The sequence below is a fragment of the Streptomyces sp. NPDC001903 genome (assembly GCF_042891345.1).
Lineage (GTDB): Bacteria > Actinomycetota > Actinomycetes > Streptomycetales > Streptomycetaceae > Streptomyces.
Genome location: NZ_JBIASZ010000011.1, coordinates 110,269 through 164,365, shown reverse-complemented (window position 1 = coordinate 164,365; position 54,097 = coordinate 110,269). Strand labels below are relative to the sequence as shown.

Sequence of the window (54,097 nt, the reverse complement as noted above, 5' to 3'; positions counted from 1 at the left end):
GCCCGGTCAGCGTGTACGCCCGGCCCGCGTGCCCGTCCTCGGTCAGCGCGCGTACGGCCGCCTCCGCGATGTCGCGCGGGTCGACACACGCGTTGGCCGACCCCCCGTACAGGGCGCGCACCACTCCCTCCGACCGGACGGACCCCGCCCAGGACAAGGCGTTGGACATGAACGCGCGCGGGCGCAGCAGGGTCCAGTCCATCCCGCAGCCGCGGAGCAGGTCCTCGGCCTCCCGCTGCCACCGCGTGATCACGTCATCGGCGCGCGGGTCCGTGACGGCCGCCGCCGACAGCTTCACCACATGGCGCACCCCGGCCGACAGCGCGGCCCGTACGAAGCGCTCGTCGTCGTCCCCGACGCGGTTGGTCACCAGGAAGGCGGCCTTCACCCCGTCCAGCGCACGCGCGAGCGAGCCCGGATCCCCGTAGTCCGCGCCGACGACCTCGGCCGCGGCGGGCGCGCGAGTGACACGTGCCGGCTCCCGGGCCATGACACGGAGCGCCAGGCCCGCGGGGAGCCGGCCGAGCACTTCCCGCCCGACGGTCCCCGTGGCACCGGTGACGAGAATCATGGGCTTCCCTCCCTGACGTGACTTCTTCTTCCGTCGGCAGCGGCCGATGATGGTCACCCGCTGTAAGATACGAACTGGGCGGTTTTTTTGTGAACCGCACGGGACGACAACCCTGAGCAAGGGAGGAGGCACAGTGGCTGAGCAAGTCCGGGCCATCCGCACACGGCAGGCAATCCTTTCCGCGGCGGCCAAGATCTTCGAGGAACACGGCTACCAAGCCGCCACCATCTCCCAGATCCTCGCCGAGGCCGGAGTGACGAAGGGAGCGCTCTACTTCCACTTCCAGTCGAAGGAAGACCTGGCCCAGGGCGTCCTGGCCGAGCAGGACCAGCAGCTCATGGTCCCCGACCGCGCCTCCAAGGTGCAGGAGATCGTGGACGTGGTCATGCTGCACGCCCACCGCCTGCAGACCGATCCGATGGTGCGCGCCGGCGTACGCCTCTCGATGGACCAGCTGGCCCAGGGCCTCGACCGCAGCGGCCCGTTCCTGCGCTGGGGCGAGGTCGGCTGCGCGCTGCTCGACAAGGCGCAGGCCCAGGGCGAGCTGCTGCCCCACGTCGTGGTGCCCGAGACCGCGGACGTCATCGTGGGCTCGTTCGCCGGCATCCAGTCCATGTCCCAGGCCATCTGCGACTACGGCGACCTGGTGACCAGGGTGTCCGCCCTGATGCGCCACCTGATGCCCAGCGTCGTGGTGCCCTCCGTCCTCGCCTCGCTCGACCTCGCCGAGACCCGCGGAGCCGCGGTCTACGCCGAGGCCCGCAAGGCGGCGGACGAGCTGGAGCTCGCGACCGCGGGCTGAGCCGCGCCCGCCGTCCGCCGGTCGTCGTACGGCGACCGGCGACCGCACCGCATCGCACCGGCCCGGCCCCGGAAACCCGCCGGGTCCGGTGCCGCCGCCCGACCCGGCCGCCGGCACCGTCACGCACACCCCGTACGGGCGCCCCCGGCGAAGTACACCGACAGCACGGCGCCCAGCTCCGCGCCCCCCGGCGCCCACGCGATGTAGCCGTCGGGCCGTACGAGCAGGGCCTCGTACGGCACGTCGGGCGTGGGCCGGGCGCGCACCACGCGCAGGACCCCCTCCCAGCCCCGCGCCTCCTCGCGGTGGCCCGCGCCCTTCTCGCCGAGGAGGAGCAGCAGCGGCCGGCCGCCCTGGAGCAGCCGGATGACGTCCGTCTCCCCGGCCGGGGTGCTCAGCACGGCATTGTGCAGAAACGTTCCTGCGGACGGGCAGGAACGCCCCTGGCGCTCCGGCAGCACCGCCGGGAGCACCGTGTCCTGCGCGCTGATGAGTCCGCCGAGGTGTCCCTGCGCGCCCTCCTGCGCCAGCAGCCCCGAGAACACCCCGCGCAGGGCGTCGAGCTCGGGCCCCGGCCGCATCAGCGCGAGCTGGGCCCGGGTGTTCTCGATGACCCGCCGGGCGACCGGCCTGCGCTCCGCGTCGTACGTGCCGAGCAGGTCCGGGCCCGCCTCGCCGCGCACCGCGAGCGCCAGCTTCCAGGCCAGGTTGAGGGCGTCGAGCACCCCCGTGCTCAGGCCCTGCCCGCCGATCGGGAAGTGCACGTGCGCCGCGTCCCCCACCAGGAAGACCCGCCCCGCGCGGAAGGTCCGCGCCAGCCGGGAGAAATCGCTGAACCGGCCCAGCCAGCACGGCTCGTCCATCGCGATCTCGCGTCCGGCGATCCAGGACACCTCCCGGCGCAGCTCGTCCAGGGTGGGCGGGAGGTGCCGGTCGGCGTGCGCCCCGGCGCAGTTGAGCGTGCGGATGTGCGTCCTGCCCTCGGCGTCGCGCTTGGACACGATCCAGCCCCGCGGGGTCCGGTGCCAGCCCGCGGGCAGCGCGTCCGGTTCCGCGAGCCTGACGGCGCCCATCAGCGCGGAGATCGTGGCCGGGTGGGTGTCGGAGCCGATGCCCGCCCGCCCCCGGACCGTACTGCGCGCGCCGTCCGCCCCCACCACGTACTCCACGTCGTACGCGGCCGGCCCCCGCGGCCCCTCGGCCGCGATCCGCACCCCGTCCGCCTCCTGGACCAGCCCGGTCACCCGGTGCTCGCGCAGGATCCGCGCGCCCGCCTCCCGGGCCCGCTCCTCGAACTGCCGCTCCAGCAGGGCCTGGGGGCACTTGAGGATCGGCTCCGGCTCGGTCTCGGGCGCGGTGATGAACAGGCCGGGCAGCCCGGCGAAGTGGAAGGGGCTCTTCGCCCGGCCGTCCCGGCCTCCCCCGGACGGGACGGCGGGCGCGGGCAGATGGCCGCGCCGGGCCAGGCACTGCACGGCCCGGGCGTGCAGCGTGGTCGCCTTGGGCCGGTCGGACACCCCGGCCCGCGATTCGAGCAGCACCGTGTCGATCCCGTGGGCGGCCAACTCGGCCGCCACGAGCATCCCGACGGGCCCCCCGCCGACCACCGCCACCTGCGCCCGCATACGACGTTCCCCCTGCACCGCGGTGCCCCTCCCCGATGACGACCCCTCAGGCACGGAAATATACCGGGTGGCCCGTTTCTTTTCCATGGAAGAAGGCGTACGGAGGGAGCAGGTCGTACGGAGGAAACACGACATACGAAACGATCAGGGCGTACGGAGGGATCCGTGCGGGAAGCCGGGAGCCGCGCAGCGGGCCGCGCCGGGGCTACGGAAGGAGCCCGCGCACCGCCGAGGACATCGGCCCGCCCTCCGAACGCTCCGTCTTGTGCCCCTTGTTGCCCGGTGCCAGCGTCCGGGCGTCCACGGCCTCGGCCGGCGCCCCGGTGGCGTACAGCCCCTCGGGGGCGGTGTCCCGGTCGTGCGGCAGCAGCCAGAACACCCGGCGCCGGAAGGTGCCGGAGGAGCGCGAGGGCTTCGCCTTCGGCCCCAGCAGCGCATACCCGACCATCCGTCCGTCGCGGTGGTACGCGGGCCGCCCGCGCCGCGTCGGCAGCCGGTCCAGGCTCTGGCGGACGTAGTCGAGCCGGCTGATGTCCTCGAGCCAGACGAGGTCCACCTCGTGGACGATCTCGTCTTCTGCGATGAGGGCGCTCACACTGTCTCCTCGTCCGCGAGCAGGCCGATGCCCGGGTAGTACTTGCGCTGGTTGGAAAGGATCATTTCCTTCGGCGAGGCCAGTCCCACCGACTCGCGCACGCGCGCCGCGAAGGCCCGGGAAGAGATCGCCGGGGCTCCCTCATGCTGGCACCAGCCCCTGTAGGCCGCGTAGAGCTGCGCCTGTTCCGCCCTCAGATCGGCCTCCAGCCGGCAGGTCTCGCCGATGAAGCGCCCGGTGTGGTCCTCGGTCTCCGCGTACGCCGTCGTCGCGATGCGGACCCGCTCCGGCCCCGTGAGGTCCCGGTCGCCGCCGAGGTAGCGACGGGCGCCGTCGATGAGCCAGTTGAGGATGCCGGGGCCCTCCTGGGTGACGAGCACGTCCGCCAGGTTGTCGATCTTGCGGTCGTCGGAGACGACCCGCTCGAACGGGATCAGCCGCATGCGCCGCCAGAATGCGAACCCGCCGGTGCCGACCTCGGGCCGGTGGTTGCCCAGCAGCCACATCTTGTGCGTCGGCTCGAAGCTGAAGAAGTCCTGGCGCATCCGGCGCGCCTTGATGCGGTCGCCGCCCGTGAGCAGTTTGACGCGGGCCTCGTCGAAGCGGTCGCCCGGTTTGACCTCGCTGCACACGATCACGCGGCGGCCGTGCAGTTCGGCGAGGTCGGTCGGGTGCCCCTCGTAGGGGCGCGACATCAAGAAGCCCGGGGGCGCGGCGTCCGCGTAGTCCCCGAGCAGCTTCATCAGGACGTCCAGCAGTACGGACTTGCCGTTCTTGCCGGAGCCGAACAGGAACGGCATGACCTGGGCGCCGACGTCCCCGGTGACGGAGTAGCCGAGCAGCAGCTGGAGGAAGTCGATCATCTCCGCGCCCTCCGGCCCCTCGCCGAAGGTGTCGGTCAGGAAGCGGTTCCAGCGCGGCGTGGGCATCTGCTGCGGCGCCGCCGAGGTGGAGCGGGAGTGGAAGTCCTTCGTGGGCTCGGCGGGCCGGGTGTGCCCGGTCCGCAGGTCGACGACGCCGGCGGGCGTGCACAGCGCGTACGGATCGGCGTCCAGGCGCGCGGCGTTGAGCACCATGCCCGGGGCGGACTTCGCCTGGGTGAGCATGGCGTTCATGCCGCTGGTGCTGAGCGTGCGGCGGCGGTGCTGCTGGAGCGCGGCCGGGGTGTAGACGCCCCGCGGGTCGGTGGTCGCGATGGACTCCGCGAGGTCGCCCGCGGACCACATGACGGTGTCGTCCTCGTCGATCTGCCAGCGCGTGCCGTCCCAGCGGAACCAGCCGATCCCGGGGACGTGCCGGTAGTCGTTGCGGTAGAGCTTGACGAACAGCTTGGCGTTGCCGCGGTCGGTGAGCGTGTCGGGCAGCAGCCCGTCGGCGGTCGCCTCGCCGTCCGCCACCGCCTCCGTCACCGCCTCCAGCCGCTCCAGGGGCCGCCCCGGGCCGCTGTCGGCCGTCTCCCGGGCCGTCGCGTATCCGGCGGGCTCCAGGGATTCCAAGGACTCCTGGGAGGCGCGTGGCGCCGGCAGCGGCTGGGCGAGGATCTGCGCGGCGACGGCCTGTACGTCGAAGTCGGGCCGTCCGTCGAAACCGGCCGGCATGCTGTCGTCCTGCGGACTCGCATGCGGCCTTGCCTGGGGCCTCACACGCGGCCTCGGAGGGCCAGCGGGCGCGCCAGGCCGGCGCTCAGCCCGCCGCGGATGATGGCGCGGCAGCGGCCCTCCTGGCCGGGGCGGGCCTGTGCGGCCGCGTCCTCCAGGGCCCGCAGCGCCTCGGCCTCGGTGACGTGCCCGGCGGCGACGAGCCCCCCGGCGGTGTAGGCGGCGCGGTTCAACTTCTCCGAGAACGCCGCCCCTTCGGGTATCGCGGCGCAGCCGGCGACCTCGGCGAGCACTCCCGCGAGGACCCGGTCCGTCGCCGCGCGTCCGCCTCCGGCCGCGATGACGGCCTGCCGGGCGCGGGGCGGCACGGGCCGGGGCCCGGGGGCGGCCTCCGCGGGCAGGTGCCCGGTGCGCTCCAGCTCCGCGGCCAGCCAGCCGGGAAGCGGCGCGGGATGGCGTACGGACCCCAGCGGCCGGTAGACCCCCGCGGGGGTCACGGTCCCGGGGGCCACGATGTACCCGCCGTGCGCCCGTACGTCGACCTGCCAGGCCAGTGCCCGGCCGCCGCCCGACCCGGCGGAGCACTGCCAGCGGCGGCCGCCCTCGTTGCGGTACCAGACGTGCAGGCCCCCGGAGGGGGTTCGTACGCGCAGGGTCGTCTCGTCGTCCGCGGGGCTCGTGGCACCGCGTAAGGCGGCCAGCACGCCCAGGGTGTGGAACCCGTTGGCCAGCCCGGTCAGGTCGACGGTGTCGGCGATCGGGATCCCGGGCAGCAGCCGTTCGCGGCCGGGGAGTTCCGCCCCGTGCGCGTCGATGTCGATGACGACGAGACCCGCCGGACCGGTGGCGACGCCGACCCCGAGATCGGGCCGGGCACCCCACCACTGGCGGATCCGCTCGCAGTCGAGCGTGGCGGCGTGGAACCCGTGGCACCAGCGGCCCGCCCGCAGGCAGTCGCAGGCGCCGCGGTCGTGGCCCGGAACGCGGCACGCCTCGCAGTTGCCCACGGGCGTCTTGCGGCCCGGCGCAAGGGGGTGAACCGGCCACCCCTGGCGCGCGCACCACGTGGCAGTCGTCAGAGGCTGCGACACGACCGCTGCGGCTCTCCCGAACCGCTTTGGGTCGCTGCGCGAAACCCGCAGCTCAGCTGCCATTCACTTCCCCCATCAGCGACTGAAGCGACTCAACGCCCAACAACAGGTTAGCGAAACCGGTGGGAGGCGAGAGGCATATGAGCCAGAACAGATGTACGCGTCCACGCCCGGCCCCAGCGACCGAGCGACTGAAGGAACAGCGACTCAGCCCCGTTCGGTCGCTCGTTGAGTCGCTCACAGAACACCAGGTCACAGCCCTGCGCAAGGTAAAACAGCGACTGAAGCGACTCAAGACCCCTATATATGACGCGCACACGCGCATGCGCACGCGCACGCCAATGTCTCCATATACCCGGACCTTGAGTCGCTTCAGTCGCTGTTTCCTCCGCTCACCCCACCTGACCTGCGATTTTCCTCCCGCCTTCCGAGCGACCGAAGAGTCGCTCAGTCGCTTTCCCCCAGTCGCTGCCCCCGGACCCCCGCTCTCCGGGCCCTCTCGAGCCGCGCTGCACCCCGGCTCCGGCGGGAAGCGAGCAGCGACTGAACGACGCGAAGAGGGCGGCGCACCCCGACGTGGTGTCGGAGTACGCCGCCCTCGGGGGGGGGCGGGGTTCGGGAGGGGGCCCGGGTCCGCGTTCCGGGCCGTTGTTCCGGGCCCTCGTCCCGGCTACTTCGGGTCGCGGTCGAAGACCGACTTCGACCAGAAGTAGCCGAGTACGGAGAGCGCCAGGCACCAGCCGAGCGCGAGCCACCCGTTGATGCCGATCTCGGTGCCGAGCAGCAGCCCGCGCAGGGTCTCGATCGCCGGCGTGAACGGCTGGTACTCGGCGATCGGCTGGAACCAGCCGGGCATCGCGTCGACCGGGACGAAGGCGCTGGAGATGAGCGGGAGGAAGATCAGCGGCAGCGCGTTGTTGCTGGCCGCCTCGGCGTTCGGGCTGATCATGCCCATCCCCACCGCGATCCAGGTGAGCGCGAGGGAGAACCCCGCGAGCAGTCCGAACGCCGCGAGCCACTCCAGGGCCGTGGCGTCCGCGGAGCGGAAGCCGATGGCCACGCCCACGGCCCCCACCAGGACCACGCTGACCACCGACTGCAGCACGCTGCCGACCACGTGCCCGACGAGCACCGAGCCGCGGTGGATCGCCATCGTCCGGAAGCGGGCGATGATGCCCTCGGTCATGTCGTTGGAGACGGACACCGCGGTGCCGATGGTGGTGGAGCCGATGGTCATCAGCAGCAGGCCGGGCACGAGGTAGGCGACGTACGCGGAGCGGTCGGCCCCGCCGCCCATGCCGGCGCTCATCACGTCTCCGAAGACGTAGACGAAGAGCAGCAGCATCATGATCGGCGTCAGCAGCAGGTTCAGGGTCATGGACGGGTAGCGGCGCGCGTGCAGCAGGTTGCGGCGCAGCATCGTGGACGAGTCGCGGACGGCGAGGGCGAGCGGGCTCATCGGGCGTTCTCCTTGGGCTGGTCGGTCCGGTCGGTGCCGCCCGTCAGGGCGAAGAACACGTCGTCGAGGTCGGGGGTGTGCACGGTCAGCTCGTCCGCCTCGATGCCGGCGGAGGCGAGCCGGTCGAGGAGGGAGCGCAGCTCGCGCTGGCTGCCGTCACTGGGGATCCGAAGCGACAGCGCCTCGTCGTCCCTGGTGACCTCGCGCAGTGCCACGGCGGCGTTCCGGTAGGCGGCGGGGTCGGAGAAGCGGAGCCGGACGTGCCCGCCGGGGATCAGCCGCTTCAGCTCCTCCGCGGTGCCCTCGGCGGCGATCCTGCCGTCGTGGAGCACGGCGATGCGGTCGGCGAGCTCGTCCGCCTCCTCCAGGTACTGCGTGGTGAGGAAGACGGTGACGCCCCCCGTGACCAGCTCGCGGATGATCTGCCACATGTTGTGGCGGCTGCGCGGGTCGAGGCCGGTGGTCGGCTCGTCGAGGAAGATGATCCGCGGGTCGCCGACCAGCGTCATGGCGATGTCGAGGCGGCGCTTCATGCCGCCGGAGTACGTGGAGGCGGGCTTCTTGGCCGCCTCCACCAGGTCGAAGCGCTCCAGCAGTTCGGCGGCGACGCGCCGCCCCTCGCTGCGGGAGAGGTGGTGCAGGTCCGCCATGAGGAGCATGTTCTCCTCGCCGGTGATCAGCCCGTCGACGGCGGAGAACTGCCCGGTGACGCCGATCGCGGCGCGCACCCCGTCCGGCGACGAGGCGATGTCGTGGCCCGCGACGCGGGCCTGGCCCCCGTCGGCCCTGATGAGGGTGGACAGGATCTTCACGACGGTGGTCTTGCCGGCGCCGTTGGGCCCGAGCAGTGCGAACACGGACCCGGCCGGGATGTGCAGATCGACCCCGTCGAGCACGGTCTTGTCACCGTACGACTTGCGCAGACCGGTGGCGGAGACGGCGGCGGGCGACGTGTGACCGTCCGAGCGCCTTGGCGTGGGCATGACAGAAGAAGGCATGGGGCCCTCCATTCGAAGGCTGGAGCGGGTGGGGGACGGAGCCGTTCGGCGGGTGGCGCTCAGGCCTTCGCGCGGCGGACGTCGATGTTGCCGTGCCGGGTGCGGGCGTGGACCCGGACGGTCTCCTCGGTCCCTTCGGGGGTCTCGGAGGGGGTGAGCGCGTTCCGCACGTGTCCGGAGGTCGAGCTGACGTCGAGCCAGGCCGCCGTGCCCTCGCGGACGCCGATCTCGATGGCGCCGTACGAGGTCTCCAACTGGACGGTGCCACGGGCCACTTCGCCGACGCGCAGGGTGCCGTGGGCGGTGGTGGCGGTGACCGAGTCCTCGGCGCGCCGGATCTCGATGTCGCCGTTGGCGCCGCTCACCCGCAGCTCGCCGGTGGCCGCGCCGACGGTGGTGGTGCCGTGCGAGTTCTTCAGGACGGCGGGCCCGTCGACGAAGCCGACGCGCAGGCTGCCGGAGCTGGTGGTGATCTCGGCCGCGCCCTCGACCCGGTCGACGGTGATGGACCCGTGCGAGGCCTTGAGGTGCAGCGGCCCGGTGGTGTCGAGGCGGACGTCGCCGGAGGAGGTCTTCACGCGGACCTCGCCGAGCCGTCCCTCGCCGAGCACCTGGGTCCAGGCGCCGGTCATGTCGATGCGCGAGCCGGTGGGCAGTTCGACCGTCACGTCGACGACGCCGGTGCGGCCGAACATGTTGGACTTGGGCGTCCTGACGGTCAGTACGCCGCCCGAGTACCCGATCTCGGTCTGCTCGGCCGTCCGCACGTCCAGGTCCTTCTTCGGGTCGCGGGGGTTCACCTCGACGACGGTGTCGGGGCGGTCGCCGGCGACGAACTGGATGGAACCGGCCTCCACGCGCGCCGTGGCCGAGATCGGTTCGGGGGTGTCGAAAGAAGGCATGGCTGTCCCGTCCTCTTGGGTCTGTGGGGTTGAAGCGGTGCGGGTGATGTCCTGCGGGCGGTGCGGGTGTTGCCTTGCGCGGGCCGGGCTAGCGCACCCAGCCGGTGATGCTCTGTCCGATGCTCTGGATCTTCTCCGCCGGCCGCGGCCGGCTTCCGCCGTCGACCGCCGCCGACACGGCCCGCACCAGCCAGGCGTTGACCGACAGGCCCTCGCGGTTCGCGGCCTCCTCGGCGCGCGCCTTGAGGTGGGCCGGCAGGCGCAGGTTGACGCGGGCGGTGCCGCCCTCGTCGCCTTCGGCCGCGACCGGGGTCGGGAGGGGCTCGAAGGGCGCGGCCGGCTCCGCGGGGGCGGCCCTCTCGGCGGGCGGCAGCATCACCACGAAGTCGGGGTCGAGTCCGCGCAGCCGTACGTCGACCGAGCCGGGGGCGAGCTCGCGGGTGATCTCGTCCATCGCGGCGGAGAGCACGTTGAGCATGGTCAGCCGGGTCGCCGACTCCAGAGGGGCCGTGAGCCGCTCGGCCAGCTTCCGTGCGTCTTCCCCACCGGCTTCGGCGGCCACCGCGAGTTCGCGGCGAAGGTTGTCGACATAAGGCGTGAGGTCCATGGCTCAATGATGGCACCACAATGGCGCCACACGCAAGCCTTCATGGCACCACTTGCGGCGCCGATCCGGCGTAACCCCGCCCCACCTGCGGAAATGTAAGAGAAATCCACTGAATCAGGATGGCGCCACACGCACTCGGACCCCCTCGACGGTGCCGCATGGCACCGCCTGGCACCACTTGGCGCTATTTGGCGTCACGCGACGCCATGCGGTGCCATGTGGCACCAGGTGGTGCCACCGGCGTCACGCGGTCAGCCGGCCTGCGGGTCGTACTCCCCCGTCAGCAGCAGCTTCTTCTGCGGCTTGCCCATCGCGTTGCGCGGGATCGCCGCCACGAACCGCACCTCGCGCGGCCGCTTGTGCACGGACAGGTACGCGGCGACGAAGTCCGTGAGCTCCGCCCCCGTCACCCCCTCCGCCACCACGAACGCCACGATCCGCTGCCCCAGGTCCGCGTCCGGCACCCCCACCACCGCCGCCTCGCTCACCCCGGGGTGGTCCAGCAGCGCGTTCTCGATCTCCCCGGCGCCGACCCGGTACCCACCCGTCTTGATCATGTCGATGGAGGCCCGCCCCACGATCCGGTGCACCCCGTCCGCCGCGTCGACGGCCGCGATGTCGCCCGTACGGAACCACCCGTCCTCCGTGTACGCGGCCGCCGTGGCCTCCGGCCGGCCCAGGTACCCGGCGAACAAGGTCGGCCCGGTCAGCTGGAGTTCGCCGATCTCGGCACCCGGCTCGGCCGCGATCCGGGTACGGATCCCCGGCAGCGGGGTGCCGACCGTACCGGGCCGGACCTCGCCGCCCGCCCGCCCGCTGACGGTGATGAGCGTCTCCGTCATCCCGTACCGCTCCACCGGCCGCAGCCCGGTCAGCCGCTCCAGGTCCCGGAACACGGGCGCGGGCAGCGCCGCGCTCCCCGACACCAGCAGCCGGGCCCCGGACAGCGCGCCCGCGGCCTCCGCGTCGGCGGCGACGCGGGACCACACGGTCGGCACCCCGAAGTACAGGCTGCCGCCCGCCTCCGCGTAGGCCTCGGGCGTCGGGCGCCCGGTGTGGACGAGGCGGCTGCCGGTGCGCAGGGCCCCGAGCACGCCGAGTACGAGGCCGTGCACGTGGAAGAGCGGCAGCCCGTGCACGAGGGTGTCCTCGGCGCTCCACTGCCAGGCTCCGGCCAGCGCGTCCAGGTCGGCGGCGAGCGCCGCACCGGTCAGCACCACGCCCTTGGGCGCGCCCGTGGTCCCGGAGGTGTACAGCACCAGCGCCGGGTCCTCGGGCGCGGCGGCGGGCCCGCTCCAGTCGGAGCGCCGGGCGAAGTCCACGTCCACGACCTCGGCCCCGGAGTCCCGCAGGATGTGCTCGCGCTCGGCGGGCCCGGCGTCGGGCGGCAGCGGTACGAACGGCACCCCGGCCAGCAGCCCGCCGACCGCGGCGGCGACCGTCTCCAGGGAGGCCGTCGCGGTCATCGCGAAGGACTTCGCCCCGGCCACATCGGCGGCCACCGCCCGGGCCGCGCCCAGCAGTTCCTCGTACGAGGCGGTCCGCCCCGCGACGGAGACCGCGTCCGCCCTGTCCCCGTACACCCCGCCCAACGCCGTCAGCACGGTCACGTCCCCCTCGGTGTTCACTCCGGCCAGCTCGGGCCCAGGCTACGGCCCGCCGGCTCCACAGGGGCTCGAGCAGCGGGGCCGGGGCCGAAGCCCCGCACCCCCCGCCCGCGTTTCGGCCGGGCGCTCAGATGACGCCCTGGGCGAGCATCGCGTCGGCGACCCGCTCGAAGCCGGCGATGTTGGCGCCCGTCACGTAGTCGCCCGGGGCCCCGTACCGCTCGGCGGTCTCATGCGCGACCGCGTGGATCGAGCGCATGATGCCCGCGAGCTCGTCCTCGACGCGCTGCGCGCTCCACGCGATGCGGGCGGCGTTCTGGCTCATCTCCAGGGCGCTGACGGCGACCCCGCCCGCGTTGGCGGCCTTGCCGGGCCCGAACGCGACCCCGGCCTCCTGCAGGATCCGTACGGCCTGCGGGGTGGTCGGCATGTTGGCGCCCTCGGAGACCGCCTTGATCCCGTTCGAGACGAGCGTACGGGCGTCCTGGCCGTCGAGCTCGTTCTGCGTGGCGGAGGGGAAGGCCACGTCCGCCGGGACCTCCCAGACCCGTCCGCCCTGCACGTACCGCGCCGAGGAGCCGCGCCGCTGCGCGTACTCGCTCACCCGGCCGCGCTCGACCTCCTTGACCTGCTTGAGCAGTGCGAGGTCGATGCCCTTGTCGTCGACGACGTAGCCGTGGGAGTCCGAGCAGGTCAGCGGGTTCGCGCCGAGCTGCTGGAGCTTCTCGATCGTGTACAGCGCGACGTTGCCCGAGCCGGAGACCACCGCGGACAGCCCGTCCAGCGACTCGCCGCGCACCTTCAGCATCTCGGCGGCGAACAGGACGCTGCCGTAGCCGGTGGCCTGCGGCCGGATCGCGGAGCCGCCCCAGCCGGCCCCCTTGCCGGTGAGGACGCCCGCCTCCCAGCGGTTGGTGATGCGCCGGTACTGGCCGAACAGGTAGCCGATCTCGCGGCCGCCGACACCGATGTCGCCCGCGGGCACGTCGGTGTGCTCGCCGATGTGCCGGTGCAGCTCGGTCATGAACGACTGGCAGAACCGCATGACCTCGGCGTCCGAGCGGCCGCGCGGGTCGAAGTCGCTGCCGCCCTTGCCGCCGCCGATGCCCAGCCCCGTCAGCGCGTTCTTGAAGATCTGCTCGAAGCCCAGGAACTTCACCACGCCGATGTCCACCGAGGGGTGGAAGCGCAGGCCGCCCTTGTACGGGCCCAGCGCGCTGTTGAACTCGACGCGGTAGCCGCGGTTGACGTGGACCCGGCCGCGGTCGTCCTGCCACGGCACCCGGAAGACGATCTGCCGCTCCGGCTCCGTCAGCCGCTCCACCAGCGCCACCGCCGGATCCGCGTACTCGGGGCGGGCGGCGAAGACGGGCGCCAGGGTCTCCAGGACCTCCCGCACCGCCTGGTGGAACTCCGGCTGAGCGGGGTTGCGCCGCTCGATCTCGGCCCGCAGTGCTTCCAGCCTGTCCTTCGAGTCCTTCACGTGTGTCCTCCAGGGAGTGCGCGGTGCGTAGACGACGGCAGGTGCCTGCATGGTGCCAGCAGGTCCGCGAATACCGGTCGTTTCCGAGCGGAGTTGTCGCGGACGCACACTTTCCGAGACGATTCGACGACCCGTGAACGACCGCAAGCCGCACAGCCGACGATCAGCAAGGGGAACCGGACGTGGACGTCGCACGACTCGCCGCACTCATCGCCGCGACCATCACCACGGCCCTGATGGCGGGCCTGTTCTTCGCCTTCGACACCTCGGTCATGCCGGCGCTGCGGCGCTCGGACGACCGGACCCTCATCCAGGTGATGCAGCGCGTCAACGTCGCCATCATCAACGGCCTGTTCATGACCGCCTTCCTCGGCTCCCTGCTGCTGACGGCCCTCGCCCTGGTCCTGCACCTCGTCTCCGGCGGGGGCTCCGTGGCGCCGCCGCTGATCGCCGCACTCCTCGCGTACGCCGTCCAGCTGGGCGTCACGGGCCGGGTCAACATCCCCCTCAACAACGCCCTCGACCGGGCCGGCCCCGTCGAGCGCATCCCCGACCCGGCCGCCGTCCGCCAGGCCTTCGAGTCCCGCTGGGCGGCGGCCAACCGCTGGCGGACGCTGCTGTGCACGGTCGCCGTCGGCTGCCTGGCCTGGGCCCTGGTCCTCAGCGGCCGCCTCTGACGGGGCCCCGGCGGCGGCACTTCACCGGGCCGTGGCCCGCCCGTACAGGACCAGCGCGCGCACGAGGGAGATCAGCGCCGCCGTACTGCACACCGTACGCACGATGTTCGTGGCGACCCAGGTCCCCTTGAACCGGTCCACGATCGCGAAGTCGGTCAGCCGGGCCGCCTCGCCCGCGGCCGCGAGCTCGTTGTTCAGCGGGATGTTCACGGTGAAGGTGACCACCAGGACGACGAGGTACAGCACGGCCGCCGCCCCCGCCCACACCGCGACCCCGCGCCGGCCCGCGCGCAGTTCCACGGCCGCCGAGGCGACGGCGGCGAGCAGCGCCACCACGAAGACGGTGCCGAACAGGGCGTTCCCGTCGATGACGGAGTTGATGTTCTGCATCGCGGTGACGTACGTCCGCTCGTCGCCCCGCGCCAGCCCCGGCATCACCGAGACGTCGAAGGCGAAGAACAGGCCCGCCATCAGGCCCACGAGCACGGTCGAGACCGAGAGCAGGACGGCCGCGATCCGACTGCCGCCACCGGCGGCGATGTTCCCCTGCATGTGAAGCTCCCTTCCACTGCTGCCGATCCGATCCCGAAACATCCGCTGTCGGCGCCGGACACACCCTCGGTTAGGGTGCGGCCATGAGCACCTCCGCACTCCGCCTGGAGCCGGTCACCGCCGCCAACTTCGACGCGGTGTGCGCGGTACAGGTACGCCCCGACCAGGCCCATCTCGTCTCCCCCGTCGTCAAGTCCCTCGCCGAGGCCTACGTCCACGGGGACACCGCCTGGCCGCGCGCCGTCGTCGACGGGGACGAGGTCGTCGGCTTCGTCATGGCCTTCGTCGACATCGCCTGGAACCCGGAGCGCGACCCCTGCGACATCCGCTCGGGCATCTGGCGCCTGAACGTCTCCGCGGCCCACCAGGCCAAGGGCTACGGCCGCTTCGCCGTCCAGGCCGTCACCGCCGAGCTCCGCCACCGCGGCGCCGACCGCGCGTACGTCACCTGGGAGCCCGGCGCCGGCACGCCCGAGCCGTTCTACCTGGGCCTGGGCTTCCGGCTCACCGGCGAGTCGAGCGGCGGCCAGACCGTGGGCGTACTGGACCTGCCGCCGGCCTAGGCGGTGGCCTGGGCCGTGGCCTTCGGATCGGGCAGGACCACCGTGCGGGCGGGCCCGGCGGCCTCCGGTCGGACCATCGGCGCGGCCGCCGCCCCCGTACGGAACTCCTGCGGGCTCACCCCCCGCACCCGCTTGAACGCCGTCGACAGCGCGAACGCCGACCCGTACCCCACCCGCCGCGCCACCGTCGCCACCGTGGCGTCGGGCTCCCGCAGCAGGTCGGCCGCCAGCGCCAGCCGCCACCCCGTCAGGTACGCCATCGGCGGCTCCCCCACCAGCTCCGTGAACCGCCGCGCCAGCGAGGCCCGCGAGACCCCGGCCTTGTGCGCGAGCTCCTCCACCGTCCAGCCGTGGGCCGGGTTCTCGTGCAGCAGCCGCAGCGCCCGGCCGACCACCGGATCGCCCTGAGCCCGGTACCAGCCGGGGGCCCCCGAGCCCGGATCCGCGAGCCACGTGCGCAGCACCCCGATCAGCAGCAGGTCGAGCAGCCGGTCCAGGACGAGCTCCTGGCCCGGCTCGTCCCGGGAGATCTCCGAGGCGAGCAGCCCGATCAGCGTCGCGTCCGCGGCCGCCGCAGGCCGGACCACGACGGTCGGCAGCGCGCCCAGCAGCCGGCGCCCGATCTCGCTCGGCGCCTGGTAGGTGCCGCTCAGCATCACCGCCGACCCGGGCTCCTGGAACTCCGCGCCCCACGTACGCACGCCCAGCGCCATGCTCTCGGAGACGTCCTCGCCGTCCACGGTGCTGCACCGCTGGTCCGGGTCCACGGTGATCTGCACCGGCGTGCCCGGAGAGTCGGCGATCGTGTAGGGCTCCGGCCCCCGTACGACGGCCACGTCCCCCGGGCCGATCCGTACCGGCTCACCGCCGTCGGGCAGCAGCCAGCTCCAGCCGTGCACCATCGTGGCCACCGACAGCGGGGCCCGGTCCTCGATCCGTACCGCCCAGGGCGGGTTGTAGACGGCCTTGAGGAGGAAGGCGCCCCGGGCCTTGGGGCCTTCGAGCAGGCCGGTCAGCGTGTCCATGGCCCCATCCTCTCCCCGGCCGCGCGCCGGAAACTCAAACCTCCCAGACACCGCTCGCCGCCGCCTCGCGGGCGTAGTCGGCGAAGTCCTTCGGCTTCCGGCCGAGCACCTCCTCCACCCCGTGCACGAGATGCGCGTTGCGCCCGTCGAGGATCTGCGCGAACAGGTCGGCGAACTCCTCGGGCAGGCCGCTCGCGCGGAGCGCGGCCCGGTACTCCTCGTCCCGGACGGACACGTACGTGATCTCGCGCCCCGTCGCCTTCGACAGCTCGGCGGCGACGTCGGAGAAGCTCATCAGCCGCGGCCCGGACAGCTCGTACGTCCGGCCGACGTGCCGGTCGTCGGTCAGCGCGGCCACCACCACCTCGGCGATGTCGTCGGTGTCGACGAAGGCCTCGACGGCGTCCGCGGTCGGCAGGGCGATCTCCCCGGACCGTACGGGCTCCAGGAAGAAGTCCTCGTCGAAGTTCTGGTTGAACCAGCTGGCCCTGACCACCGTCCAGTCGGCCCCGGACGCCTTCAGGCTCTCCTCCGCACGCCGAGCGGCCTCCTCGCCCCGCCCGGACAGCAGCACCAGCCGCCCCGCCCCGGCGGCCGCGGCCAGCTCCGCGAACGCGCCGACCTGCTCGGCGGCTCCGGGAAACCCGAGGTCCGGGTAGTAGGTCACGTACACCCGGTCGACGCCCTCCAGCGCCGGCCCCCAGGTCCCGGGGACGTTCCAGTCGAAGGCGGGAGTCCCGGTCCGCGACCCGATCCGCACGGGACGCCCCTGAGCGCGGAGCTTCTGCGCGACGCGACGCCCCGTCTTGCCGTTCCCCCCGATGACGAGGGTGAGGGGGCGGCTGTCCTTCGTCGTCTGTGCCTGTGTCTGTGTCATGGCTCAAGTCAAGCCCGACTCGACGAGACGCAACATCGCCGAAAAGCTCAACTGCATGCGCGAGCGTCCACGCGGCGCTCAGGCGCGTCCGGCGTCCTCACCGAGGGTGTGCGCAACGAGGGCGTTGGCGTGGCCGTGCCCGATCCCGTGCTCGGCCTTGAGCCAGGAGACCAGCTCCATGTGCTTGCTCAGCGGCGAGGACCGGATCAGGTCCTTCCACTCCGCGACGGGACGCCCGTACTTCTTCTCGATCGAAGGGAAGTAACTGGCGGGGCCCTTCACCGGCTCGCTCATCTCTGCGGTTCTCCTGTCATCCTGGCTGTCGTCCTCGTACAAAGGTTGGACCCGGCCCGGCCCCGAAACTCATCGCTGCACCGCAGGAATCCTGGAAGATGTCCCGATGCCAAGTCGGCCGGAAACGGACACCCCTTCGGTCAAACCGGCCGATCCGGGTCCCTCAACTAGGGTCGAGATCAAGCAATGTGATCACATGTCGGTATGACCCCCACAAGGACTCTCCACCTGCTCTGCTCCGCCGCCCCGCCCGTCTTCGACGTGGCCCATGTGATCGAGGACGCCCAGTCCCGCGGCTGGGACGTCTGCCTCGGGCTCACGCCCACCGCCGCGCACTGGGTCGCCGGAAGCCTCGACGGCCTGGCCGCCCTGACCGGGCACCCCGTGCGGTGGCAGTACAAACTCCCCGGCGAGCCGGACGTGTGGCCCGCCGCCGACGCCCTGCTCTTCGCCCCGGCCACCTTCAACTCCCTCAACGCCTGGGCCCTCGGCCTCACCGACCGCTTCGCGGTCGGCGTCGCCGCCGAGGCGATCGGCAAGGGCACCCCCGTCGTCACCATGCCCTGCACGAACGCGGCCCTCGCCGCCCACCCGCAGTTCGACCAGTCCCTGGCCACCCTGCGCGGCGCAGGCGTCACCGTCCTCTACGGCGAGGGCGGATTCGTCCCCGGCCCGGCCGGCCCCGACGCCCCGCCCCACTTCCCCTGGCCGGCGGCCCTCACCGCCCTGGACGCGGCGACCACCCAGCACACCCCCTGAAGCCGGCGCCGGCTACTCCCCGGTCGCCCCGTCGATCGCCTCGCGCAGCAGGTCCGCGTGCCCGTTGTGCCGGGCGTACTCCTCGATCATGTGGGCCAGGATGTAGTGCAGCGAATACGCCTGATCACCGTGGTGTCCCTGCACGTCGAGCGACTCGGCGGCGTCCACGATCGCCCGGGACCGGGCACACGCGTCCTCCCAGATCTTGAACGCCTCCGCCGGGTCCGCGTCCTCGACATGGAACTCGGTCCACTCCCCGGCCGCGTTCCTCGGAAAGTAGCCGCGTACGTCCTCGGCGTTCAGGACGCAACGGAACCACCCCCGCTCGACCTCCGCCAGGTGCCGCACCAGCCCGATCAGACTCAGCCCGGACGGTGCGACCGCCCTGCGGCGCAACTGCTCGTCGGTCAGCCCGGCGCACTTCATCATCAGGGTGTCCCGCTGCCGCTGGAGGAGGCTGGTCAGGGTGGCTCGCTCATCGCCCGCCAGCACGGGCCGGGTCCGCTGCTCGTCGATCATCGTCCGATGATCACAGCCGTACGGCGGCCCGCGCCCCCCATTCCACATCCCGGACCGTTAACGCCGTTAACGCCATCAACGCCTCGGGCTCATCCGTGTGGATCATTAACGGCGTTAACGCCGGACGCCCCGCCGAGGGCGGGAGGTCCCCGGAGACGGCGGGACCCTCGATGCCTCAACGGCGTTAACGCCGTTAACGCCGTTAACGCCGCACGCCGACGGCGGCGCCGTTGTCCTCCCGCTGCCGCGACCGTACCCGTCCCCGTACCTGCCCCAGCAGGACCCGTACCACCGGCCCGGTCATCGCAGTCGTCACCAAAGCCATCAGCACCAGCGCCGTGAACAGCTCCGCCCCGATCACCCCGAGCCCGAGCCCCACGTTCAGCACCACCAGCTCCGTCACCCCCCGGCAGTTCATCAGCGCCCCCAGCGTCACCGCGTCCCGCGCCGGCTGCCCCGCCAGCAGCGCGGCCCCCGCCCCGCCGCCCCACTTCCCGGCGACCGCGACCGCAAGCACCGCCACCGCCCACAGCCACACCGCGCCGCCGCCCAGCAGCCCCATGTCCGTCTTCAGTCCGCTCCCCACGAAGAAGAGCGGCAGCAGCACCGGTACCGCGAAGGCCCGCATCCGCTCCGCCGCCGCCTCGACCACCGCCGTCCTCGGCACCACCGCCCCGAACACGAACGCCCCGAACAGCGCGTGCACCCCCATCGCGTTCGTCGCGTACGCCGCCAGGCAGAGCCCACTGCACAACAGGACCACCGCACCGGCGCCGGACTCCGCATCCGGAGCCCACCTCTCCACCGCCCACGCGAGCAACGGCCGGACGCCCCACCACATCCCCGCCAGGAACAGCCCGGCCAACACCCCCATGCCGGCGATGCCCCACCCGCCCCCTCCCCCGCCCCCCGGCGGCTGAGCCATGGCCACCACCAACGCCAGCAGGCACCACGCCACCACGTCGGCCACCGCCGCACACGCCATCGCCAGCGCCCCCACCGGCGTCCCGTACAGCCCCTGGTCCTTCAGGATCCGCGCCAGTACCGGGAAGGCGGTCACGCTCATCGCGACGGCCACGAACAACACGAACTCGGGCCGCCCGACCCCCTGCGGGGCGAGGGGCCCGTACATCGCCAGCGCCAGCAGGCTCCCGAGCCCCAGCGGGATCCACACACTCGCCTGGCTCACCACCATCACGGCCCGCCCCCGCCCCCGCAGCAACCCGGGGTCGAGCTCCAGGCCGACGAGGAACATGAAGACCAGCAGCCCCAGGTTCCCCAGTACCCCCAGGTACGGAAGGACCTCGCCCGGCAGCAGCCACCGGCTCCCGGCCGGCCAGAGCCACCCGAGCAGCGAGGGACCGAGCAGGATCCCCACCAGGATCTCCCCGACCACGGCCGTCTGCCCGAGCCTGCGCATCACGGCGGCGGCCACGCCGCACGCGAGAACGACGACGGGTACGGCCACCAGCACGGCTTCGAGCGGATCACGTGACGCTCCCACCACCACAGGCTTCCGCCGATCCCCCCGCCCCGGCAACGAACCGCCCCACACTTCCGGGGGTCCGACCGTTAACGCCGTTAACGCCGTTAACGCCGTCGAGGCCCGCCGGAAGGAAAAATCCCCGAACCGGTCACACTCCCGCCGTCCGCTCCGTCAGTGCAGTGAAGCAACGGACCGGAAGCACCGCACCGAGCGAACCCACACGGGAGACCACAATGACTGCACGCATGGGAAACCCCGCCCTCGTCGTCCCCGGCGCCATGGCCGGCCTGTCGGCCATCGGCAAGGCGGTCGCCGCCACCGGGATCAGCGAGCGGACCCTCGAACTCGTCCACCTCCGCGCCAGCCAGATCAACGCGTGCGGCGTGTGCCTCGACATGCACCCCAAGATCGCGAAGAAGCTCGGCGAGACGGACGAGCGCCTCTTCGCGGTCGCCGGCTGGCGCGACACCCCGTACTTCACGGACGCCGAGCGCGCCGCCCTCGCCCTGGCGGAGGCCGTGACCCGCGTCGCGGACCGCAGTGACCCCGTCCCGGACGAGGTCTACGAAGAGGCGGCCAAGCACTACGACGAGCAGCAGCTCGGCGCCCTGATCCTCTCCATCGCCACGGTCAACGTCTGGAACCGCATCAACGTGGCCACCCGCCAGCAGGCCGGCACCCCCTGGTCCTGACCGGACCCCGTTGACGGCGTTAACGCCGTTAACGGGGCCAACTCCGACGAACCGTCAGTCGCGCGCCGGCTAAAAGTACTTGTCGACTGGTTTTCTTTGGTTCCGCACGACTAGATTGAACCTTGTACGAGCTACAGCAGCGGCAAGCGGCAACGCACCAGGAGACCCACACATGGCAAGGGCCCGGCAGGAACGTGCCGAGATCACCCGGCAAGCGATCCTCGACGGCGCGGCCATCGCCTTCGACCGCTTCGGCTTCGGCGCCGCCAGCCTCAGCGACGTGGTCAAGCACGCCGGAGTGACCAAGGGCGCCCTGTACTTCCACTTCCAGTCCAAGGAAGCCCTCGCCCGCACCCTGATGGACGAGCAGTTCCAGATCTCCGAAGGCGTCCCCGCCATCGAGGAGCCCGGCCTCCAGACGGTCATCGACCTGACGCACCAGATGGCGTACGGACTGCGCTCCAACGTCCGCATCCGCGCCGCCATCCGCCTCGTCATCGAGTTCGGCTCCTTCACCAACCCGGACCCCACCCCGTACAACACCTGGATCGACACCGCCTTCGGCTGCCTGAAGCCGGCTCAGGACCGCGGCGACGTCTTCCCGACGCTCGACCTGTACGACCTCTCGACGCTCCTCGTCGGCTCGTTCACCGGGATCCAGGTCACCTCGCACGTCCGCACCGGCCGCGAGGACCTGCACACCCGCGTCATCGACCTGTGGAACTTCCTCCTCCCCGGCATCGTCCCCGCAGGCCGCATGCCCCGCTTCGACCCGGCCGGCTCGCCCGAGTGCCGGGCCGAGCTCGGGCTGACCACCACCCCGGAACCCCAGGCGGTACCGGTCGGCTGACGACGTATCCAGGGCGGCCTCGCACACGCCGTGGTGAACCACGGGGGTGCTCGCTACGGCGTGTGCGAGGCCGCCCTGTTGCGTACCCGGAGCCTGTTGTCCCTCCCTCACGGGCAACGACGGACCATTTCGTTAGCAAAACCCAAGCGTGGCGCGCACATCGGCCAGCGAACGTTAGTAAAGTCCCTCTCATGACTTCGCCCTCGACTCAGAGCGACCGAGAGAAGGTCGTCTCCAAGCTCCCCCCGTGGCTCCGCCAGGAGTTGAAAATCCGCACCGCACAGCTGCGGGTGGACATCCAGGACGCCGTCCACCAGGGAATCGCCCACTGGAGCTCCCTCGCCTCCGCCCCCTCCCCCGTCGACACCTCGGGCGCCGAATCGTTCTCCACCTGGCTGCCCTCCGGCCAGTGGGAGTCCTTCCGCGCCGACTCCAAGGACCGCGGCGTCTCCCTCATCCAGGGCCTCGCCCAAGCGGTCCGCCTCTGGCTGGAGATGAACCCCGCGCCCACGGTCAAGCGGCCCTCCGTCGTCCGCCGCATCGTCGTGTGCAACCAGAAGGGCGGTGTCGGCAAGACGGCCATCACCGCCGGCACGGCCGAGGCCCTCGCCGAGGACCCGGGCAGCCTCCACCCGGTCCGCATCGCCCGCCAGCTGGCGCGTGTTTCGGCGGCCGAAGACGGCGAGGAGCGCGGGCACCAGCCCCCCGAGACCACCCCCCTCGACCTCGAAGACCTCCCCGGCCTCGGCATGCGGGTCCTGCTGGTCGACTTCGACCCCCAGGGCCACCTCACCAAGCAGCTCGGCCAGCAGCCGCTGCCCATCGGCGGCGACAGCCTCACCTGCCACATGGCCGGCGAGGCGAAGGGCCCCCTCGCCGATCTGATCGTCCCCGTCCCGGACCAGCGCTTCGGCAACCGCCTCCACCTCCTGCCCGCCTGCACGGACGCCTTCCTCCTCGACGTCCGCCTCTCCACCGTCCGCGCCCGCGAGGCCGCCCTCGAACGCGCCCTGGCCCCCGTCGAGTCCGAGTACGACGTCATCCTCATCGACTGTCCGCCGAGCCTCGGCCTCAGCATGGACGCCGCCATCTACTACGGTCGCCGCCGCGACACCGAGCAGCCCGGCGCCTCGGGCGCGCTGATCGTCGTACAGGCGGAGGACTCGTCGGCCGACGCGTACGACCTCCTCACCTCCCAGATCAACGACCTGCGCGACGACCTCAGCCTCGACATCGACTACCTCGGCCTCGTCGTCAACCTCTACGACGGCCGCCGCGGCTACATCGCGACCTCCTCGCTGCAGGCCTGGATGGACATAAAGGATCCGCGTGTCGTGGCGATCGTGCCCGACCTCAAGGAACAGCGCGAAGCCGTCCGCGTGAAGCAGCCGCTGTTCGTCTACTCACCCAAGGGCGACCAGGCCATCGCGCTGCGCGCCCTCGCCAGGGAGATCTCATGAGCAAGGCCGACAAACTCGGAGTCTCGGCGTCCTTCGCCCGGGCCCAGCCGGTCAGCGTCAGCCCCCGCCGCGCGGCGATCGCGGAGGCCACCGGAGCTCCCACCTCCGGCATGGTCGCGCCGTCCGAGGTCCCCATCGAGGCACTGGCCCACAACCCGTTCAACCTCCGCGAGGACCTCACCGAGCTCGACGAGCTGGCCCAGTCCCTCCTCTCGCGCGGCCAGCTCCAGCCCCTCGCGGTCGCCACCCGCATGGCCTTCATGGAGGCCCACCCGGGCCAGACCGACGGCTTGGGCCGGGCCCCGTACGTGGTCATCGACGGCAACCGCCGTCTGGCGGCGGCCCAGCTCGCCGGCCTGAAGACCATGCACATCCATGTGAACGACGCCCTGTCCGCCTCCGCGGCGGACATCCTGGAGTCGGCCCTGATCGCCAACGTCCACCGCGTGGACGTGGCCCCCATGGACCAGGCGCGGGCGCTCCAGGAGCTCGTCGACGTCCACGGCTCCCAGGCCCAGGTCGCGAAGCGGCTGGGCAAGACTGCGGCCTGGGTCTCCCAGCGCCTGACCCTCCTGAACCTGACCCCGGCACTCCAGGAGAAGGTCGACACGGGAGAGCTCAAGGTCGAACCGGCCCGCAGGATCGGGCGGCTCCCCCAGGAGCGGCAGGAGGCGGCCGCGGACGAGACCCTGAACACCCCCAACCCGCCGCGCCAGCGCTCGCACACTCCCCCGCCGACCGTTAACGGCGTTAACGCCGTTAACGCTCCGGCTCCCGCTCCGGCTCCGACCCCGGCTCCGGCTCCGGCTCCGACCCCGGCTCCGACCCCGGCTCCGACCCCGGCTCCGACCCCGGCGCCTTCGACCGTTAACGCCGTTAACGCTCCGGCCGCGACGCCCGCCGCCCCCCGGATCACGATCGCGACGGACTCCCCGGAAACGATCGCGGACGGCCTGACGGCACACCTCACCCCGGACGACCTGAAGGCCGTCACCGAGCTCCTGATGCAGCGCCTCTGAGCCGGGCGTCCGGAGCCCCACCCACGCAGGGGGCGTTAACGCCGTTAACGCCGTTGACGCTGTCAGCGCCCCCACGTGCGCTTCATGTGCGTTCAGCCGTGCGGTTCACCTAGGCTGCACACGGAGGTAAGTACCGATGCCCGACGAACAAGAGAGCCTCTTCGCAGCGGTCGACGCGCTGCTCGAGGAAGCCGCCCAGGACCCGCTCCCGCACCCGGACGAGCGCAAGCGCCTGCGCGAAGCCGCGGGCCTGAGTCAGGACCAGATCGCCAAGGCACTCTCCGTCCGCCGCGAAACGGTCACGTCCTGGGAGACCGGCCGTACGGCCCCCCGTGCTCCCAAGCGCGCCGCCTACGCCCGCCTCCTGGAAGGCCTCTCCGGCCTCCACCCCGTCAACGGCGTTAACGCCGTTAACACCCCGGCCCCGGCCTCTGCCCCGCCAACCGTTAACGCCGTTAATACCCCGGCCGCGGCCCCGACCCCCGCTCCGGCCCCGGCCTCTGCCCCTCCGACCGTTAACGCCGTTAATACCCCGGCCCCGGCCTCTGCCCCGCCCACCGTTAACGCCGTTAATACCCCGGCCCCGGCCTCTGCCCCGCCCACCGTTAACGCCGTTAACGCCGTTGACGCCGTTACGCCCCCCACCCGGCGCCGGCCCACCCAGGCCACTCCCCCACCGACCCCCCGGCCCACCCCCCTGGAAGGGAACGGCCCCCTCGTCGTCCTCGACGGCACCGACAAGGCCCACGCCGCCCACGGCCTCCTCCTCCCCCTCCCCCCCAAGGCCCGTACCGACCTCCCCACCCTCATCGCCTGGGCCCTCGGCCCCGACGCCGATCTCCGCTCCCCCCGCCTCCACCGCAACGGCAAGGACGGCGATCCCCTCCTCGTCCTCACCCCCGCCGCCGCCGAGGCGCTGGGCCTGCCCCCCACCCTCGAGGACCGCCGCACCCTCCGCCTCCCCGACGGCCACCCCACCCTCAAACTCCTCGCCAAGACCAAGTGGCAGCTCACCCGCCGCGGCTTCGGTCCCTGGCCCCGCATCTACCGCCCCGCCACCCCCACCACCGGCCGCCAGTGCGTACAGCTCGCGGTCCTCCCCTGGGGCGCCCTCGACGCCCGCGCCTGGGGCGAGCACACCGCCGAACTCCCCGCCCCGGAACTCGCCGCGCTGCTGACCACGTACGCCACCCGCGTGCTCACCCCCCGCGGCTCCACCGCCGTCTCCGGCCTCGAGCTCATGACGGCCCTGCGCCCGCCCACCCGCGCCGCCCGCAACCCCGAGACCAACACCTGGGAGTCGGCACCCGTCGCCGGCTCCCTCACCCGGGCCGTCGACCCGGCCCCGCCCGAGGCCCCCGACGAGCACCCCGTCGTCGCCGCCCTGTACCCCCGCTCCCACCAGCGCACTCCGGACCAGGTCCTCGACGAGGAGGCATACGACTGGATCCGCGACCCGCAGCTCCTCACCGACGCCGAGTGCATGCGCACCCACGCCGTCGGCATCGACGTGAACATGGCCTTCGCCGCGGCGGCCAACCGCCTCCCCGTCGGCATCGGCCCCGCCGTCCACACCCGGGGCCCCCGCTTCGACCCGAAGATCCCCGGCTGCTGGCTCGCGGACCTCTCCTCCCTCGCACTCGACCCGCGCCTCCCCAGCCCCTTCACCCCCACCGGCAGGCCGCCCACCGGCCCCGCCTGGTACGCGACGCCGACCCTCGCCTACGCGCAGGAGCTCGGCCACCCCGTCGACCCCGCCGAGGCCTGGCTCCGCCCGGAGCACGGCCCGTACCTCGACGCCTGGTACACCCGCCTGCGCGACGCGTACGTGGCCACCATGGCGGACCTCGGCGTCACCTCCGCGCTCCCCGAGCCCGAGTTCCTCGCGGCGATGGCCGAGCTCCAGGAGCGCCCCGACCCCGTCCTGAAGCCGGTCCTCTCCGCCATCAAGTCCACCGTCAAGGGCGGCATCGGCAAGCTCCGCGAACGCCCCCAGGGCGCCGCGTACCGCCCGGGCGAACCCTGGCCCGCCCTCGAACGCCCCACCTGGCGCCCCGACATCCGCGCCGCCGTGATCTCCACGGCCCGCGTCAACATGCACCGCAAGATGGCCAGGCTCGCCGACGCCGGACTCCACCCCATCGCCGTCCTCTCCGACTGCGCGGTGTACCTCTCCGACGGCCCCGGCCCCCTCGACTTCCTCCCCCGCACCCCCGAGGGAAAGCCGCTCCCCGGCGGCTTCCGCCTCGGAGTCAGCCCCGGCATGGTCAAGCACGAGGGCACCCAGCCCCTCCTGTGGGCCGTCGAGATGCTCGACCAGGGACTCAACCCCGCCCGCCACATCAAGGGCCACGACGCCGCGGCCGACGGAGAGTAGCCGGACATGCCCGAGATCGACGACGGCCTCACCCGCGCCGACGAGCAGCACTTCACCCGCCCCGTCCCCAAGTCGGCGGGTGCCCAGATGCGTTTCCTCGTCAAACAGCTCAAGTCCACCCGCGAGGCGGCGCGCCTGCTCGACATCTCCCAGCGCACGGTCGAGCGCTACGTCAAGGACCGGCTCAAGCAGCCGAAGCCCGCCCTCGCCGCCCGCCTGGAGGCCGAGGTACGCCGCCGCTGGCAGCCCCTGGTGCGCAAGCGCGCCCGGACGAAGGCCGCGCGGACGACCGGCCTCGTCATCGAGACCCGCGCGCGCTTCGGCTTCACCGCCGCCCCCGGCACCACCGACGACGGCCGCATGCGCCGCATCACCCAGCACCTGCCCCCGGAGTACGCGGACCGACTCTTCGCCGCCCAGGAGGCCGGCGCCGGCGAGGCCCGGCTGCGCGCCATCGCGGCGGAGGGCCTCCAGGAGATCTACTTCAAGGACAACGGCGCCCGCGCCGGCGGCCTGCTGGTGGAGTTCACCGACATCGACTACGTCGACTTCGCGTTCTGAGGACGCACGCGACCGACGCCCACAGGGTCTGAAGGGACCGAGCCCGACATGGCACTACGACCTGTCCAGGTGAACATCAAGGCGCTCGACGACTCGGCGGTCGGCCGGTTCTGGGCGCAGGCGCTCGGCTGGACCGCCTCCGCCGGGACGCCCGGCGTGACCACCTACGTCGGACCCGCCGGCCCCTTCGTCTGGCCCGACCCGGTCGCCGTCGGCATCGACGTCGTCGCCGTCCCGGAACCCAAGACGGCGACGAAGAACCGGGTGCACCTCGATCTCGCGACCACCTCCGCGGCCCACCAGGCGGAGCTGGTCGCGCGCCTTCGGTCCCTCGGTGCGACGCCCGCCGACGTGGGCCAGGGCGACGTACCGTGGACGGTCCTCGCCGACCCCGAGGGCAACGAGTTCTGCGTGCTGGAGCCCCGGGAGGTCTACCGGGACACCGGGCCGATCGCCGCGGTGGTCGTCGACTGCGCGGATCCCCGTGCCATGGCCCGGTTCTGGGACGGGGCGATCGACTGGACCCTGCACGAGGTCTCCGACGACCAGGCCGTGCTGCGCTCCGCACGGGGCGTCGGACCGTACCTCGAGTTCATCCGCACGCCCGGCGTGAAGACCGTGCCGGACCGCGTGCACCTCGACCTGCTGCCGTACCCCGGCGACGACGAAGCGTCGGAGGCGGCCCGGCTGCGGTCGCTCGGCGCCACCGATCTCGACCTCGGCCAGGGCGAGGTCCCGTGGACGTGCCTGGCCGATCCGGAAGGCCACGAGCTCTGCGTCCTCGCGCCGTCCTGACGCGGAACGGGGGACAGGAGAGGGACCGAACAGGGACCGGAGGGACTCAAGGGACTGAAAAACGGAATCACGAACAAGAAACGGAGACCGGCAGTCCGCCACGCCGGGCGCCCGAGATCAGGCGCCCGGGATCACGCGACCGTGGGCGCCGACAGACCCCGCTGCGAGCGCTCGGTCTTCCTGCCCACCTGCCGCGGCCCGATCGTCCGGGGATCGACGGCCTCGCCCGGCGCGCCCTCCCGGTACAGGCCGTGCGGCTCAGCGTCCCGGTCGTGCGGCAGCAGGTAGAAGACGCGCCGCTTCTGCAGGCCGCTGTCCGGGTCCGCCTCGGCGGTGTCGCCGAGCTCCGTGAAGCCGATCATGCGCCCGTCACGGTGGTAGCGCGGCTTCCCCCGGCGGCGGGGCGTTTTGTCCAGGGCCTGGCGCACGTAGTCGAGCTCTTCGGGGTCCTCCAGCCACACCACTTTGTCCTCGTGGGCGAGATCGCTTGATGTCAGTAGCGAGCTCATGGCCTGGGTCCCTCCTCGATCACATGGGCCCGGTGGGGCCCCTGGTCCCTCCACGCCGCGGGCGGCGGCGCCGATGCCGGTATGCAGCAGGGCCCTGCGGGCCGCTGCCGGGTGGTGGGTCTGTTCATCGTCCTTGTCCATCGTAGGCGTGCCCACCCCGGGGCGGCATCACCCTTGGTCCGATCACGTCGTGGTTGCCCTGTTCGCCTCGCGCGGAGTCTGCTCCTCGTCGGCCAGGAGAGCCAGCCCCGGGTAGAACTTCTGCCCGTTCGAGCGGAGCATCTCGTTCGGCGAGGCGACGCCGACCTCGGCGCGGATGCGTGTCGCGAACGCGCGCGTGGTCGCGGGCCGCAGCCCCTCGCCGTCGAGGCACCAGGCACTGTACGCCCGGTACAGGGCGCCCTGCTCGACCTTGAGGTCCCGGGGATCGGGCAGGTCGGCCCCGCCCGTGGTGCAGCACTCGCCGAGGAACCGTCCGATGTGGTCCTCGGTCGTCGCGTACGCCTGCGTGGCGCTGCGCACGACGCTCGGACCCGTCAGGGCCGGCTTGGTGGCGAGATAGGCCTTGGCCCCCTGGATCATCCAGTGCAGGATGCCGGGCCCCTCCTCCTGTACGAGCGTCTCCGCCAGGTTGTCGATCTTGCGGTGGTCGGGGACGACCTTCTCGAACGGGATGAGCCGGATGCGGCGCCAGAACGCATGTCCGCCGGTGCCGACCTCGGGACGGTGGTTGCCGAGCAGCCAGAGCTTGTGGGTGGGCTCGAAGCTGAAGAAGTCCTGCCGCATCCGCCGGGCCTTGAGCCGGTCACCACCGGTCAGCAGTTTGACCCGGGCCTCGTCGAACTTGTCGTGCGGCTTGAGCTCGCTGCAGACGAACAGGCGCCGGCCGTGCAGCTCGGTCAGCTCGGTGGAGTGCTCGTTGAACTTGCCGCGCTCCATCAGGAAGCCGGGCGGCGCCACGTCCGCGTAGTCCCCGAGGATCTTGATGACGACGTCGAGGAGGGCGGACTTGCCGTTCGCGCCGACGCCGTAGAGGAAGGGCAGGACCTGCCCGCCGACGTCGCCGGTGATGGAGTAGCCGAGCAGGAGATGGAGAAAGTTGATCATCTCCTGCCCCTTCTCGTCGTCCCCGAAGGTCTCGTCGAGGAAGCGGTGGAACCGGGGCGTCGGCATCGCCTCGGGCGCCAGGTGGGTGGCGCGCGAGTGCAGGTCCCGCGTGGGGTCGGGCTTGTGCAGGTCGCCCGTGCGCAGGTCCACGACGCCCGCCGGGGTGCACAGGGCGTACTTGTCCCCGTCCAGGGTGTCGGGGTCCAGGGCCAGTTCGGGGGAGGCCTTCGCCTGGGTGAGCATGGCCTTGACGCCCGAGGTGGACATCGCGCGCTTGCGGTGCTGGGACAGCTCCCGGTCGGTGAAGAAGCCGCGCGGGTCGTGGAGGGGCAGTTCCTCCGCCATGTCGCCCGCGGCCCAGATGGCGGCCTTCTCGCCGCCGGTGCGCTTCCAGCGGTACTCGTCCCAGACGTACCAGCCGAGCCCCTCGACGTGCCGGAACCGGTCGTGGTGCAGGTGCGCGAACAGCTTGGCGTTGCCGCGGTCGCTGAGGTTGTGCAGGAGGCCGGTCTGGATGAAGTCGGCGGCGCCCGCCCCGGTGTGGACCGGGGCCGCGTTCTGCTGGGCGGGCAGCCGGCGCCGGCCGCGCACCGCCGCGGTGGCGAACGCGGCGGAGGCCGGCGACCCGTCGGGCGCGGCGGCGGGCTCGCCGGGCGCCCCCGGGTCCACCGCCACCTCGGCCGTGAACGCGGCGAGCTGTTCCGCCGCCGCCTGGGCGTTGAACCCCGTGCTCTTGGCGCTGCTCATGTGCGTTCCTTGGGGTGGATCGGCCGATCGCCTCCGGCGCGCAGCCCTGACTCGACGATGAGGACGTTGCGGCGCGACTGGCGGGGTCTGGCCCGGTCCGCCGCTTCGAGCAGGAGCAGGCGGCCCTCGGCCGCGTCGAGATGGCCGCCCGCGACGAGCCCGCCCGCCGTGAAGGCCGCGCGGTTGAGCTTCTCGCTGAAGGCCGTTCCGGACGGGCTCGCCCCGCAGGAGCCGACTTCCTCCAGAAGGCCCCTCAGCAGCCTTCTCCCGGCCTCCTGTCGACCGCCGCGCAGGGGGAGCCCGGACGCGGCTGCGGGGGCGGCAGAAGGGCCGGGGGAGGGCGCGGCGGACGCGGGAGTGGGCGCGGGGGAGTCCGCGTGTCCCGTACGGACGAGCTCGGCGGCCAGCCACAGCGGCAGCGGGGCGGGCAGCCTGGCTCCCGGCAACGCCTCGTAGACACCGGCGGCCGTACGCGTCGTCGGAGCCACGATGTAGCCCCCCTCGGCCCGTACGTCGACCTGCCAGGCGAGCGCGACCCTGGAGCTCGACCCGCTGGAACACCGCAGCCTCGGGCCGCCCTTGGGCGCCCGGTACCAGATGTGCATCCCCCCGGACGGCGTACGGACCCGCAGGGTCGAGGCGTCCTCGCAGGGGTCGGGCCGGGAGCGGTGGGCGGCCAGCAGCGCCAGGGTGTCGAATCCGCTCCGCAGTCCGGTCAGGTCGACGCGGTCGTCGATGGGGATGCCGGGCAGCAGCCGCTGCCGGTCGGGCAGCTCCGCGGTGTGGGCGTCCACGTCGATGACGACGAGCCCGGCCGCACCGCAGGCCACGCCGATGCCGAACTCCGGCTCCCTGCGCCACCATTCGCGCAGGGTGTCCAGGTCGGTGGTGGCCGCGTGGAACCCGTGGCACCAACGGCCTTCCCCGTGGCAGGGGCACGCCTCGGGGGAGTGGCGACGGCCCGTGCACTCACGGCAGTTCGCGGCGGGCGTCTTGGTCCCGGGGGTCAGGGGGTGCACCGGGTAGCCCCGTGAAGCCAGCCAGGTCGCCACGTCCAGCGCCGTCCCGCCGGTCACGCCGCGGCGCGGGTTCTCGGGATGGACCAGCACTGGCTCTTCCTTGACACGGTGTCGGGGGCGGCTTCGGGCACGGTTGTTCGTGTCCCCGGACCCGGTCCCTGACGTACAGGCTGGCTGACCTGCGCCTCAGGGACCAGAGGGACTGAAGATTCACTATCGCGGAGATTACCGCAGGGACTGCGGGGGCTCGGGCGCCAGGCACCGCCATATCGAGAATTCAGTCCCTTCAGTCCCTCAGTCCCTGAAGTTCTACCCTGGTTCGTCCGGAAAAGTTCCGTCTTCGAATTGGCTGCCACCCCGGGCGTGTCGCGACCGGCCCACCGGCTCCCGAACGGCGGCTCCAGCAGTCCTCGAGCACGACGCCGGACCCGTGTGCCGACGGAGGCCCCCCAGGGGGCAGGTCCCGAGACAGGTACTGAACCACTCGGACCCTCGTTCAGTCCCTCCCTTTTCAGTCCCTCGGGAAACACGCAGGTCAGAGCGGTGTGCCCAGGGACTCAGGGACTGAAGGGACTCAGAATCACTACTTCCGCTCTTTATGTGCGTGCGTGTATGCGCGCAGGCATATAAGAAGCCTGGTAGTTCATATCTGGCTCATAACTGGATAGTTGGGTCCCTTCAGTCCCTGGACCGCCGGCCCCAGCCCCCTGACCTGCAGGTTTAGGCAGTGACTGAAGGGACAGGGACCGAAGCGTTCCCACCGGCGTTCAGTACCTGTCGGGGGAGGGAGTACCGAGGGAGGGGGCACTGCCGCACACACCCCAGGTTCCGGGAGCCACCGCGGCCCCCGCCCCGACCACGCCGCAGCACCCGGCGGATGAGCCCCGCCCGGCCCAGCCGGGGGAGGGGGAGGGGCACGGGATCCGCCGGGCCGGGCCCGCTAAGCGCCGGGCGCGCCGGAGAGCCCCGGGGCCCCTCGTACGCCGAACTCGCGGCGCAGCGCCGACCGCGCCGCCAGGTACCCGCACATGCCGTGCACACCCGGCCCCGGCGGCGTCGAGGCCGAGCAGAGGTAGACCCCGGGCAGCGGGGTGCGGTAGGGGTCCGCCTGGGCCGTCGGCCGGGCCAGGCTCTGCACCGCCGTCATGGCGCCCGCGCCGATGTCCCCGCCCACGTAGTTCGGGTTGTACTCCTCGTACGCGGCGCCCGTCACCGACCGGTGCGCGAGCACCGTGTCCGTGAAACCGGGCGCGTACCGTTCGATCCGCCGCCGGATCAGCTCGTACGGGTCCACCGTGCTGCCGTGCGGCACGTGCGCGTACGCCCACAGCGGGCGCCTGCCCGGCCGGGCCCGCCCCGGGTCGGCGACGGCCGGGTCGACGAGCAGGACGAACGGCTCCGCGGTGGCGACCCCGCGCGCGGTCAGCGTCTCCTGCCGGAACACCTCCGCCTGCGTGCCCCCCAGGTGCACGGTGAGCGCCCCGCCCGTCTCCGGGGCGGCCCACGGGACCGGCCCGGACACCAGGAAGTCCACCTTGGCCGCCGCCGGGCCGTACCGGAACCGGCCCAGCCGCCCGCGGTAGCGGGCCGGCAGCCGCCCGCCCGCGATCCGCAGCAGCCCCTTCGGCGCGACGTCGAGCAGCACGGCCCGGGCGGGCGGCAGCTCGCGCAGGTCCTCGATGCGGCGCCCGGTGTGGAACACCCCTCCGTGGGCGGTGATGTCGGCCGCGAGGGCATCCGCGAGCCGCGCGCTGCCGCCCCGCACCAGCGGCCAGCCGCTGCCGTGCGCCAGATGCCCGAGCAGCAGCGCGACCCCCGCTCCGGCCGGGCTCGGCAGCCGCCCCACCGCGTGCGCGGCCACCCCGGCCAGCAGCGCCCGCGCGGGCTCGGCGGCGAACTGCCGGGTCGCCAGCGGGGTTCCGTGGGCCAGCGCCCGCGGCCCGAGCCGCAGGGCGGCGGGCAGGGCGGAGCGCCACCCGGCCGCCGCCGCCCGCGGCCCCGACAGCACCAGGTCGACCACGGCGTCGCTGCGCTCCAGCAGCGGCCCCATCAGGGCCCGCCAGCGCGGCCCGTCGACGCCCAGCCCCGCGCAGGTGCGCTCCAGGTCCCGGTAGGCGACGGCGCTGCGGCCGCCGCCGAGCGGATGGGCGTACGAGGCCTCGGCGTGCAGCAGCTCCACCCCGCGGTCCGCCAGGCCGAACTCCCGGAAGAACGGCGAGGCGGCGGCCATCGGATGCACGGCCGCGCAGATGTCGTGCTCGACGTCCGCGTCGAAGAGCGACCGGGTCCGCAGGCCGCCCCCGATCGTGTCGTGCGCCTCGTACAGCTCGACCTGCACCCCGGCACGGGCCAGGGTGACGGCGGCGGCGAGCCCGTTGGGACCGGTCCCGACGACGACGGCGCCGCCGTCACCCGCACCGGCGCTCATACGGCCGGCTCCCGCACCCGGGGCCCCTGCTCGGCCTGCCCCGTCTCTTCCGCCTGCTCGGCCTGCTGGTCCGCCAGCCGCCGGTACAGCCGGTCGCCCGCGCGCAGCTCCGCGTGCGTACCGGTGGCCCGTACGCCGCCCCGTTCCAGCACGACGATCTTCTCGGCCCGTGTGATGGTCGAGAACCGGTGCGCGATCGCAACGACGGCACACTCCTTGCTGACCGCGGCGATGCTGTCCCGCAGCGCCGCCTCGGCCTCCGCGTCCAGACTCGCCGTCGCCTCGTCCAGCAGCACGATGGCCGGGCGTTGCAGCAGGGTACGGGCGATGGCCAGGCGCTGGCGCTGCCCGCCGGACAGCCCCGCTCCGCGCTCGCCCAACTCGGTGTCCAGCCCGGCCGGCAGCGCCGCGACCACCTCCGTCAGGTGCGCTTTGCACAGTGCGTCCGCAATGTCCTCGGCGGTGGCCTCGGGTGCGGCGTACGTCAGGTTCTCCCGTACGGTGCCGCGCAGCAGCGTGTGGTCCTGGTCCACGTACCCGACCAGGGAGCGCAGCTGCGCCAGCGGCAGGGCGGCGATGTCGGTGCCGCCGATGCGGATCGTGCCGGAGTCCGGGGCGTAGAGCCGCTCGACGAGCTGGAAGAGGGTGGTCTTGCCGGCGCCGGAGGGGCCGACGACGGCGGTGAGCCCCCGTTCGGGGACGGTGAAGGAGACCCGGTCCAAGGCGGGCTGCGGGGATTCGCCGTCCGGGTAGCGGAAGGAGACCTCCTCGAAGCTGATCCCGTGCCCGCCGAGGTCCAGGGGGCGCTTCTCGCCCCCGCCCTCGTCCTCCTCCTGCTCGAGGCCGGCGAGTTCACCGAGCCGGTCGACGGACGCCCGCCCCTGCTGGAACTGGGCGATCGACATGAACAGCATGACCAGCGGCGACACCAGGTAGAACAGGTACATCATGAACGCCGTCAGATCGGCGGGCGCCATGTCCCCGGTAGCCACCCGGGCCATGCCCCAGGCGATCACGACGGTCAGCGCGACCTGCGTCCCCACGTTCATGGCGGGCGTCAGCATCGCCGACAGCGCCGACACCCGGATGCCGGACCGCCGCGCCCGCCCCGCCAGCTCCGCGATGTGCCCGGTCTCCCGGCCCTCGGCGCGCGAGGCCTTCACGGTCGCCAGCGCGCCCATGACGCGCAGCAGCGCGGAGCCGAAGACGCTGGTGTCCTCCCGGTTGACGACCGAGGCCTTGCGGACCCGCCGGGCGAGCAGCAGCGACACCGCGCTGGCCAGGCCCAGGCAGCCCAGCGTGGTGACGAGCAGCAGCGGGTCGATCCAGCCCATCATCACGATCCCGCCGAGCACCATGAACGCACTGGTGACGATCTGGGCGAGGGCCTGCGTCATGCAGATCCGGGCCAGCGAGGTGTCGGTGACCATCCGGCTGAACACGTCGCCCCGGTCCCACCGCTCGTACGACTGGAGGCGCGAGCGCAGCAGCCGGGCGGCCAGCGTGTGCCGGATGTCGAAGACGACGTTCTCCCCGGCCCGGCCGATGGCGTACGCGTGCCCGGCCGCGAAGAGGGCGTCGGCCGCGAACAGGCCCACGGCCAGCAGGACCGGGCCGGTCAGCGGCCGGTCCGCCGCCACCGACCCGATCATCTCGCCGATGACCAGCGGCTGGGTGAGGGTGGCCGCCGCGCCCAGCAGGCCGAGCAGGATCCCGCTCAGCAACAGGGCGCGGTGGCCGCGGACGATGTGCCAGATGTTCACGACGAGGCCTTGGCCGGCTTCACGTACGTGGCGACGAACATCGGCGCCCGCTCGTCGTACGGGGTCCCGCGCCAGTCGGCGCTGCGGCTCTCGGGGACGAGCCCGGCCGCGCGGGCGTGGCCGTCGACCTCGTCGGGGGTGGTCAGGCGGGACAGCTCGGTGCCGACCCGGCTGGTGCCGTCCGATTCGAACCAGATGTGCGCGCAGTGCCACAGGTCGTTCTCGGGCAGCAGCGTGGAGTGCGTCTGCAGGCCGGTGCCCGGCTCCGGGTACGGGACGAAGTACGAGGCACGGGTGCGGCCCTCGTGGGCGGCGATCACGGCCGGCTTGTTGTGGGTCTCCACGACGAACCGGCCGCCGGGCGCGAGCAGCTCCGCCGCCCGGGCCACGGCCCGCGCCTGGTCCTCGGGCGTGAGCAGCATCGACAGGGTGGCGCAGACGCAGTAGACGAGCCCGACCGTACGGTCGCAGGTGTACGTGCGGATGTCCGCGAGCACCGCCTCGACACGGGCGTCCGCCTCCCCGGCGGAGCGCAGGGCGGCGAGCATCTCGGGGGAGGAGTCGAGTCCGGTGACGGGGGCGCCGAGCGCCCGGGCGAGCGGCAGCGCGATCCGCCCGGTCCCGACGCCGAACTCGACGGTCCCGGAAGCCGGCCCGGGATGCAGCGCGGCCAGCCGCGCGGCGGTGGCGGCGGCGGACTCGTCCCGCGGGAAGAGCCGGTCGTACCAGCCCTCGAACTGGCGCCCGTATCCGATGTCCTCGACGGCCGCGGCAGCGGACGCGGCGGTGTGGGTCGCTGTCATTGGTTCGGCTTCTTCCTCTTCAGCTCCACCCCGGCGGCGATGAACAGGGCGACGCCCACGGCGATCGCGCTCACGGTGCTCATCACGTCGGCGGCGGTCAGGAACCCGATCACGGCGAGGCCGACGACCAGGCATCCGGCGACTGCGGGCTTGTGCATGGTGTTCTCCTTGGGGTCCGCGGCGGACCACGGCGAGGCGGGCCACGGCGAGACGGGCCACGGCGGGGCGGACCGCGCCGTGGTGCCCGTGCGTCAGGACTTGAGCATCCCGAGGGCGATGGCCCCGGCGATCACCGCGCCGATCGCGATGATGATGTAGGGCGCCATCCTCATGCCCCCACCGCGGCCGCCGCCCGCGCGTGCAGCGGGGTGTAGGGGGAGACGAAGACCATCTCGGGGCTCTGCGCGGTGTCGTAGCCGGTGGCCCGGGCCAGGGCGAACTGGAAGCCGCGGACGCCCGCGGCCTCCTCGCCCCGGTCCAGGATCGTGGCGCGCAGGTACTCGGTGAGCGTGCGGTACCCGGCGGTGCGCACGACGACGGGGAACCCCTTGTCGATCACGTGCAGGATCTCGCTGCAGATGTCGAAGACGGCCTTCTCGGGGCGCCGGGTCGGGAACCAGGCGATCTGCCACGGCTTGCGGCCCTCGATCACGTCCACCCCCTGCCACGGAGAGGTGGTGCCGTCGGCGGCGAGGGTCCGGTACACGAAGTGGTAGTCGTGCATGGCCGGGGTCGGCGCGAAGAAGCGCCAGTTGGGCAGCAGCGAGAAGGTGTCCTTCAGCTGCATCCGGTTGAAGGTCGGGTTCGGGTGCTGGATGGCGAGGGTGGCGAGGAGCATGGCCGCGCCGGCGATGCGCCATCCGGCGCCCTCGCCCGTGAACACACCGGCGGCGGCCCGCTTGAACGTCACTTCACGGTCTCCTTTCCGGCGGGCGCGGCGGCTGCGGCAGCGGTCCCGGCGGCGGCCGGGGCGGCAGCTGCGGCCGCGGCGGCAGCGCCCCCGCCGTCCGCCGGAGCCAGGGCGAAGAACTCGGTGATCGCGTCCGCCACCTGGTGCGCGTACCGGCTCGTGGTCAGCAGCGTGTCGTGCCCGGCGCCCTCGACGACCACCGTCCGGGTGCGCCCGCCCCGGTGCGCCCCGGCCAGCTCCCGGTGCATCAGCAGCTGGTCGGGATCGCGGTCGACGGTCTGCTGGGCCGAGACGACCAGCCCGTGCGCACCCTCGATCGGTGCGAGGCCGCCGCGGTGGGCCCGGAAGTCGGCCTCCACCGCGTCCCATTCCCGCAGTCCCGCCTCCCACATGCGGGCGTCGGCGTACTGCGCGAAGACCTTCTTGCGGTAGGCGACGGGCAGCGACTCCAGCCAGTCCGGCCGGGCCATGAGGATGCCGGTCCCCAGCCGCAGGTACCAGGTCATCTGCACGAGCGAGCCGCGCAGCCGCCCCGCGGTCTCGCTCTGCTGCGCGGAGCGGTTCAGCTCGTCGGGGTGCGAGGCGTCGAGGTAGACGACCCCGTGGACGCGGTCGCCCAACTGCCGGGCCGCGCGCCGCGCGATCTCGCCGCCGAGCGAATGGCCGACCAGGATGACCCGGCGGTCCGGGGCGACGGCCCCGTTCACCAGGTCGACGAGGTCGTCGACGGAGCGGCCGAGGGTGAAGCGGCCGGGATCGAGGTGGCGGCTGCCCGCGTACCCGGCCCGCGCGTACGTGACGACGCCGTGCCCGGTGTCCTGCGCCAGCCGCTCGGTGATCCACGCGAAGTGCTCGCTGGTGGAGACCATCCCGGCGGCGAAGACCAGCACCGGCCGGCCGTCGCCGCCGGGGGAGAGGACCTCGTACTGGAGCTCGTTGCCGTGCCGCGTGGTCAGCACCCGGGAGGTGTGCCAGCCCTCGGTCGTACGGAGCCTGCGCTGTACGGCGGTGCCCGCGGCCACCCCGGCCGCCGCGGCCAGCAGCGCGAGCGCGACGGGCAGCGCCCGGTCGTCCCGGCCGGCCACGGCGGGATGGCTGCGCGGGGCGGAGGTGTAGGCGACCATCGGGTGCATGGCGGTGAACGCGGTCACGAACCGGCCCAGGCCCATGAAGTAGCCGTTGGCCAGGTGGAACGCGGCGGCGCTCGCGATGACCGGGCGGGCCAGCAGGCCGCCGCGGGCGTAGGCCAGCGGGAAGAGGCACTCCAGCGCGAGCACCCCGTGGGTGAGGTACTTGGCGGCGGTGGGGTGCTCCTGAGTCCAGCGGTACATGCCGGGGTGGCCGTACGTACGGGTGCGCATCACGCCGGAGAGGGCGGAGGCGTCGCGCCAGGGCTCGCCGATGAGCTTGACCCAGCCGGAGACCAGGTACGAGAGGTTGGCCTGCAGTGCCAGGTACCAGAGCAGTGCGTCCTTGGCCTGCGGGGAGCGGGCCAGCCGGGCCGCCCCGGTCGCGGTCTGCACCAGGATCGCCACCTGGTCGGAGCCGTCGGTCCCGTAGCGGTGGCGGGGGTAGAGCAGTGCCGAGCTGGCGCCGAGGAAGAGGCTCCCGGCGCCGCGCAGGCGGGAGTTGCCGGGCAGCAGCATCCCGGCGGCGACGGCCGCGCGGCTGACGTGCAGGGCGGTGGTGGTGCGGGGGCCGCTGACCGCGTCGAGCAGTCGGCGGACCAGTGGGGTGGACTCGGCCTGGACGTCCTTGACGATGTTCCAGTCGTTGAGGCCGCCCTGCCGGATCTCCTTGCGCTGGGAGAGGTACTCCAGGGACGACGTCAAGGTGGTGACGGCGGCGAGCCGTTCGGACAGGCCGAGCGCGCGGTCCCGGCTCACCGGAGCGGGGCCTAGTACCGCAGAGGCGATCTTCTGGGCGAACTTCACGTTGTCTCTTTCGCAGCTGTGAGGGGGAGCCGGGTGAGCGCTTACGCTGGACGGGTGACCGTCGGGCCGGAATCCACCTCCGGCCCGACGGAAACCCGGCTGTCACGCGGTCGTGCGGTCTCGCGGTCAGGCGTTCACACGGTCAGGCGTTCACACGGCTGTCGTGCGGCGCCGGCGCTCGTCCGGCCTCAGCCGTTGCCCCGCCCGGCCTCGAACGCGCTGACGACCGCGCAGGAGATCGCGATCCCGCCCATGAAGGCGGCGGGGGTGGCCAGCACAGGGGCGGCGAGGGGAAACACGAAGCCCTCCTCGGGGATGTCCATCTCGTCCAGCAGAGCGGTGACTTCGTTCATGGCGGTGTCCTTTCGCACGGGTGCGACGGGTGTGACGGGTGTGGAAGTACGCAGGGCCGGGTCAGCCGATGGCGCGGCCGAGCGCGTACGCGCCGCCGACCACGGTCGCGCCGCCGACGAACGCGCCGACGGCCTTGGCGCCGCCGATCGCCGCGAGGGCGGCGGCCGGGGTGGCGAGCACGGGGGCCTGGTCGGTGTGGGTCTCGCCGGCCTGGATGGTGCCGAGGTCCAGGTTGTTGACGAAGGTGACGATCTCGGTCATTTCAGGGCTCTCTTTCAGGAGACGAAGCGTCAGAAAATGCGCGAATCAGCCTGGCGGAGGCCCCGTTGACCGGCCCCCGTCGGCAGCTAGATCAAATACCGATCCCCGGAGAAGCGGCATGACGCAGGTCACACTCCGCTGCGCAGCGCACGCTCCTCGTCACTGACGGACATCACGCCGGGCCATGACATCTGTCATGCGAACCCATGAGGCCACTCACTGCACAAGCCCGTGCGCGGAGTGCAAAGATCGAGTCATGAACGTCATCACCGAGCAAAATGTGATCGAGGTCACAGGCCTCTGGCGGCGCTACGGGCCACCCGGAGACGCCGGGTTCGACGCGGTCCGCGGCGTCGACCTGACGGTGGCCCGCGGCCGGCTCCTCGCCCTGCTCGGCACGAACGGCGCAGGCAAGACCTCCCTGGTCGAGCTGCTCGAAGGGCTCGCGAAGCCCGCCAAGGGGACCGTCCGCCTCTTCGGCGCCCTCGACCCGGTCCGCGACCGCGCCCGCATACGCCCCCGTACGGGCGTGATGCTCCAAGAGGGCGGATTCCCCGGCGACCTGACGGTGCTGGAGACGATCAGGATGTGGGCCGCCTGCACCACCCGCCCGCGCCCCCACGACGAGGCCCTGGCCCTGGTCGGGCTGAGCGGGCGCCGGGACGTGACGGTCAAGAACCTCTCCGGCGGCGAGAAGCGCCGGCTCGACCTGGCCCTGGCCACCCTGGGCCGCCCCGAACTGCTCTTCCTGGACGAGCCGACGGCCGGCATGGACCCCGAGGGCCGCCACGACGTCTGGCGGATCATCGAGGAGCTGCGCGCGGGCGGCACCACGATCGTGCTCACCACGCACTACCTGGAGGAGGCCGAGCGGCTGGCCGACCAACTGGCGATCATGCACGGCGGGCAGATCTCCACCAGCGGCACGGTCGCCGAGATCGTGGCCGCCCACCCCTCCACGCTCGCCTTCCGGCTGCCGCCGGAGCTCACCCCCGCCGACCTGCCCGGCGTCGCCGTACTGCGCGCCGAGGCGGAGCTGGTGCCGGGCGGCCGGGTCGAGCTGCGGACCGGGGACCTCCAGCACACCACCACGGAGGTGCTCACCTGGGCCCGCGACCGGCGGGTCGAGCTGCGGGAACTCGCCGCCAGCTCCGCCTCGTTGGAGGAGGCGTTCCTCCGCATCGCCCGCACGACCGCGAAGGACCCCGTATGAGCACGGCCCCGGCCCACCTCGCCGCACTGTCGCGCACCGAACTCGCCCTGTTCCTGCGCAGCAGGAGCAACCTGTTCAACGTCCTGGTCATCCCGGCCCTGATCGTCATGGGCACCACGACGATCATGAAGCAGTTCGACCTCGAGGGCGCCGGGCTCGCCATGGGCCAGGTCATGATCTCCACCTCGGCCGGCATCGTCCTCGTCATGGCCCTGTACGCGCCCCTCATCGGCATCTACGTACTGCGCCGCGAGGAGCACGTCCTCAAGCGGCTGCGGACCGGCGAGGTCTCCGACGTCGTCATCCTCGCCGCGCCCGCCGTGCCCATGGCCCTGGCCGCACTCGTGCAGTTCGCCCTGATCGCGGGCGCCGTCGCGGCCATCGCCGGGCTCGGCCTGCCGGCCGCCCCGCACCTGGTGGCCCTCGGCATCCTGCTCGGGACGGTGCTCACCGCCGCCGTCGCCGCCCTCAGCACCGCCGCCGCGCGCACCGCGGAGAGCGCGCAGGGCATCAGCACCATCGGTTTCCTGCTGCTCCTGCTCACCTCGGGCACGCTCGTCCCGCTGGAGACGCTGCCCGGCGTCTTCGGCGACGTCCTGCGCTTCTTCCCGCTCACCCCGGTGATCGAGCTGGTCCGCTCCGGCTGGACGGGCCGGGGCGCGGGCCTCGCCGACACCCTGGTCTCCGTCGCCACCCTGCTCGTCTGGACCGTGCTCTGCACCGAGGCCGCCCGCCGCCGCTTCCGCTGGGAGCCGCGCACGTGACGTCCCCCGCAGAGGTGACGCCGGGCCCCGACGCGGCGACGGCCGAGCGCGCCGAAGCACCGCAAGGGCTGGTCTCGGCGCGCTACCAGACCGACGTCCGCCGGGCGACGGCGCACACCCGCTGGATGCTCTGCCTGATGCCGTGGCTGCTGCTGGCCTCGCTGCTCTGGCCGCTGCTCGCCCACCTGGAGTCGGCGGACGGCGCCCGCCTGCCCGCCGGGACCGGCTGGACGGTCGCCGGTGTCACCGCCCTCCAGGGCCTCGGCGCGACCACGGCGATCGCGTACGGCCTGGGCCGGGCGAAGCGCTCGGCCGTCCTCATCGCCGCCATGGCCGCGGTGACCGCACTCGAACTGGCCCTGCTGCCCTGGGCCCACGACGCCGGCCTCGTCGACCACTCCCGGGGCCTGGTCCTGGCCTCCATCACCGTGGCCATCCCCCTGGCCTTCGCGCTCGCGCTGGTGCTCGCGCAACTCCCGTACCTGGCGGTGGCGCTCGCCCTCTCCCTCGCCGCGGGCGCCCTCGCGCTGAGCGCCGACCGCGCCGCCGCCCCGGCCGTGCTCGCCTTCACGGCCGCCACCTGGGTGGTCATCGGCACGCTGATGCGCTCCTCCGTGTGGTTCCTCGCCGTCCTGTGGCAGCTCAACGCGGCCCGCGAGGCCCAGACCCGGCTCGTCGTCGCGGAGGAACGGCTGCGCTTCGCCCGCGACCTGCACGACGTCATCGGCCGCAACCTCTCGGTGATCGCCCTGAAGGCCGAGCTCGCCGAGCGGCTCGCCGAGCACCCCCGGGCACGGTCCGAGATGGCCCAGGTGCAGAGCCTCACCCGCGGCCTGCACCACGAGATCCGCGAGGTGGTCAACGGCTACCGCTCCACCGACCTGGCCACCGAACTCCAGGGCGCCCGGGCCATCCTGGAGGCCGCGGGCATCGGCTGCCGCATCCGCCGCACCACCGGATCCCCCCTGTCCCACGAAGCCCAGACGGCGCTCGGCTGGGTCGTCCGCGAAGGCGTGACGAACGTACTGCGCCACTCCCACGCCGGTACGTGCACCATCTCGCTCTCCGACACCGGCGACGGCCGCACCCGCCTGGACCTCGTCAACGACGGCACCGGCCAGGCGGCCGCCCCCGGAGCCCCCGCGGCCCCCGGCGCCCGCGCCCGCGCCGGCGGCAACGGCCTCGCCGGCCTCGTCGAGCGCCTCGCCCCCCTGGGCGGAACCCTGCGCCACGGCCCCTCGGCCGGGCAGACCTACCGACTGACCGTGCACCTACCGACAGGGAGCAGCCGATGATCCGCGTCCTGCTGGCCGACGACGAACACCTCATCCGCGGCGCGTTCGCCGCGCTGCTCTCCCTGGAGGAGGACCTGGAGATCGTGGCCGAGGCGGCCACCGGCCCCGACGCGATCGAGATGGCACTGCACCACAGGCCGGACGTCGCCGTACTCGACCTGCAGATGCCCGGCAAGGACGGGGTGGCGGTGGTCGAGCGGCTGACGGAGATCCTCCCGAGCTGCAAGACCATGATCGTCACCAGTCACGGCCTGCCCGGGCAGCTCAAGCGCGCCCTCACCCACGGGGTCAAGGGCTTCGTCCTCAAGACGGTCTCCGCCCACGAACTGGCCACGATCATCCGCAGCGTCCACACGGGGAACCGCTACATCGACCCGGTCCTCGCCGCCGACGCCATCAGCGCGGGCGCCTCGCCCCTGAGCGCCCGCGAGGCCGACATCCTCTCGCTCTCCACCGACGGCGCCCCGATCGAAGAGGTCGCCGAACGGGCCGCCCTCGCCCCGGGAACCGTGCGCAACTACCTCTCCTCGGTCACCACGAAACTGGGGGCCGAGAACCGCCACGCGGCGGCCCACCTGGCCCGCCAACGCGGCTGGATCAACTGAGCCGGCCGGGCGCCGCCCTCCTCGTCCGTCCGTACGGCGGTCGGCTCGGGCGGCGCCCCCACGCGGAGACCATCGGGGCGGTGGTCAGGTCGAGGCGGACCGCCTCGACGCTCGCGAGATGCCGGTCGGTCTCCTCGTCGGCCGCGAGGCCCGGTACAGCACGCACCGCCGAAGCGGCCCCTCCGGCACGCTCGGGTCCTCGAAGTCGGCGGCCGGATCCCGCGTCATGCCGATCCGGCGCATCACGGCCTGCGAACGGAGGTTGGCGGCGGTCGTCGTCGCGATGATCTCCGGCAGTCCGAGGGTCTCGAAGCCGAAGGCCAGACAGGCCAGACCGGCCTCGGTGGCGTAGCCGTGCCCCCACGCCGCATGCGCCAGCCGCCATCCGACGTCCACCCCCGCGAACGGCATGGCCTCGTCCACCACGTCCAGGCCGGCGCGCCCGATGAACTCGCCGGTCTCCCGGCTTTCGAGTGCCCACCACCCGAAGCCCCGCCGGTCGAAGTCCGCCCGCATGAGCGCCACCACGGCGTCGCTCTGCTCGCGCGTCAGCAGTTCCCCCAGGTGCTCCCGGACTTCGGGATCGGCCATCATCGCCGCCCAGGGTTCGAGGTCGCAATCCCGCCACGGGCGGAGCAGGAGACGTTCGGTGCGCAGCTCTGACATGCCACCCACCCAACGCCACCGCGATCCGGCTGTCGACCGCATTCCCCGGTGCCCGATGAAGGACGCCCGCAGAACGCCCCCGGCACAGGCGGCGTGATCTTACCGATTGCTTACGAGGCCCCTCCGCGAGGCCCGTCGGCCCCTGTCCGCATCTAGCGTGACCGGCACACCACCTGAACGTGAAGGACGGAAAAGACATGACTGTTGGGGCCGTTGAGACGCTTCCCGTGTGCGCCTACCCGGACTGCACCAACCACGCCGAGGCGCCCACGCCGGACGCCCCGGCGCCCCGCTACTGCGCCCACCCGGACCACAACGCGCTCGGCGCCTTCCGCCGCTTCCGCGCGAAGCGGCAGGAGCGCAAGGAGGACAAGCGCCAGGCGGCCGAAGCCAAGAAGGCGGCCGGCGCGACGCCGGCGCCCGCGGCCCCCCAGGCCGTCCCGAGCGAATCCGGAACCCGCGAGGACCTCCTGGCCCTGATGTCCCGGCTGGCCGCGGACCTGCCGGCCTACATCGAAGAACTGGCCATCGTCACCGACTCGGCCGCCGCCGAGTCGCGCATCGAGACGGTGACCCGGGCCTCGGCCCAGCGCACGCTGGCCGCCGAGCAGCGCACCGCCCTGGCGGAGGAGGCCGCGGAGCTGGCCGTCGCCGAACTGGACAAGGCCAAGCAGGGCTTCGAGGAGGAGACGGAGCGGATCCGCGTCGAAGCCGCTCGGCAGGTGGCCGACGTCGAGTTCGTACGGGCCGAGCTCGAGCGCTACCGCGAGCGCGTCGCGCAGCTGGAGGAGCGTCTGGACAGCGTCCGCGAAGAGGCCGACACCGCCCGCCGCGAGAACGCCGAGCTCGCCCTCCACCTCGAACGCCACCACGCGGAACACGCCGCCTGCCCGGCCCCCGCGGCGCCGATGAAGTGAAGGAGACGGTCCGCCCGGACCGGTTTCACGACGATTGTTGCTTAAGCGACGACCGTTGACTAACCTCCGGTCATGCGAATCGAGATCTGGGCAGACGTGGTCTGCGCCTGGGCGTACATCGGCAAGCGACGGGTCGAAAGGGCCCTGGAGGACTGGGACGGCGAGTCCGTCGAGGTGGTGTGGCGTCCCTTCCGGATCGACCCCATGGCCCCTGCGGAGTCCCTTCCCATGGCGGAGGTCCTCCAGGACCCGGTCGTCGACGCGGCACTCCAGCAGTGCGCACCGGACATGTCGCCCACCGAGAACCGGGTGCGCGTGTCGGAGATCGCGGCCGCCGAGGGGATCGGCCCCCGCTGGGGTGCCGCGTGGCGCGCCGACAGCCACGACGCACACCGGTTGATCGCCCTGGCCCACGAAGCCGGCGGAAGCGCCCTGCAGAACGCCGTGATGGAGGAGGTGCTGCGGGCCCATTTCGTCGACGCCCTCGACATCGCCCGGCCCGAGACCCTCGCCGCCGTCGCCGGACGGGCCGGCTTCCCCGAAGGCCCGAAGCTGCTGGCCTCCGGCGCCGGTGAGGAGACCGTGCGCGAACTGCTGCTGCGCGGCAAGGCGATCGGTGTGAAGACGTCCCCGACCATCGTCGTCGGCGGCGGCGAGGCGCTGGCCGGGGCGCACGCCCCCGCCGTCATCGCGGAGCTGCTGCGCGGTGCCGCGGCCGCCGCACCGCGTGAACTCCCGGCGGAGGTGGAACGGTTCCGCCAGGCGGAGGCCCTCCTCGACCTCGGCGACCCGCTCGGCTGCCTGACCCTGCTCGGTCCGCTGATGCAGGAGCACGGCGACGACCGCAACGTCCGGCTGCTGGCCGCCCGGGCCCACTTCCACTCCGCCCAGCTCGGCCGGGCCCGCGCCGGCCTGGAGGCGCTGGCCGCCGAGGCGCCGGACGACTCGTACGTGCAGCTCATGCTGGGCCGCGTGCTCGAGCGCCAGGGACTGGCCGCCGAGGCCGCCCCGCACCTGCGGATGGCCGCGGCGATGACGCCCACGTACGAGAACTGACCGCGAACGGCGCAGGCCGCACCGCCACCGACCGCAGGGCCCCGACCGAACTCCCGGTCGGGGCCCTGCGTGCGTCCCGCTCACCTCAGAGGCGCTCGATGATCGTGACGTTGGCCTGGCCGCCGCCCTCGCACATCGTCTGCAGTCCGTAGCGGCCCCCCGTGCGCTCCAGATGGTGCAGCATCGTCGTCATCAGCCGGGCACCGGTCGCGCCCAGCGGGTGGCCGAGGGCGATGGCGCCGCCGACCGGGTTGACCCGCTCCGGCGCGATGCCGATCTCCCGCTGCCACGCGAGGACCACCGAGGCGAAGGCCTCGTTGATCTCGACGGCGTCGATGTCGCCCTCCGTGAGCCCCGCGTCCTTCAGGGCCTTGCGGGTCGCCGGGATCGGAGCGCTGAGCATCATGATCGGGTCGTCGCCGAGCACCGTCATCCGGTGGATGCGGGCGCGCGGGGTCAGGCCGTGCTCCTTGACGCCCCGCTCCGAGGCGATGAGCAGGGCCGCGGCCCCGTCGGAGATCTGGGAGGCGGTGGCAGCGGTGATGCGGCCGGCCGGATCCAGGGTCTTCAGCCTGGCCATGGACTCGAGGCTGGTGTCGCGCCGGGGGCCCTCGTCCACGGCGAGGGACGCCTCGCCGTCGTCGTAGGGCGCGATCTCGCGCTCGAACCATCCGGAGTCGGCGGCCAGCGCCGCCCGTCGGTGGCTGCTCAGCGCGAACTCCTCCATCTCCTCGCGGGTGATGTCCCAGTGGCGGGCCATCAGCTCGGCGGCGTGGAACTGGCTCACGGTCTGGCTGCCGTACCGCTTGCGCCATCCGCGGGAGCCCGAGTACGGGTCCGGCATCCCGAACTGGGGGCCGACCAGGGCGGCGGCGGTCAGCGGGATCTGCGACATGTTCTGCACGCCGCCGGCCACGACGAGGTCGGACAGCCCGCTCATCACCGCCTGGGCGGCGAAGTGCACGGCCTGCTGCGAGGACCCGCACTGGCGGTCGATGGTCACGCCGGGAACGGACTCGGGCAGTCCCGCGGCCAGCCAGCTCGTACGGGCGATGTCGCCGGACTGGGAGCCGAGCTGGTCCAGGCAGCCGAAGACCACGTCCTCGACGGCCGCCGGGTCGATGGCGGTGCGGTCCATCAGGGCGCCCAGCGCATGGGCGCCGAGGTCGGCCGAGTGGACCGCGGCCAGCGAGCCGTTGCGGCGGCCCACCGGAGTGCGCACCGCGTCGACGATGTAGGCCTCGGATATTGCGGGCATCTTTCCTCATTCCTTGCCGCGGAGGGCATTGGGGTTCGGCACGGGATCGTGGCCGCCCGCCGACGGTCATGATCAAGCCGACTGTACGACACGTGTTGCTTAACTGACAGGTGTTGCTTTGACTGCATCAGTCGTGGAAGATCAAGGGCATGCCGAACATCTCGAACACCAGAGGCGCCTCGCGCGACCCTCGCGCCCGGCGGACCAGAGCGCTCCTTCGGGCTGCCGTCCTGGAACTCTCGACGGAGAAGGACCTGGACGGCATCACCATGGGCGACATCGCGGAGCGGGCGGAGGTGAACCGCGCCACGGTGTACCTGCACTACAAGGACCGCGAGGACCTGCTGCTCGACGCCACGGAGAGCACCATGGAGGGCATCGTCGACGCGGCGAGCGCCTGCCGGCTGCTCGCCGACGAGCACTCCCTCTCCGATGACGCACCGGTCCACCTGGTGAACCTCTTCACCCACGTCGACCGGCACCGCGCCATCTACCGCCGGATGCTCGGCGAGGACGGCAGCTCCCGCTTCGCCGGCCGCCTCGAACGACTGCTGGCCCAGGCCTGGTTCGAGCAGCTGCTGACCGAGGCGGCCCCGGGCGGCTTCGACGAGACCGCCCTGCTCCTGCGCGCGCACTTCCTGAGCGGGGCCATGCTGTCGGTCATCAGCCGCTGGACCCGCGGCGACTTCGACGCGGTGGGCGACGAGAAGGGCAACGAGGAAGGCGGGGCATTGGGCATCGAGCGCATCGCTCAGCTGACCTGGTCCATGATCCGAGGCCAGGTCTGATGAGTGCCATGAGCGACATACAGGTCCCCTCGGATCCGGTCGACCCCCTCACCCGGACATCGGTGCTCGTGGTGCTGGAGGGCGAGCTGGTGCGCTGCGGCGTGTTCAACCTGCTCCGCAACGTGCCCTCCGTCGCCCAGGTCTGGTCGTGCAGCGGCCCGGTCGCCGCCCGTGAACTCCTCATGGAGCACCGGCCCGACATCGTCGTCTGCCACGGCAGCAGCGAGCTGGCCCCCGCGCTGATCCAGCAGGCCGAAGCCTTCGACGCACGGGTTCTGCTGCTCCTCGAAGACCTGCGGCTGGAGGCCATCGACGAGGCGGTGATGCTCTCCTCGCACGGCTTCCTGATGCAGTGCGACCTGACCTCGGCGAGCCTGCACGAGGCCGTGACCCGGCTGGCGCGGGGGGAGATGCCCCTGCCGGCGGGTCTGGCCCGCAGCCTGATGGTGCGCGTCCGGGGGACGACCGGATCCCACTCATCCCGCAAGATCTCGCTCACCCCCCGCGAACAGCAGGTCCTCTCGCTGCTGGCGCAGGGCCTCAGCAACAAGCAGATCGCCCGCCGGCTCACCATCTCCGAACACGGCGTCAAGCGGCACGTGACCAACCTGCTCGCCAAGCTCAACTCCCCCAACCGGACCCTGGCCGTGGCGCTCGCCCTCCAAGAGGGCCTGGTCTGAGCGCCGCCCGCCGGGCAGGGCGGGCCCGGCGCATTCAGTGCGCCGGGTGAGTTCCGACAGCCGGGCACGATCCGCGGAGCGGGCGGGCACGGCGACCGCGGCCACATGCCCCGCCCCGACCGCCAGAGCGGCGGTCCGCCAGCCCGAATCGGTCCCGGTTCCGGGCCCGCCCCGCACCGACCAGTCGTGCGGGTCCGCCCCGGCCACCACCCGCGAGACCCCGCCGGGCAGTCCCGTACCGCACGCCTTGAGCACGGCCTCCTTGCACGTCCAGCGACTCAGCAGCGCGCTCTGCGACCGCGCCGCGCCGCCGCCCTCCGAGGCGGACCAGCGGGCCAGATCGCGGGGGTCGAGCACGCGCGCGGCGAGCGCCTGCGGCCTGCGCAGCGGACGTACGCGTTCGATGTCGACCCCGAGCGGGCCCGTCGTGGAACAGCCCACCAGCACGGCCCCCGCGGTGTGCGAAAGGCTGATGCCCAGCCACGGAGCCCCCTCGACGAAGGGCCGTCCCGCCGCGTCCCGGCCGATGCGGATCCGCTCCGGCCCGACCCGCAGCACCCGCGCGACGGCCAGCCTGAGCAGGACGTGCGCGGTGGCGTACGAGGTCTGCGCCGCGGCCGGCATCCGCGCGTGGCGGACCCGCTCCCGCACGGGCAGCATCCGTACCAGGGCCGCCTGTTCGTGAGGGGGGCGGTCCGTACCGGCCAGCCAGATGCGCGGACCCGGCCGCCCGGACCGGACGCCGGTCTCAGATCGGGCCAAGGCGCACCGCCCCGTCCAGCCGGATGACCTCGCCGTTGAGCATGGGATTGTCGATGACGTGCGCGACCAGCGACGCGAACTCCTCCGTCCGGCCCAGCCGTACGGGATGCGGCGTCTGGCCTGCGAGGGAGTCGCGCGCCTCGTGCGAGAGTCCCGCGACCATGGGCGTGTCGAACAGGCCCGGGGCGATGGTCACCACCCGGATCGCGTGCCGGGCCAGATCCCGGGCGAGGGGCAGGGTCATGCCCGCGACCGCGGCCTTGGAAGCGGTGTAGGCGGTCTGCCCCTCCTGGCCCTCGAAGGCGGCGATGGACGAGGTGCAGACCACGACCCCGCGGTCCCCGTCCACCGGTTCGTTGTCCGCCATCGCCGCGGCGGCCAGTCGGACCACGTTGAAGGTGCCCAGCAGGTTGACCCGTACCACGTGCTCGAAGTCCGCGAGGGGCAGCGGCCCCTTGCGGCCCAGGGTCCGGCCCGGCACCGCGATGCCCGCGCAGCTGACCACCGCCCCGAGCCGCCCCAGCGAGCGGGCCGTGTCGACGGCCGCCGCCACGTCCTCGGTACGGGTGACGTCGCCCGGCACGAACACGGCCCGGTCGCCCAGGTCGGCCGCGACCTTCTCCGCCCGCTCCGAATGACGGCCCGTGAAGACGACACGGGCCCCGGAGGCGACGAGCATGCGGGCGGAGGCCAGCCCCAGACCGGACGTGCCTCCGGTGACCAGTGCGACGTTGCCGTGGATGTCCATGGCCGCTCCTCCTCAGCGTCCTTGCCAGAGCGGGGAGCGGCGTTCGGCGAACGCCCGCATGCCCTCCGCCGCGTCCCGGCTTGCCAGCAGTCGTGTGCAGAGCTCGGCGTTCGCGTCCCAGAGCTCGGATTCGCTCGCGCCGCCGGCCGCCGCACGGACCAGCCGCTTGCTCGCCTGTACCGACAGGGGGGCGTTGGCCGCGATCCGCTCGGCGAGGCCGAGCGCCTCTGACAGCGCCTCGCCCCGGGGCACCAGCCGGTTGACCAGGTGCCACTCCCGCGCGGTGGCCGCGGAGACGGGCTCCCCGGTCAGCGCGGCCTCCATCGCGGCGCGGGCGGGAACCTGCCGCGGCAGCCGGATCAGCCCGCCCGCCCCGGCGAGCAGCCCGCGCGAGACCTCCGGAAGGCCGAACCGGGCCTCCTCCCCGGCCACGACCAGATCGCAGGCGAGCACGATCTCGGTGCCGCCGCCGTAGGCGAATCCCTCGACCGCCGCGATCAGCGGCTTGCGCACCGGATGGTGGGTGATCCCCGCGAACCCCCACGCCTCGTGGGCGGGGTCGTGTACGGGCTCGCCCGCGGCCAGTGCCTTGAGGTCGGCGCCCGCGCAGAACGCCCGGCCGGCTCCCGCCAGGACGGCGACCCGCAGCTCGGGGTCCCGGTCCAGGAGATCGAGGGCCGCGCCCAGTTCGCCGGCCAGCGCGGAGTTGACGGCGTTGAGCGCCTCGGGCCGGTTGAGGGTGAGGACGGCGACGTGTCCGCGCCGCTCGAAGAGCACGGTGGGGTCGCTCATGCGCGTACCCCGAACCGTGCGGAGCGGCGCGCGGAGAAGGCGGACACGCCCTCCATGGCGTCCGCGGTGCCGGCGACGGCGCTCAGGGTCACCGACTCGTCCTCCAAGTGGTCGGTGAGCGAGCGGGCGAAGGAGGACCGCAGCAGCCGCTTGGTCTGCCCGTAGGCCGTGGTGGGCCCGGCGGCCAGCTCCTCGGCGACCTCCAGGGCCCGCTTGTCGAGCTGCCCGGAGGCGACGGTCTCCGTGGACAGGCCCCACCGGTCGGCCTCTTCGGCGGTGAGCACATGGCCGAGCAGGGTCATGTGCTGGGCGCGCCGCAGTCCCACCAGCCTCGGCAGCAGATGGCTGGTCGACGCGTCGGGGGTCAGGCCCAGGGCCCCGTAGGCCGAGCGGAACGTGGCGTGCTCGTCGGTGAGCAGTACGTCGGCCAGGCAGGCCAGACCCAGCCCGGCGCCGGCGACATGCCCCCGGGCGGCGACGACCAGGGGAGCCGGCATGGCGGCGAACCGGCTGAGCGCGGCGTGCAGATAGCTGGTCACCTCCATCAGATGGCTGGGCAGATCGTCCGCCGCCTCGAAGGCCTTCAGGTCTCCGCCGACGCAGAAGTGCTCGCCGGCGCCCGTGAGCAGGACGCAGCCGCTGGAGGCGGTGCGCTCCAGCAGTGAAGCCCGCAGGAGTTCCTGGGCCAGCCGCAGGTCGATGGCGTTGCGCCGCTCGGGGCGGTTCAGGTGCAGCCGGGTGACCCCGTGCTCCCAGGTGATCCTGATCCTCCGGAAGCCCGCGATCGGGTCCTCGGTCATCGCGCTCCTGCCCCGGCCTGGGCGGCCGTGTCGGCGTAGTCGTGGAATCCGCGGCCCGTCTTGCGTCCGTGGTGTCCGGCGGCGACGAGGTCGCCGAGCAGGGCGGGCGCTTCGAAGGCCGGGTTCCCGGTGGCCCGGAACAGCCCGGCGGCCACGTCCTGGAAGACGTCGAGTCCGCTCAGGTCGACGGAGGCCAGCGGACCCATGGGGTGCCCGAAGCCCAGCTGGCAGGCCCGGTCGAGGTCGGCGGCCCGGCAGGTGCCGTCCTCGACCATCCGGATCGCCTCCAGGATCAGGACGGTCAGCAGCCGCGTGGTGATGAACCCGGGGGTGTCCCGGTCGACCAGGACGCTCTCCTTGCCGATCTCGGCGGCGAACGCGCGGGCCGCGTGGACCACCGCGTCGGAGGTGTCCGGGCCGCGCACGATCTCGCAGAGCCTCATCATCGGGACCGGTGAGAAGAAGTGCGTCCCGACGACCCGTTCGGGCCGGGCGGTGGCCCGTGCGATCAGGCCGATGGGAATGCCCGAGGTGTTGGTGGCGAGGATTCCCGCGCCGGCGCAGATCCGGTCCAGCTCGGCGAACACCCGTTGTTTGGCGGCGAGGTCCTCGGCGATCGACTCGATCACCACATCGGCCCCCGCGCAGTCGCCCAGGTCGTTGGTGCGGTGGATCCGGCCGAGCACCTCGGCCGGATCCGTCGGGGCAGCGCCGCCGCCCGCGTCCCGGCGCACGATCCGGGCCAGCGAGGCCTCGATGGCCGCGGCCGCCCGGTCCAGTCCGGCTCCCGTCCGGCCGTACAGGATCACGTCCCGGCCGGCCGCGGCCGCGACCTGGGCCAGTCCGGCGCCCATGGTGCCCGCGCCGACGACCGCGACCGGTCCGGGGGCGCTCATGCGAAGAGGCCGAAGTCGTCGTCGCCGGTCCAGCGGATCAGGGTGCCGCCGTGGCTCATGCCCGCGCCGAAGGACACGATGACGACGTTCGCGCCGGGGCGCAGCCGGCCCTCGTCCATCGCCTCGCGCAGGACGAGCGGAACACCGGCACCAGAGGTGTTGCCGTACTTCCGGACGTTGGTCATCGTCCGGTCGGCGGGCAGGCCGAGCTTCTCCATCAGCAGGTGGATCAGGTGGTAATTGGCCTGGTGGAAGACGATGAGGTCGATGTCCTCGACGGCCAGGTCGTGGGACTTGACGAGTTCCTCGACGAAGCCGGGGATCCGGTCCAGGGCGAAGTCGCGGACGCCGCGGCCGTGCATGTGCGCGAAGTTGTCGCCGAACGCGGACTGCTTGGGGGTGCCGTCCGCCCAGGTGCGCTTCTCGCGCTTGACGTAGGCGGTGGTGTAGGCCGTGGGGTCGCTGCGCAGCAGCGCCGAGGTCACGCCCTTGCCCGCCTCCACCGGCTCCAGCAGGTAGCAGGCCGCGCCATCGCCGAAGATGACGCCGACCGTGCGGTCCTGCGGGTCGAAGGTCTTGGTGCTGACGTCGGCCAGGACCACGGCGACCCGGCGGTAGGCGCCGGAGGCCACGTACTTGGCGCCCACGTCCAGGGCCCAGGTGCCGCCGGGGCAGCCGCCGGTGTTGACGTCGAAGCCGGGGACGTCCTGGATGCCGGCCTTGCCCATGATGGCGACCGCGGTCGCCGGGATGAGGTTGTCGGGGGTGTACGTGCCGCAGATGACCAGATCCACGGTCTCGGGGCTGACACCGGCGCGCTCGCACGCGTCGAGCAGGGCGGCGGCTCCGAGATCGGAGGACCACTCCTCGGGCGCCGACCAGCGACGGGTCCGCACACCGATGAATTCGGTGATCCACGCGTCCGTGGTCTCCAGGCGCTCTTCGAGTTCGGCGTTCGTGACGACCCGCTCGGGAAGACGGCCGCCAATGGCCCGGATTCCCACACCGTGGGACTTGTTGATTGTGAAATCTGCCATGGCGCCGAGTTTCGTCCCGGACCCGGCCCGCCGGAAGGACCGTTCCGGCTGCCCCATCGCCACCGCCCAACGGCCCGGTCAGCACCCTGCCCGGATGGGCAGGCCGGCCGGGCGCACTGAACGGCCACCACGAAAATACTG

General features: G+C 72.8%; 55 protein-coding genes and 1 pseudogene (1 of these 56 cut by a window edge). 20 read left to right on the top strand and 36 right to left on the bottom strand.

Annotation, left to right across the window (positions count from 1 at the left end; translation table 11 throughout):
* Positions 1-571, bottom strand: partial view of an SDR family oxidoreductase gene (locus ACFYZS_RS24410; RefSeq protein WP_389016274.1) — the 5' portion only. 275 nt of this gene lie to the left of the window's left edge; 571 of the gene's 846 nt are visible here — the first part of the coding sequence; its start codon is at positions 569-571; its stop codon lies off the left edge, out of view.
* Positions 572-704: 133 nt separating this feature from the next.
* Here ACFYZS_RS24410 and ACFYZS_RS24405 point away from each other — a divergent pair, with 133 nt between their 5' ends.
* Positions 705-1,373 (top strand): ScbR family autoregulator-binding transcription factor, encoded by a 669-nt coding sequence (locus ACFYZS_RS24405; RefSeq protein ID WP_389016271.1) that lies wholly within the window; start codon positions 705-707, stop codon positions 1,371-1,373.
* A gap of 119 nt (positions 1,374-1,492) precedes the next feature.
* Here the strand turns inward: ACFYZS_RS24405 and ACFYZS_RS24400 are convergent, their stop codons facing one another.
* The 10 genes from ACFYZS_RS24400 to gdhA all read right to left on the bottom strand — a co-directional run bounded on the left by ACFYZS_RS24400 (position 1,493) and on the right by gdhA (position 13,389).
* Positions 1,493-2,998 (bottom strand): FAD-dependent monooxygenase, encoded by a 1,506-nt coding sequence (locus ACFYZS_RS24400; protein WP_389016269.1) that lies wholly within the window; start codon positions 2,996-2,998, stop codon positions 1,493-1,495.
* Positions 2,999-3,203: 205 nt separating this feature from the next.
* Positions 3,204-3,593, bottom strand: coding sequence for a DUF6009 family protein (locus ACFYZS_RS24395; RefSeq protein ID WP_366106031.1), 390 nt, complete (start codon positions 3,591-3,593; stop codon positions 3,204-3,206).
* Complete coding sequence (locus tag ACFYZS_RS24390; protein ID WP_389016266.1) at positions 3,590-5,191, bottom strand: phage/plasmid primase, P4 family; 1,602 nt, start codon at positions 5,189-5,191, stop codon at positions 3,590-3,592. Before ACFYZS_RS24390 ends, ACFYZS_RS24395 begins: the two co-directional genes overlap by 4 nt.
* Before the next feature lie 41 nt (positions 5,192-5,232).
* Positions 5,233-6,345, bottom strand: coding sequence for a bifunctional DNA primase/polymerase (locus tag ACFYZS_RS24385; RefSeq protein WP_389016263.1), 1,113 nt, complete (start codon positions 6,343-6,345; stop codon positions 5,233-5,235).
* 607 nt (positions 6,346-6,952) lie between these two features.
* The gene (locus ACFYZS_RS24380; RefSeq protein WP_389016260.1) at positions 6,953-7,741 is read right to left on the bottom strand and encodes an ABC transporter permease; all 789 of its coding nucleotides are present in this window, start codon (positions 7,739-7,741) and stop codon (positions 6,953-6,955) included.
* Entirely contained in the window at positions 7,738-8,739 is a 1,002-nt protein-coding gene (locus ACFYZS_RS24375) for an ATP-binding cassette domain-containing protein (protein ID WP_389016258.1), read from the bottom strand. The genes ACFYZS_RS24380 and ACFYZS_RS24375 overlap by 4 nt, the downstream gene beginning before the upstream one ends.
* A gap of 59 nt (positions 8,740-8,798) precedes the next feature.
* A complete protein-coding gene (locus ACFYZS_RS24370) occupies positions 8,799-9,641 on the bottom strand; it encodes a DUF4097 domain-containing protein (RefSeq protein WP_389016255.1) in 843 nt (280 codons plus the stop codon).
* 88 nt (positions 9,642-9,729) lie between these two features.
* Complete coding sequence (locus ACFYZS_RS24365) at positions 9,730-10,248, bottom strand: hypothetical protein (protein ID WP_389016252.1); 519 nt, start codon at positions 10,246-10,248, stop codon at positions 9,730-9,732.
* Positions 10,249-10,499: 251 nt separating this feature from the next.
* On the bottom strand, positions 10,500-11,852 hold the full coding sequence (locus ACFYZS_RS24360; RefSeq protein ID WP_389016462.1) for an AMP-binding protein: 1,353 nt from the start codon (positions 11,850-11,852) through the stop codon (positions 10,500-10,502).
* 130 nt (positions 11,853-11,982) lie between these two features.
* A complete protein-coding gene (gene gdhA, locus ACFYZS_RS24355) occupies positions 11,983-13,389 on the bottom strand; it encodes an NADP-specific glutamate dehydrogenase (RefSeq protein ID WP_389016249.1) in 1,407 nt (468 codons plus the stop codon).
* A 131-nt stretch (positions 13,390-13,520) separates the two neighbouring features.
* On the opposite strand from gdhA, the gene ACFYZS_RS24350 reads away from it, so the two are divergent.
* Positions 13,521-14,015: a DUF1772 domain-containing protein gene (locus tag ACFYZS_RS24350; RefSeq protein ID WP_389016246.1), complete on the top strand. Its 495-nt coding sequence runs from the start codon at positions 13,521-13,523 to the stop codon at positions 14,013-14,015.
* Positions 14,016-14,036: 21 nt separating this feature from the next.
* Here ACFYZS_RS24350 and ACFYZS_RS24345 read toward each other — a convergent pair whose 3' ends face one another.
* Positions 14,037-14,567 (bottom strand): anthrone oxygenase family protein, encoded by a 531-nt coding sequence (locus ACFYZS_RS24345; protein WP_389016244.1) that lies wholly within the window; start codon positions 14,565-14,567, stop codon positions 14,037-14,039.
* Positions 14,568-14,650: 83 nt separating this feature from the next.
* Between ACFYZS_RS24345 and ACFYZS_RS24340 the strand changes: the two genes are divergently transcribed.
* Positions 14,651-15,130: a GNAT family N-acetyltransferase gene (locus ACFYZS_RS24340; RefSeq protein ID WP_389016241.1), complete on the top strand. Its 480-nt coding sequence runs from the start codon at positions 14,651-14,653 to the stop codon at positions 15,128-15,130.
* Here ACFYZS_RS24340 and ACFYZS_RS24335 read toward each other — a convergent pair.
* The 3 genes from ACFYZS_RS24335 to ACFYZS_RS24325 form a co-directional block, all read right to left on the bottom strand.
* The gene (locus tag ACFYZS_RS24335) at positions 15,127-16,155 is read right to left on the bottom strand and encodes an AraC family transcriptional regulator (protein WP_389016238.1); all 1,029 of its coding nucleotides are present in this window, start codon (positions 16,153-16,155) and stop codon (positions 15,127-15,129) included. The genes ACFYZS_RS24340 and ACFYZS_RS24335 overlap by 4 nt on opposite strands.
* Positions 16,156-16,189: 34 nt before the next feature.
* On the bottom strand, positions 16,190-17,032 hold the full coding sequence (locus ACFYZS_RS24330; protein ID WP_389016235.1) for an NAD(P)H-binding protein: 843 nt from the start codon (positions 17,030-17,032) through the stop codon (positions 16,190-16,192).
* A 78-nt stretch (positions 17,033-17,110) separates the two neighbouring features.
* On the bottom strand, positions 17,111-17,326 hold the full coding sequence (locus ACFYZS_RS24325; RefSeq protein ID WP_229344221.1) for a DUF4287 domain-containing protein: 216 nt from the start codon (positions 17,324-17,326) through the stop codon (positions 17,111-17,113).
* 204 nt (positions 17,327-17,530) lie between these two features.
* Between ACFYZS_RS24325 and ACFYZS_RS24320 the strand changes: the two genes are divergently transcribed.
* Positions 17,531-18,085, top strand: a complete 555-nt coding sequence (locus tag ACFYZS_RS24320; protein ID WP_389016232.1) for a flavoprotein — start codon at positions 17,531-17,533, stop codon at positions 18,083-18,085.
* Between the two features lie 12 nt (positions 18,086-18,097).
* On the opposite strand, the gene ACFYZS_RS24315 is transcribed toward ACFYZS_RS24320, so the two are convergent.
* Both ACFYZS_RS24315 and ACFYZS_RS24310 read right to left on the bottom strand, forming a co-directional pair.
* The gene (locus tag ACFYZS_RS24315) at positions 18,098-18,604 is read right to left on the bottom strand and encodes a DinB family protein (RefSeq protein ID WP_389016229.1); all 507 of its coding nucleotides are present in this window, start codon (positions 18,602-18,604) and stop codon (positions 18,098-18,100) included.
* 202 nt (positions 18,605-18,806) lie between these two features.
* Positions 18,807-20,108 carry a cation:proton antiporter gene (locus ACFYZS_RS24310; RefSeq protein WP_389016226.1) on the bottom strand — a complete coding sequence of 434 codons (1,302 nt, stop codon included), beginning with the start codon at positions 20,106-20,108 and terminating at the stop codon, positions 18,807-18,809.
* A 215-nt stretch (positions 20,109-20,323) separates the two neighbouring features.
* Here ACFYZS_RS24310 and ACFYZS_RS24305 point away from each other — a divergent pair, with 215 nt between their 5' ends.
* The 7 genes from ACFYZS_RS24305 (at position 20,324) to ACFYZS_RS24275 (ending at position 27,844) form a co-directional block, all read left to right on the top strand.
* Positions 20,324-20,782: a carboxymuconolactone decarboxylase family protein gene (locus tag ACFYZS_RS24305; protein WP_389016223.1), complete on the top strand. Its 459-nt coding sequence runs from the start codon at positions 20,324-20,326 to the stop codon at positions 20,780-20,782.
* A gap of 172 nt (positions 20,783-20,954) precedes the next feature.
* On the top strand, positions 20,955-21,632 hold the full coding sequence (locus tag ACFYZS_RS24300) for a ScbR family autoregulator-binding transcription factor (RefSeq protein WP_389016219.1): 678 nt from the start codon (positions 20,955-20,957) through the stop codon (positions 21,630-21,632).
* A 191-nt stretch (positions 21,633-21,823) separates the two neighbouring features.
* On the top strand, positions 21,824-23,092 hold the full coding sequence (locus ACFYZS_RS24295; RefSeq protein WP_389016216.1) for a ParA family protein: 1,269 nt from the start codon (positions 21,824-21,826) through the stop codon (positions 23,090-23,092).
* A complete protein-coding gene (locus ACFYZS_RS24290) occupies positions 23,089-24,111 on the top strand; it encodes a ParB/RepB/Spo0J family partition protein (protein WP_389016213.1) in 1,023 nt (340 codons plus the stop codon). The genes ACFYZS_RS24295 and ACFYZS_RS24290 overlap by 4 nt, the downstream gene beginning before the upstream one ends.
* Positions 24,112-24,247: 136 nt before the next feature.
* Positions 24,248-26,488, top strand: a complete 2,241-nt coding sequence (gene tap, locus ACFYZS_RS24285; RefSeq protein ID WP_389016210.1) for a telomere-associated protein Tap — start codon at positions 24,248-24,250, stop codon at positions 26,486-26,488.
* Between the two features lie 6 nt (positions 26,489-26,494).
* Positions 26,495-27,049, top strand: coding sequence for a telomere-protecting terminal protein Tpg (gene tpg, locus ACFYZS_RS24280; protein WP_389016207.1), 555 nt, complete (start codon positions 26,495-26,497; stop codon positions 27,047-27,049).
* A 48-nt stretch (positions 27,050-27,097) separates the two neighbouring features.
* Positions 27,098-27,844 (top strand): VOC family protein, encoded by a 747-nt coding sequence (locus tag ACFYZS_RS24275; protein ID WP_389016204.1) that lies wholly within the window; start codon positions 27,098-27,100, stop codon positions 27,842-27,844.
* Positions 27,845-27,975: 131 nt separating this feature from the next.
* Here ACFYZS_RS24275 and ACFYZS_RS24270 read toward each other — a convergent pair whose 3' ends face one another.
* The 7 genes from ACFYZS_RS24270 to ACFYZS_RS24240 form a co-directional block, all read right to left on the bottom strand.
* Complete coding sequence (locus ACFYZS_RS24270) at positions 27,976-28,353, bottom strand: DUF6009 family protein (protein WP_030872546.1); 378 nt, start codon at positions 28,351-28,353, stop codon at positions 27,976-27,978.
* A gap of 183 nt (positions 28,354-28,536) precedes the next feature.
* The gene (locus ACFYZS_RS24265) at positions 28,537-30,207 is read right to left on the bottom strand and encodes a phage/plasmid primase, P4 family (RefSeq protein WP_389016201.1); all 1,671 of its coding nucleotides are present in this window, start codon (positions 30,205-30,207) and stop codon (positions 28,537-28,539) included.
* Positions 30,204-31,316, bottom strand: a complete 1,113-nt coding sequence (locus ACFYZS_RS24260; RefSeq protein WP_389016199.1) for a bifunctional DNA primase/polymerase — start codon at positions 31,314-31,316, stop codon at positions 30,204-30,206. The genes ACFYZS_RS24265 and ACFYZS_RS24260 overlap by 4 nt, the downstream gene beginning before the upstream one ends.
* Positions 31,317-32,166: 850 nt before the next feature.
* Entirely contained in the window at positions 32,167-33,654 is a 1,488-nt protein-coding gene (locus ACFYZS_RS24255; protein ID WP_389016196.1) for a phytoene desaturase family protein, read from the bottom strand.
* The gene (locus ACFYZS_RS24250; RefSeq protein ID WP_389016193.1) at positions 33,651-35,417 is read right to left on the bottom strand and encodes an ABC transporter ATP-binding protein; all 1,767 of its coding nucleotides are present in this window, start codon (positions 35,415-35,417) and stop codon (positions 33,651-33,653) included. Before ACFYZS_RS24250 ends, ACFYZS_RS24255 begins: the two co-directional genes overlap by 4 nt.
* Positions 35,414-36,220: a class I SAM-dependent methyltransferase gene (locus ACFYZS_RS24245; RefSeq protein ID WP_389016190.1), complete on the bottom strand. Its 807-nt coding sequence runs from the start codon at positions 36,218-36,220 to the stop codon at positions 35,414-35,416. The genes ACFYZS_RS24250 and ACFYZS_RS24245 overlap by 4 nt, the downstream gene beginning before the upstream one ends.
* Positions 36,217-36,378, bottom strand: a complete 162-nt coding sequence (locus ACFYZS_RS24240) for a hypothetical protein (RefSeq protein ID WP_389016187.1) — start codon at positions 36,376-36,378, stop codon at positions 36,217-36,219. Before ACFYZS_RS24240 ends, ACFYZS_RS24245 begins: the two co-directional genes overlap by 4 nt.
* Positions 36,379-36,388: 10 nt before the next feature.
* On the opposite strand from ACFYZS_RS24240, the gene ACFYZS_RS24235 reads away from it, so the two are divergent.
* Positions 36,389-36,538 (top strand): hypothetical protein, encoded by a 150-nt coding sequence (locus tag ACFYZS_RS24235; protein ID WP_389016184.1) that lies wholly within the window; start codon positions 36,389-36,391, stop codon positions 36,536-36,538.
* Positions 36,539-36,548: 10 nt separating this feature from the next.
* Here ACFYZS_RS24235 and ACFYZS_RS24230 read toward each other — a convergent pair whose 3' ends face one another.
* From ACFYZS_RS24230 to ACFYZS_RS24215, 4 genes are all read right to left on the bottom strand, one after another.
* Positions 36,549-37,130, bottom strand: coding sequence for a hypothetical protein (locus ACFYZS_RS24230; protein WP_389016181.1), 582 nt, complete (start codon positions 37,128-37,130; stop codon positions 36,549-36,551).
* Positions 37,127-39,016 carry an alpha/beta fold hydrolase gene (locus tag ACFYZS_RS24225; protein ID WP_389016178.1) on the bottom strand — a complete coding sequence of 630 codons (1,890 nt, stop codon included), beginning with the start codon at positions 39,014-39,016 and terminating at the stop codon, positions 37,127-37,129. Before ACFYZS_RS24225 ends, ACFYZS_RS24230 begins: the two co-directional genes overlap by 4 nt.
* Before the next feature lie 236 nt (positions 39,017-39,252).
* Positions 39,253-39,417 carry a hypothetical protein gene (locus tag ACFYZS_RS24220; RefSeq protein ID WP_389016175.1) on the bottom strand — a complete coding sequence of 55 codons (165 nt, stop codon included), beginning with the start codon at positions 39,415-39,417 and terminating at the stop codon, positions 39,253-39,255.
* A 61-nt stretch (positions 39,418-39,478) separates the two neighbouring features.
* A complete protein-coding gene (locus ACFYZS_RS24215; protein WP_389016172.1) occupies positions 39,479-39,679 on the bottom strand; it encodes a hypothetical protein in 201 nt (66 codons plus the stop codon).
* 256 nt (positions 39,680-39,935) lie between these two features.
* Here ACFYZS_RS24215 and ACFYZS_RS24210 point away from each other — a divergent pair, with 256 nt between their 5' ends.
* Genes ACFYZS_RS24210 through ACFYZS_RS24195 form a run of 4 tightly spaced genes read left to right on the top strand, consistent with a single transcriptional unit; the run spans position 39,936 to position 43,556 of the window.
* A complete protein-coding gene (locus ACFYZS_RS24210; protein WP_389016169.1) occupies positions 39,936-40,892 on the top strand; it encodes an ABC transporter ATP-binding protein in 957 nt (318 codons plus the stop codon).
* Complete coding sequence (locus ACFYZS_RS24205; RefSeq protein WP_389016166.1) at positions 40,889-41,656, top strand: ABC transporter permease; 768 nt, start codon at positions 40,889-40,891, stop codon at positions 41,654-41,656. The genes ACFYZS_RS24210 and ACFYZS_RS24205 overlap by 4 nt, the downstream gene beginning before the upstream one ends.
* Positions 41,653-42,951 carry a sensor histidine kinase gene (locus ACFYZS_RS24200; RefSeq protein WP_389016163.1) on the top strand — a complete coding sequence of 433 codons (1,299 nt, stop codon included), beginning with the start codon at positions 41,653-41,655 and terminating at the stop codon, positions 42,949-42,951. Before ACFYZS_RS24205 ends, ACFYZS_RS24200 begins: the two co-directional genes overlap by 4 nt.
* A complete protein-coding gene (locus tag ACFYZS_RS24195; RefSeq protein ID WP_389016159.1) occupies positions 42,948-43,556 on the top strand; it encodes a DNA-binding response regulator in 609 nt (202 codons plus the stop codon). The genes ACFYZS_RS24200 and ACFYZS_RS24195 overlap by 4 nt, the downstream gene beginning before the upstream one ends.
* An 84-nt stretch (positions 43,557-43,640) precedes the next feature.
* On the opposite strand, the gene ACFYZS_RS24190 is transcribed toward ACFYZS_RS24195, so the two are convergent.
* Positions 43,641-44,222, bottom strand: a complete 582-nt coding sequence (locus tag ACFYZS_RS24190) for a GNAT family N-acetyltransferase (protein ID WP_389016156.1) — start codon at positions 44,220-44,222, stop codon at positions 43,641-43,643.
* A gap of 197 nt (positions 44,223-44,419) precedes the next feature.
* Between ACFYZS_RS24190 and ACFYZS_RS24185 the strand changes: the two genes are divergently transcribed.
* Both ACFYZS_RS24185 and ACFYZS_RS24180 read left to right on the top strand, forming a co-directional pair.
* Positions 44,420-45,139: a hypothetical protein gene (locus ACFYZS_RS24185; protein WP_389016154.1), complete on the top strand. Its 720-nt coding sequence runs from the start codon at positions 44,420-44,422 to the stop codon at positions 45,137-45,139.
* Between the two features lie 72 nt (positions 45,140-45,211).
* Entirely contained in the window at positions 45,212-46,195 is a 984-nt protein-coding gene (locus ACFYZS_RS24180) for a DsbA family protein (protein ID WP_389016151.1), read from the top strand.
* 85 nt (positions 46,196-46,280) lie between these two features.
* Here ACFYZS_RS24180 and ACFYZS_RS24175 read toward each other — a convergent pair whose 3' ends face one another.
* Positions 46,281-47,444: an acetyl-CoA C-acetyltransferase gene (locus ACFYZS_RS24175; protein ID WP_389016459.1), complete on the bottom strand. Its 1,164-nt coding sequence runs from the start codon at positions 47,442-47,444 to the stop codon at positions 46,281-46,283.
* 158 nt (positions 47,445-47,602) lie between these two features.
* On the opposite strand from ACFYZS_RS24175, the gene ACFYZS_RS24170 reads away from it, so the two are divergent.
* Both ACFYZS_RS24170 and ACFYZS_RS24165 read left to right on the top strand, forming a co-directional pair.
* Entirely contained in the window at positions 47,603-48,241 is a 639-nt protein-coding gene (locus tag ACFYZS_RS24170; protein ID WP_389016149.1) for a TetR/AcrR family transcriptional regulator, read from the top strand.
* 8 nt (positions 48,242-48,249) lie between these two features.
* Entirely contained in the window at positions 48,250-48,921 is a 672-nt protein-coding gene (locus tag ACFYZS_RS24165; protein ID WP_389016146.1) for a response regulator transcription factor, read from the top strand.
* 273 nt (positions 48,922-49,194) lie between these two features.
* Here ACFYZS_RS24165 and ACFYZS_RS24160 read toward each other — a convergent pair.
* From ACFYZS_RS24160 to ACFYZS_RS24135, 6 genes and pseudogenes are all read right to left on the bottom strand, one after another.
* Positions 49,195-49,545 (bottom strand): annotated as a pseudogene (locus ACFYZS_RS24160) (4'-phosphopantetheinyl transferase family protein); the annotation flags it as partial.
* A gap of 124 nt (positions 49,546-49,669) precedes the next feature.
* Complete coding sequence (locus tag ACFYZS_RS24155; RefSeq protein ID WP_389016143.1) at positions 49,670-50,431, bottom strand: SDR family NAD(P)-dependent oxidoreductase; 762 nt, start codon at positions 50,429-50,431, stop codon at positions 49,670-49,672.
* A gap of 12 nt (positions 50,432-50,443) precedes the next feature.
* Complete coding sequence (locus tag ACFYZS_RS24150; RefSeq protein ID WP_389016140.1) at positions 50,444-51,223, bottom strand: crotonase/enoyl-CoA hydratase family protein; 780 nt, start codon at positions 51,221-51,223, stop codon at positions 50,444-50,446.
* Positions 51,220-52,023 carry an enoyl-CoA hydratase/isomerase family protein gene (locus ACFYZS_RS24145; RefSeq protein WP_389016137.1) on the bottom strand — a complete coding sequence of 268 codons (804 nt, stop codon included), beginning with the start codon at positions 52,021-52,023 and terminating at the stop codon, positions 51,220-51,222. The genes ACFYZS_RS24150 and ACFYZS_RS24145 overlap by 4 nt, the downstream gene beginning before the upstream one ends.
* Complete coding sequence (locus tag ACFYZS_RS24140) at positions 52,020-52,919, bottom strand: 3-hydroxyacyl-CoA dehydrogenase family protein (protein WP_389016134.1); 900 nt, start codon at positions 52,917-52,919, stop codon at positions 52,020-52,022. Before ACFYZS_RS24140 ends, ACFYZS_RS24145 begins: the two co-directional genes overlap by 4 nt.
* The gene (locus ACFYZS_RS24135; protein WP_389016132.1) at positions 52,916-53,956 is read right to left on the bottom strand and encodes a 3-oxoacyl-ACP synthase III family protein; all 1,041 of its coding nucleotides are present in this window, start codon (positions 53,954-53,956) and stop codon (positions 52,916-52,918) included. Before ACFYZS_RS24135 ends, ACFYZS_RS24140 begins: the two co-directional genes overlap by 4 nt.
* Between the last annotated feature and the right edge of the window lie 141 nt (positions 53,957-54,097).

Excerpts from the sequence above, each read along its gene's own strand:
- ACFYZS_RS24400 (WP_389016269.1), bottom strand. The coding sequence starts at position 2,998 with ATGCGGGCGCAGGTGGCGGTGGTCGGCGGGGGGCCCGTCGGGATGCTC.
- ACFYZS_RS24390 (WP_389016266.1), bottom strand. The coding sequence starts at position 5,191 with ATGCCGGCCGGTTTCGACGGACGGCCCGACTTCGACGTACAGGCCGTC.
- ACFYZS_RS24385 (WP_389016263.1), bottom strand. The coding sequence starts at position 6,345 with ATGGCAGCTGAGCTGCGGGTTTCGCGCAGCGACCCAAAGCGGTTCGGG.
- ACFYZS_RS24380 (WP_389016260.1), bottom strand. The coding sequence starts at position 7,741 with ATGAGCCCGCTCGCCCTCGCCGTCCGCGACTCGTCCACGATGCTGCGC.
- ACFYZS_RS24375 (WP_389016258.1), bottom strand. The coding sequence starts at position 8,739 with ATGCCTTCTTCTGTCATGCCCACGCCAAGGCGCTCGGACGGTCACACG.
- ACFYZS_RS24370 (WP_389016255.1), bottom strand. The coding sequence starts at position 9,641 with ATGCCTTCTTTCGACACCCCCGAACCGATCTCGGCCACGGCGCGCGTG.
- ACFYZS_RS24365 (WP_389016252.1), bottom strand. The coding sequence starts at position 10,248 with ATGGACCTCACGCCTTATGTCGACAACCTTCGCCGCGAACTCGCGGTG.
- gdhA (WP_389016249.1), bottom strand. The coding sequence starts at position 13,389 with ATGCAGGCACCTGCCGTCGTCTACGCACCGCGCACTCCCTGGAGGACA.
- ACFYZS_RS24345 (WP_389016244.1), bottom strand. The coding sequence starts at position 14,567 with ATGCAGGGGAACATCGCCGCCGGTGGCGGCAGTCGGATCGCGGCCGTC.
- ACFYZS_RS24340 (WP_389016241.1), top strand. The coding sequence starts at position 14,651 with ATGAGCACCTCCGCACTCCGCCTGGAGCCGGTCACCGCCGCCAACTTC.
- ACFYZS_RS24335 (WP_389016238.1), bottom strand. The coding sequence starts at position 16,155 with ATGGACACGCTGACCGGCCTGCTCGAAGGCCCCAAGGCCCGGGGCGCC.
- ACFYZS_RS24330 (WP_389016235.1), bottom strand. The coding sequence starts at position 17,032 with ATGACACAGACACAGGCACAGACGACGAAGGACAGCCGCCCCCTCACC.
- ACFYZS_RS24325 (WP_229344221.1), bottom strand. The coding sequence starts at position 17,326 with ATGAGCGAGCCGGTGAAGGGCCCCGCCAGTTACTTCCCTTCGATCGAG.
- ACFYZS_RS24320 (WP_389016232.1), top strand. The coding sequence starts at position 17,531 with ATGACCCCCACAAGGACTCTCCACCTGCTCTGCTCCGCCGCCCCGCCC.
- ACFYZS_RS24315 (WP_389016229.1), bottom strand. The coding sequence starts at position 18,604 with ATGATCGACGAGCAGCGGACCCGGCCCGTGCTGGCGGGCGATGAGCGA.
- ACFYZS_RS24305 (WP_389016223.1), top strand. The coding sequence starts at position 20,324 with ATGACTGCACGCATGGGAAACCCCGCCCTCGTCGTCCCCGGCGCCATG.
- ACFYZS_RS24300 (WP_389016219.1), top strand. The coding sequence starts at position 20,955 with ATGGCAAGGGCCCGGCAGGAACGTGCCGAGATCACCCGGCAAGCGATC.
- ACFYZS_RS24295 (WP_389016216.1), top strand. The coding sequence starts at position 21,824 with ATGACTTCGCCCTCGACTCAGAGCGACCGAGAGAAGGTCGTCTCCAAG.
- ACFYZS_RS24290 (WP_389016213.1), top strand. The coding sequence starts at position 23,089 with ATGAGCAAGGCCGACAAACTCGGAGTCTCGGCGTCCTTCGCCCGGGCC.
- tap (WP_389016210.1), top strand. The coding sequence starts at position 24,248 with ATGCCCGACGAACAAGAGAGCCTCTTCGCAGCGGTCGACGCGCTGCTC.
- tpg (WP_389016207.1), top strand. The coding sequence starts at position 26,495 with ATGCCCGAGATCGACGACGGCCTCACCCGCGCCGACGAGCAGCACTTC.
- ACFYZS_RS24275 (WP_389016204.1), top strand. The coding sequence starts at position 27,098 with ATGGCACTACGACCTGTCCAGGTGAACATCAAGGCGCTCGACGACTCG.
- ACFYZS_RS24270 (WP_030872546.1), bottom strand. The coding sequence starts at position 28,353 with ATGAGCTCGCTACTGACATCAAGCGATCTCGCCCACGAGGACAAAGTG.
- ACFYZS_RS24265 (WP_389016201.1), bottom strand. The coding sequence starts at position 30,207 with ATGAGCAGCGCCAAGAGCACGGGGTTCAACGCCCAGGCGGCGGCGGAA.
- ACFYZS_RS24255 (WP_389016196.1), bottom strand. The coding sequence starts at position 33,654 with ATGAGCGCCGGTGCGGGTGACGGCGGCGCCGTCGTCGTCGGGACCGGT.
- ACFYZS_RS24245 (WP_389016190.1), bottom strand. The coding sequence starts at position 36,220 with ATGACAGCGACCCACACCGCCGCGTCCGCTGCCGCGGCCGTCGAGGAC.
- ACFYZS_RS24240 (WP_389016187.1), bottom strand. The coding sequence starts at position 36,378 with ATGCACAAGCCCGCAGTCGCCGGATGCCTGGTCGTCGGCCTCGCCGTG.
- ACFYZS_RS24220 (WP_389016175.1), bottom strand. The coding sequence starts at position 39,417 with ATGAACGAAGTCACCGCTCTGCTGGACGAGATGGACATCCCCGAGGAG.
- ACFYZS_RS24215 (WP_389016172.1), bottom strand. The coding sequence starts at position 39,679 with ATGACCGAGATCGTCACCTTCGTCAACAACCTGGACCTCGGCACCATC.
- ACFYZS_RS24210 (WP_389016169.1), top strand. The coding sequence starts at position 39,936 with ATGAACGTCATCACCGAGCAAAATGTGATCGAGGTCACAGGCCTCTGG.
- ACFYZS_RS24205 (WP_389016166.1), top strand. The coding sequence starts at position 40,889 with ATGAGCACGGCCCCGGCCCACCTCGCCGCACTGTCGCGCACCGAACTC.
- ACFYZS_RS24195 (WP_389016159.1), top strand. The coding sequence starts at position 42,948 with ATGATCCGCGTCCTGCTGGCCGACGACGAACACCTCATCCGCGGCGCG.
- ACFYZS_RS24190 (WP_389016156.1), bottom strand. The coding sequence starts at position 44,222 with ATGTCAGAGCTGCGCACCGAACGTCTCCTGCTCCGCCCGTGGCGGGAT.
- ACFYZS_RS24185 (WP_389016154.1), top strand. The coding sequence starts at position 44,420 with ATGACTGTTGGGGCCGTTGAGACGCTTCCCGTGTGCGCCTACCCGGAC.
- ACFYZS_RS24180 (WP_389016151.1), top strand. The coding sequence starts at position 45,212 with ATGCGAATCGAGATCTGGGCAGACGTGGTCTGCGCCTGGGCGTACATC.
- ACFYZS_RS24170 (WP_389016149.1), top strand. The coding sequence starts at position 47,603 with ATGCCGAACATCTCGAACACCAGAGGCGCCTCGCGCGACCCTCGCGCC.
- ACFYZS_RS24165 (WP_389016146.1), top strand. The coding sequence starts at position 48,250 with ATGAGCGACATACAGGTCCCCTCGGATCCGGTCGACCCCCTCACCCGG.
- ACFYZS_RS24155 (WP_389016143.1), bottom strand. The coding sequence starts at position 50,431 with ATGGACATCCACGGCAACGTCGCACTGGTCACCGGAGGCACGTCCGGT.
- ACFYZS_RS24150 (WP_389016140.1), bottom strand. The coding sequence starts at position 51,223 with ATGAGCGACCCCACCGTGCTCTTCGAGCGGCGCGGACACGTCGCCGTC.
- ACFYZS_RS24145 (WP_389016137.1), bottom strand. The coding sequence starts at position 52,023 with ATGACCGAGGACCCGATCGCGGGCTTCCGGAGGATCAGGATCACCTGG.
- ACFYZS_RS24140 (WP_389016134.1), bottom strand. The coding sequence starts at position 52,919 with ATGAGCGCCCCCGGACCGGTCGCGGTCGTCGGCGCGGGCACCATGGGC.
- ACFYZS_RS24135 (WP_389016132.1), bottom strand. The coding sequence starts at position 53,956 with ATGGCAGATTTCACAATCAACAAGTCCCACGGTGTGGGAATCCGGGCC.